Consider the following 57671-nt stretch of genomic DNA (forward strand, 5'->3'; position numbering starts at 1 on the left):
CGAGGGGGTGTCGCCCCATCCGGCGCGCCTTCTTTGCCTACTTTCTTGGCAAGACAAGAAAGTAGGTCGCCGCCCCGAAGGGGTGGTGAAACTGCAGTTGCAGTTGCAGTTGCAGTTAAGCAGTCGCCCTTAACCGCTAGAGCCTGAAACTCGATAACTCAAACGCCCACCAAGTCAGCCAAGCAACTCGGGAACAGCCGCCCCAAGCCGCTCGCAGGCCCGCGCCAGCGCCACCTCCAGGGCGGCGCTGGCGGGCGTCATCGGCGCGCGCAGCTCATTGCGCAACCATCCCTCGCGCGCCAGCATGGCCTTGAGCGGGCCCGGATTGGGCTCGGCGAACAGCAGCTTGATCATCGGCATCACGGCATGGAAAAGCCGGCGCGCATGCTCGAGCCGCTGCCCCGCCACCGCCTGCGCGAGTGCCACGAACAGCGCCGGATACAGATGCGCAGAAGCGATGATCGCGCCCGTGCCACCCAGGCACAGCGTGCCCAGTAACTGGTGATCCTCCCCCGCCAGCACGCTCAAGCGAGCGTCGGCAATGACGGCCTGCGTGCCCTGGTAATCGCCGCCGCAATCCTTGATGGCGCGGATATTCGGATGCGCGGCCAGCGCCAGGATGGTTTCCGTCTCCAGCTTCACGCCGGTCCGGTAGGGAATGTCGTACAGCACCAGCGGCGCGGGGGCGCTGTCGGCCAGCATGCGGAAATAATCCAGCAGGCCGGCCTGCGACGCACGGACGTAATAAGGCGCGGGCGCCAGCAGCCCGGCCAGCGGCCTCCCAGCCAGCCGGCGCACGCACGCCTGCACCTGCTTCACCTGGCTGCCCGCCACGCCCATCATCACCGGCAAGCTGCCGGCGCTGGCCAGCACCGTATCCAGAACGGCCAGTTGCTCGGCCTCATCGAGCGCGGCCGCCTCACCGGTGCTGCCGCACACCGCGATCCCCGCGATGCCGCTGCCGGCGTAATGCACCACCAGGCGGGCCAGCTCGGGAAAATCGACCGAACCGTCGGCAAATGGCGTCACCAATGGCAGCCAGATTCCTGAAAAGACGTGTTGTGCCTGCGAATCCTGTTGGACTTGTTGGGCTTGGGCTTGATCTACTGTTTGCATCGAATCACTCCTGTACGACCGGTCAATAAAAACCGTGCAGAAGCGCGCCGGGTGGCAGATGAGCCCGCGTGGGGCAGTGGGAAAGCCTGAACCTTCAAACCTGGCCTCGCCCCTGTACGCTGGTACGCAGGTGCCGCTCCGTCGCTCATCTGACGGAAGCAGCGCCCCGGTCAGACGAGCGGCTGTTTTTTGGCTTTGGCGCGCGCCGGCACCTGCCGCTGCGAGGCAGGGCAAACAAGTGCGGAAATCGACGAAACAGCGCGCATGGCAGGTTGGGGCTGAATGGGAGCACACCGTGGCAACCACGGCAGAAACGACAATCTACCGGGACGGCCGGCCTGCCGTCAACCGCACCCGGGCCGATTCGCTTGCGCCGGCCGGCCCCTGCGCTACACTGGGGACTCCACGAATTCCGGAGTCTTCGATGCGCGCATCCCCTTCCCTGTCACTGTCCTGCGGGCGCTCTGTGCTGCGCTGGCTCATGCTGGCCCTGTGCGCAAGCCTGCTGTCCGCCTGCGGGTACAACGACTTCCAGTCCAAGGACGAGGCCGTCAAGGCGGCCTGGGGCGAGGTGATCAACCAGTACCAGCGCCGCGCCGACCTGATCCCCAACCTGGTCAATACCGTCAAGGGCTATGCCACGCATGAGCGCGAGACACTGGAAGCCGTGACCAAGGCCCGCGCCGCGGCCACCAGCATCCAGGTCTCGCCCGAGACCCTCAACGACCCCGAAGCCTTCAAGCGCTTCCAGCAAGCCCAGGGCGAGCTGAGCGGCGCGCTGTCGCGCCTGCTGGCGGTGTCGGAGAACTATCCGCAACTCAAGGCCGATGCGTCGTTCCGCGACCTGCAATCGCAGCTCGAGGGCACCGAGAACCGCATCACGGTGGCACGCCAGCGCTATATCACCGCGGTGCGCGACTACAACATCCTGGCGCGCAGCTTCCCCACCAACTTGACCGCCATGATTTTCAAGTACCCGGTCAAGCCGTCGTTCACGGTGGAGAACGAGAAGGCCATCTCGGCACCGCCCACGGTGAAGTTCTGACCCCGGACATACCTATGCGCAATCCCTCTGAGCGCAGTGGCTGGACAGCCGCCATGCTGGCGCTGCTGCTGTGGCTGGGCGCGCTGCTGGCGTTCCCGGCCATGGCCGCCGGCGACGGCTTTGTCGCGGTGCCGCCGCTCACGCAGCGGGTCACCGACCTCACCGGCACGCTCAGCGCCAGCCAGCGCAGCGCGCTGGAAAACGTGCTGGCAGAGTACGAGCAGCAGCGCGGCAGCCAGATCTTCGTGCTGATGGTGCCCACCACGGATCCCGAGCCCATCGATGCCTACAGCATCCGCGTGGCCGACGCCTGGCGCGCCGGGCGCAAGGGCATCGACGACGGCGTGATCCTGCTGATCGCCAAGGACAACCCGCCCGGCCTGCGCAAGATGCGCCTGGAAGTGGGGCGCGGCGTGCAAGGCTCGCTGACCGACGCCATGTCCAAGCGCATCCTGCAGGACGTGATGGCGCCGCACTTCCGCCAGAATGATTTCTATGGCGGCATCGCGGCCGGCGTCTCGGCGATCCAGGCCACCATCGACAAGGAAGCCCTGCCCGGCCCGCAGGCCGGCGCCAAGGCCGCCCAGAGCGGATCGTGGACCGACTGGCTGCCGGTGCTGTTCCCGCTCGCCATCATCCTGTTCTTCTTCATCTCCGCGGCCCGCCGCTCGGGCGGCTCGCGGATCGTGACGCGCGGGCGCGGCTGGGACGCGGCTGCCGGCGGACTGGGCGGCACCCTTGGCGGTCTCGGGGGCGGCGGCTGGGGACGTGGCGGCGGCGGCGGTGGCTTCGGAGGAGGTGGTGGCGGTGGCTTCGGTGGCGGCGGCGGCGGTGGCTTCGACGGAGGCGGCGCCTCCGGCAACTGGTAACGACACATGCCACACTTCAAACGCGCCCTGCGCCATCTCGGCACGCGCCCCGGCGCCGCCAGCAAACTCTTCCCCGCCGACGCCCAGCAGCAACTGCAGCAGGCGGTGCGCGCCGGCGAGCAGCGGCATCACGGCGAAGTCCGTGTCGTGATCGAATCCAGCCTGCCCTTGGCGCTGGCCTTCTCCGGCACCAGCCCGCGCGCCCGTGCCCGCGCCCTGTTCGGCGCGCTGGAGGTATGGAACACCGAAGGCCACACCGGGGTGCTGCTTTATATCAACCTGGCGGATCACGCGGTAGAGCTGCTGGCCGACCGTGGCATCGATGCCCGCGTGGCCCCGGAAACCTGGCGCGCCATCTGCGGCGAACTCGCGAGCGGGCTGGCCCGGGAGCTATCGGTCAAACCCGTGCTGGCGGCGGTGGAAAAGATCCACCATCAACTGGCGCAGCATTTCCCCTCGGGCGACCGGCCCAATCCGAACGAGCTCGACGACCGCCCGGTCATGCTGTAGCGCTGCTTGCGCGACGCGCCCCCAGCATGTACCACAGCGCGGCCAGTACCTGCAGCGCCACCAGCCCGCCCCACACGCTCAGGTGCGCCGCCTTCGGGTAGCGGCCCGCATCGGCGGGCCAGAGGTCCAGCACCAGCCCGATGCCAACCTGGCAGGCAAAGGTGGACAGGAACACCGTCAAGGTCAGCGCCGTGGTGGCGCGCCCGATCAGCGCATCGGGGAAGCTGCGCGCCAGCACGGCATAGGCCAGGATGCCGCTGGAGCCGAACACGCCATAGGCCGCCCACAGCAACGCCGGCGGCAGCGGCACACCCGCCATGATCAGGCACTGGATCACGATGAACCCGCTCATGCCGACGCCGGCGAAGGTGTAAAGGCTCACGCCGGCACGCTCAAGATGGCGCGCGGCCCAGCCGGCGCACACGCAGCCGCCCATCATGGCAAAGCCGATCACCGACACCAGGCGAGCGCCCTGCTCCGGCGAATAGCCGGCCACGTCCCGCAGGAAGGCACCGACCCACAGCGTCTGCACCGCCAGGAACACACCTTGATTGAGCAGGGCCAGCGGCACCACGCGCAAAAAGCGCGCATTGCGAAAGACTTGCCAGGTGCCGCGCAGCTGTTCGGCAAGGCGCTGCTTGCCAGCGCGGCTGGTCTCGGGGGCGCCGAGCCACAGCAGCGCCGCCATGGCCAGCGTCAACCCGGCCAGCCCATAGCTGACGGTGCGCCAGTCGGTCCACGACAGCAGCCAGCCCAGCGGCGCGCCCACCACGACGGCGCCCAGCCCACCGATCGCCATCACCACCCCATTGAGCAAGGGCATGCGCGACAGGGGGAACCAGATCGACAGGGCCTGGATGGCAGCCCCCAGGCAAACCGACACGCCCACGCCGATCATCAAGCGCCCTGCCGCCAGCGCGGCCATGCTGGTCGCCGAGGCGAATACCAGCGCGCCAGCCACCGCCACCAGCAGCAATGCCGCCTCGGTGCGACGCGGGCCAAAGCGGTCGAGCATCAGCCCAGCCGGTAACTGGGCGCAGGCAAACCCCAGGAAGTAAAAGCTGGTCAGCAGCCCCAGGTCGGCGGCACCCAGCCCCATCTCGCGGATCAAATGCGGCGCGAAGCCCAGGTTGACGCCCCGGAAGATATAGGAAACCAGGAAACCCAGCGAAAAGATGCAAAGCACGCGCCAGCGGGCAGCGGCCAGCGCAGGATCGCCAGCCTGGGAAGCAGGAGACGGCGCCGCAGCGGCAGGGGTGGATACATTGGCAGAATTCATGCCTGCATTGTCGTCAGTCGCCGCGTGCAACACCAACGAAAGATACCCGCCGCAATTGTGAGTAGAATTTGACGGCAATGAGCTCCCGACCCCCGAAACCCATCAAGCCTGGCCTGTCCGGCCAGCCCAGCTTGCCCACCCGCCCGGCTGAACCCGCCCCGCCGCCCGAGCCGCTGCGCTCGCAGCGCGCGCCCCACCTGCCCGCGCTGCAGGCACTGCGGGCGCTCGAGGCCGCGGCCCGCCACCGCAGCTTCTCGCGCGCTGCGGAGGAACTGGCGCTGACCCACAGCGCCATCAGCCACCATCTGCGCGCGCTGGAGGACAAGCTGGGCACCAAGCTATTCCAGCGCACCGGCCACCTGATGATGCCCACCAATGTGGGTGCGCGGCTGGCCGAGCGGATTCGCGACGGGCTGGCGGAACTGGAAGACGGCCTGCGCGAGGCCAGCAATGGTGGCGCCCCGCAGGTGGTGCGGCTGGAAGTCAGCGTCATGGCCGACCTGGCCAACGCGTGGCTGATCCGCCGCCTGCCGAGCCTGCACGCGGCCCTGCCAGGGCTTGACTTGCACCTGCGGCTGCACGCCGAGATCACGCCGCCCGATCCGTACTCGGTGGACGTGGGGATCTGGCACCAGCGCGTGGACCTGCCCGGCTTTGCCTGCCACAACCTGATCGAAGACCATGTCATCGCGGTAGCCAGCCCGGCACTGCTCGCGCGTTACCCCGGCTTCACGCTGGCCGACCTGCCGCGCCTGCCAATGCTGCGCTTCGCGCTGCGACCGTGGCGCGACTGGCTGGAAAGCGCCGGCCTGCCTGGCACGGAACCCGAGCGCGGACCGATCTTCCAGGACGCCGGCATGATGCTGCAATCGGCAGTGGCAGGACTTGGCGTGGCCACCGCGCGCCTGCAACTCGCCAGCGACTACCTTGCCAGCGGCGAACTGGTGCAGATCGGCACCACCCGCATCCCGTCCAGCCTGCATTACTGGGTGACCTGGCGCGAAGGCAACCCGCGCGAGAAGGCCATCCTGCGGTTCCATAGCTGGCTGCAAAGCCAGGTGGCGGCCGTCGCCCTGCGCGCGCCGCTTGCTGCACCTCAGCCCAATGCACCGCAGCCGGGCGCCTGAGACTTAGCGTCCGGCCGCCCGCAGCGCCTCGATGCGCTCTCGCGTGAGCGGATGGGTGGAGAAGAAACTGTCGCCATCGTCGCCATCCCCGTTGTTGCCGCCATCCTCCGCGGCACGCCGGCTGCGGCGCTCCCGCTTGGTTTCGCGCTCGCCGGAGGCGGCTGGCGCGCTGGCGTCACCCCCGCCGTCGGCCTTGGCCGCCTGGACTTGCGCTTGCCGGGCGTGGGCGTCCTCCAGCGCCTGCAAGACGTCGGCAAACGCCGACACCGGCAAGTGGTTGCGCTGCATGACCTGCACCGCATACGCATCCGCCGCGCGCTCATGGTCGCGCGAGTAGCGCAGGGTCAGGATCGCGGCGGGCACGCCTGCCAGCACGGTGGAATAGTCACCAAAGAAATAGGCCGCCAGCGCGCCCACCGCCGAGGCCTGGAGGATCTGCTGCAGGCCATGGCGCTCGGCCACGTGCCCGGCCTCGTGGGCGAGCACGCCCATGAGGCCCGGGCCCACACCGGTCAGCTTGACGAGTTCATCCGTCACCACGATGGTGCCGCCCGGCAGGGCCAGCGCGTTGGGCCCGAGCTTGCCGCCGTGGCGGAACAGGATCTTGTACTCGTGGCCCGGATCGGCCGGGCGCACCAGCGCAGCGAAGTCGGCGCGAATCCGCTGCTGCTGCGCCTGCGGCAGGGCCGAGGGCATGAGCAGGCCCTGATCGATGCTGGCGAGCGTGGCCTCGCCGAGGCGGGCTTCCAGCGCCGGCGGCACGCTGCGCGCCACCATGCCGGCGCCCCAGGGCAATACGTAGAAATATCCCAGCAGCAGCGCCGCGGCCAGACCCAGCACCGACAGCAGCGCCAGCCGCCAGCTGTTCTGCGCACGCACCACCCAGCCCTCGCGGTGGCCGCTGGCGCCCAGCAATGCGGCAAAGCCGGCGTGGTCGGTGACCTCGCAGAAGGCGCCGTCGGCAAACGTGACCAGGCGCGGCGCGCGCTTGACCCGTTCGGAGACGCGCAGCGCGGCTAGCGGCGCGCGGCGCAGCACCGTGCCATCGGCTTCGCGCAGCACCGCATCGCGCCCTTCGATGGACAGCATCACCCGATGGGCACGCGACGAGCGGCCGTCGAAGTAAGTGGCGGCTACCGGGGCGGTGGCCGTGGCGTCGGGGATATCCTGCATCAAGGCCTTGGTATCGAAGTAAACGAAGCTGGCACGGCGATGACTACGATGACTGTGGTCACAGCGCGGTCACAGTGCGATGTCGATGTCGTACCAGTCCACCGCGGCGTCGCCCAGCGCGCCAACCTGCTGCGTCTCGCCGGCCACGAAGGCGTCCAGCGGTCCCGCCGCGAGCATGGTCATGCTCTCGATACGGTAGCGCATCGAACGCACGCGCGCGAACGGCAGGAACAGGCCCAGCGTCAGTGCATTGGCGATCATGTTGGTGGCGAAGATAAACAACAGGCGGCCCGCCTTGACCTCGCTGCGAAACGCGTGCGGCGCCAGCGTGGTGTGATTCCATACCAGGTTCTGCAACCGCGCCATGAAGAAGGGGCCGATCGCCATCATCGCCACGAAAAAGCCAATGACAGCCATGATCGCCGCCACCACCGGCGCGCCCATGCCCGCCCCCATGCCAGCGCCAATCCCGGCGCCGATGCCCCTGCCCAGCATGCCGCCGACCACGCTCATCCCCACCACGACCGCCACCATCATGCCGAATGCGCGCAGGTAGACGCCATAGAAGCCGCCCGCGCTCGCGCTGATGCCGAAGGGCGCGGTGCCGAAGCGGGTGTTGTCATGCTGGTATTGCTTGAAGCGCTGGTGCGCCAGCGGCGCCAGCGCATAGAGGCTGAGCACCGTGAGCACGGGCCAGAGCAGGAACACCTTGTAGGCCTGGGCATCGCTCCCGGTGAAGGCGAAGCGCAGGCCGCGGTAGCTGGAGTTCGCCATGCGAAAACGCAGGGACCGTACCAGCAGCAGCGGAAACACCACCGCCACAGCCAGGCCCAGCGCCAATGCCAGGAACGGGGAAATGTGGCTGGCAAGCTGGAACACCATCGCCAGGCCAAACACAATGGCTCGGCCCTTGAGGATGGCCGAGGCACGGCCGTGGTAGTCGAAGCTCGCGCCGTCCAGCCGCGTGTTGCGGTAGAAGTACTGCATCGTGCGAACCTTGGCCCAGGCCGAATAAATGCCCAGCGTGACAATGGTCAGCAAGGTATTGACGATCCAGATGCGGAAAAACTCGGAGCCCGAGCCGATGAACTCGAACCGCAGAGGACGCACCGTGGCGGCCGGCTGCTCATATGCCGGCGCGTGGAACGCGTTGTTGTCTAGCTGCATCCTGCTTTCTCCCGTGAATTGTGCAAATTGGCGATGCGCCGGCTAACCGCGGTGCCCGCACGCCGCGCGACGATATCTCTTATCCCGGCATAGCGGCCAGCAATGTATCAGGAATGCAACCAAATCGATCGTATTCGCCCGGCATGGCAGGAAGTTCCCTACTCATCCAACAGGGCGAGGAAAAGCCTTGGCCAATGTGAGTTAGCCCACATTCACCCACCGATCCGGCTACATCTTTTGTCGCCGGCGCATGTTTTTGGCGCGTGCGGTACGCCGCTAGCCCTCCCCCCCGGCAGTCGGTGGGCACCATTGTGCACAGCCTATTTGCGCGGGGTTGTATCACCACTGCAACGATTCGCACGTTCGTGCGACGACTGCTCCACCACCCGAATACGTTCTCACGAATACCCTTTGGATTGTTCCCGGGCGACGCAGCAAAGTACACCTCGCCCCTCCCTTTCGCCACTTATGGTGATCTGAGAGAAGACAGAGCGTCGCTTTTTGCCATGCCTGCCGTGCTGCGGCGCACACAACGGCCCCGAAAGCAGTAACGACATGGAAACACTTTGTTACAAGAAACGCAAAATGTAACAAGCTCGTAAATTGCATTCTTAAAAAAATCAGTAACTTACAAACCATGGCACGTTCGTCGCTCTTGTCTTCGTTACAAAGAGCAGAGCGACCGAAAAGATAGTCGATGTCAGCAAATACGGTACGCCAGGGATGCCAGCGACAAGGCGGTGCAAAACCACCAGCCGCGGCATCACGATAATCAAACTTGAACGGGGAGTGGAGCAGTGGCCGTGACAGGGCTTGCTTCGCGGGGAGGTTGAGCGCCGGGCCAGCGCAGTTTTCAGAATCCATGGCCCACGCCGCACACGGCAGCAGAAACGCTGCCGGTGCGGCGATTTCTATCTGCTTTGCAGTTCTTTCAGGCGCGGGCTCGGTTCCAGCGGGACGGCGGAACCGGCCCGCCGCACTATCTCGCGGCTCCGGAAGGTCAGAGAGGCTGCGGCTGGGCGACGTGTTGGTCGAGCACTTGTGGTTTGGCCGCTCTGCATACGCGCAGCAAGCCTGCCGTAAGGGCCCACAATCCCACGCCAGCCACGACGTCCACGAGGTAATGCCCCCCCTCCGTCGGCGTCGACAGGATCATCGCCAGGTTCAACAGGCATGCGACCACGAACCCGGTGCGGGTCCAGCGCATCGTTTGCACAAAGATCAGCGCCATGGCGGTGTGATAGGACGGAATGGACACCAGCCCCTGTACGTGCGCGAGATCGAATACCTGCATCGCTCCGGCACGTAATACGTTGAAGTGTGAAACGCTGGCCATCTCGGCGGCGCTTGCTACGCCGAACGAGACGTAAGCCCCGGCGGCTGGCCAAGGGGCGGCAATCAGCAACAGCAGCGTGCACGAGAGAATCATGTTTGACATGAACTCACGCAAATGTTCGGCCCGCCCCGCCAGACCGGTCAGCATGGGAACCAGGAGCAGCTGAGCCAGGCCGCTGGCGTAAGCCAACTGCAGAAAGAGAGTCACTGCGGGCCGCGCCCTGACCCATTTGTAGACCTGCGGCCAGTCAAAACCCAACAGCTTATCCAACTCGGCCAGCCTGGCATCCACCAGAGGCGGGGCCAGCGTGATCATCAAATAAGACATCACGCTCATGATATTGGTGAAGGCCACCAGCAGAGCGCCACATTGCGCCACTAGCGCCAGCCGCCGATAGTGCAGCCCGCGCGATGTTGCTGTCACGCGCGGCATGCCCGCGATCAAGCTGAGAATCAGCGCAATGGCGGCAAGCATCGCCACGGCCCTGCAGATGGCAACGAAGCTGGCATGGGCCACGGAACGCCCGCTTACCGCGAGCCAGATCGAATCCAGAACCAGAAACCCGAGCACGATCATCCATCTGATCGCGTCACCGCGCGTGAAGACCCTGTCGCCAATTTTCATTTTGCAGCCCCTCCCCGGACTCATCCAGCTGCGCGCCCCGCTCGCTCGTCTCAGGCGAGGTACTGGATGCAAGATAGCTTAGTCGGGCTGCGTCCGGCATCGACTCTACGTGGGACTACCAAAGTACTAGGCGCCCAAGTATCGCTCCCTGACCGCCGGTTGCTTGGGGCAATTCCGCCGAGGCACCGTGCCTTTGCAGATCCGGGCCCGTTTTCACAAATGCAACCGATCCGCGTGATACCGGCGATTTATGTAAGGCATGCGCAACTCATCCATACAGATGAGTCCGGCCCGCGTTCTGGCTTGTGAAAAGTACGTCGCGCGCTATATCGTCCACCCTTCGGACTACGATCTTTGTCGTTAGTAAGAATCTCTCGTACTTCCGTTCTCATCGGTACGTGCCACTGCTAGTTCTTTCCAGCCCTCGCACCGAGTACCGCCGGAGATACGCATTTTCAGAAATGCAACCATTTGACCCGCTGATGCCGGGATAGCGCTACCGCAGGCCACGTGCCGGCAATGGGAGAGCACGCATCCGGGACGGAAGCACGAGCTTGGAAATGCGAAGCAGCCGTTCCATCCAACAAGCTCAAGGTGCTAGAACTTCGCATTTCACGGTCGGGCGCATACTGAAACACAAGATTCGCAGGCCGATGCGCAGTAACACGGGAGAAACATTCTGTTACACACTTGCGTTGGCAAGCAACGCGCTCATTACCGGCCCTGTTAGTGAAATCAATGACTTAGCAGCGTTGGCACGTTCGTCGCATTTATGCTTCGCAGAACATCTGATCGGACTAAAGCCGCAAGCCAGACCACAACAACCGGCACCGCCTTGCAACCACCAAGTCCGACAACAAGGTTATAAAAAACCCGCAAGCCCAGGCGGGATCAGGGGAGGGGCTCAGGCGCAGGGCCGCGCCAGATAAGTACACGGCCCAGGCAGGACAGGCATGCGCAAACGTGCCTGCCCGATGATAGGCAGTTGCAGTCATTTCAGGCGCGGGTCGATCCGTCAATGGTCAGGATCGACCCGCGGCACCTGCGCAAGGCGCGATGCACAGTCCGTGACGCGCCGGGTGCGGGTGCTCCGGCGGGCTTTGCCCGTTGGCAGGGTTCCTGAAGTCAGGTGGGGACGGGAGGTCCACCATGCGAGTCGGGTCCGGGGAGCTTGTCGGCATTATGCCGACGTTCAATTTTCACCCTCGTTCGTGACAAGCTGGCATTCGTGCTTAGCCAGGTGCGGTGATCGAGCCGGGCCCGATGTGGCCCGGCCCCCGAGCGCCACGCAGCTGGCAAACTGAAGACCCTCCATTCCCGAAGCCGCGATGCGCTGGATCAGGCATCGCCCTTCAAGAAGACCGCGAACTAGAACAAGTCCGGAACGGACACTAGCTCGCAACAAGAAGAAGAGATCGGGGGAGGGTTATATGACCGCGTACGTCAATCGTCCGCTGCTGTATCTGTCGCAGCATCACGACGCCATGCGTTGCAGGTTCCTGGCGCAACAAGGCTGGAAGCTGATCTTCGCGTCAAACCAGCGAGAGCTCGACGCACTCGCCCAGGACACGCAGCCCATCAGCGGGCTCCTCGATATACACAGTGGATTCAGTGACGCCGAACTCGAGTCGTTCGAGCCTTGGCTCGCTCAGCCGAACATGAGTTGGGTCGCCACTGTCACGAGCAAGGAAGCGCTCTCGGATTCAGCGCGCCGTTTGCTCGGGCTGCACTTCGTCGACTACTACAGAGATCCTTGCGATATGTCGGCGCTGGCCCATTCCCTGGGCCACGCGGTCGGCATGGTGCAGCTGCGCCTGGAGGCCTCGCATCCACCGATCCCGGCGAGCGGCCTCGACGGCATGATCGGCAATTGCGCTGCCATGCAAAGCCTGTTTCGCGGCGTAGAGAAAGTCTCCAGATGGGATACGCCGGTACTCATCGCCGGCGAATCGGGCACGGGCAAGGAGCTAGCCGCCCAGGCGATCCACCGAGCCTCCCGGCGCGCCGGGCAGCCTTTCGTGGCAGTCAACTGCGCGGCAATCCCCCCCACCCTGCTCATGTCGGAACTGTTCGGCTACGAGCGCGGCGCCTTCACCGGAGCCCTCAAGCGCAAGCCCGGGCGCATCGAGATGGCACACGGAGGCACCCTCTTCCTCGACGAGATCGGGGATATGCCGCTCGAAAGCCAGGCCAGCCTGCTGCGCTTTCTGGAAACCGGCCGCATAGAAAGGCTGGGCAGCACCGAGTCGATCACGGTCGATGCGCGCATTGTGTCTGCTACGCACGTCGATCTCGACGCGGCAGTTGCGGCAGAACGCTTCCGCGGCGACCTCTATCACCGCCTGTGCGTGCTGCGCGTGAAGCAGCCGCCGTTGCGCGAACGGGAAGGCGATATCACGCTGCTGGCCGAGCATATCCTGAACAATATCCGCTCGCATTCCCCGGATCATATCAAGGGCTTCTCGCCAGCGGCGCTGCGCGCCCTCAGTGCGCATGACTGGCCCGGAAACGTCCGCGAGCTGATCAACCGTATCCGGCATGCGGCAGCCATGTGCGAGAACGGCGTCATCACACCGTGCGACCTGGACCTGCAACCACCTCCCGAGACCCGCCCCCAGACACTGGCGGAAGTGCGCGAGGCGGCGGAGCTGAATGCCGTCAAGGAGGCCTTGCAGCGGCACCACGAGCGGCTTATCGACGTGGCCGCCGAACTAGGGATCTCGCGAGTCACACTGTTCCGGATGATGCGCGAGCACAGGCTTCAGGTGAGAAAGGGCGGGTTGGGCATGGTTTGCCTGCAAGGCTAGTCCAATGCCAGAAAGCGCGTTAGTACAGGAGCAAAGCCATGTCGCCCAATGCCTATCTTGAAATGGCGCAAACCGAAGCCGCTCACTGGTGGTTCCGCGGCCGCCGGGATATCGTCGCAGCCATGATCAAGCGCCTGCGCTTGCCGGCCGACGCGTCCATCCTCGAAGTGGGGGCCGGCACGGGCGGCAATCTCGCCATGCTTTCCCGCTTTGGCAAGGTGAGCGCCGTCGAAATGGATGCCACCGCGCGGCAAATCGCCGAACAGAAGACGGCGGGCCAATTCGATATCCGCGGCGGCAGGTGGCCCGACGATATCCCATTTTCCGCGCCGGGCTTCGACCTCATCTGCTTTCTGGACTGCCTTGAGCATATCGCCGAGGATACGGCCTCGCTTGTGAGCGCACGACGCATTCTGAAGCCAGGCGGCGCGGTGCTGATCACCGTGCCAGCCTATCAGTGGCTCTGGAGCCAGCACGACGAATTCCTGCACCACCAGCGGCGTTACAGCCGGCAGGCGTTGCGCGCAACCGTCAGCGCCGCGGGCCTGGAACTCGAGCGGATATCGCACTTCAACGCGCTGCTGTGCCCGTTTGCCATTGCCGCACGCCTCAAGGACCGGCTCAGCGGCAGCCTTGCCTCGACGGGCAGCGCGGTGCCCGCAGCACCGCTCAATACCCTGCTGCACCGGATATTCTCCGCGGAACGGCACTGGCTCTCGATGTCACCTCTGCCCTTCGGCATCTCCCTGCTGGCTGTTGCCCGGCTGCCGTGAGCGCACGGATCGATCGCGCCGGTACAACCCGGCTTATGCGCTTCGCCTTGTCAGGTGTCGCAGCGACCCTGCTGCATGTGACAACGGCCTCGACACTCATCGCCTGGGGCTCGGCGTCACCCATGCTGGCCAACGGTGTTGCCTTCATCATGGCAACGGGCTGCTCCTACCTGCTCAATACACTGTGGAGCTTCTCGAGCCGGCTGCACCGCAAGAACCTCGCGCGCTTTCTTGTTGTATCCGCGCTCGCGCTGATCCTCACGGTGCTCATCTCCTGGGCCGTCCAGGCAACGGGGGGCAGCTACTGGATCGGTTTGCTGGTGATCGTCATGGTGGTGACGCCCTTCAGCTTCCTGATGCATAAGATCTGGACCTACCGATAAGCTGCCCCCAGCAACATGCATCACCGCTCCTGGGATACTCGCCGCACGCTGGCCAGGTTGACCACCCGCTTGCCGGCGGCAAGCTGCCCCGTCTGGCGCCGTTCCTGATAGCGACGGCGCACCAGGTAGATGGGCCGCCCCTTGGCTTCGTAGTAGATGCGGCCGACATACTCCCCTACCACACCGATGCCGATGAGCTGAACTCCGCCAAAGAACAGCAGCACCGAAAGCAAGGAGGCATAGCCGGGCACCTCCACGCCAAGCACAATCGTGCGCGCAATAATAAAGATGCCGTACCAGAAAGCGATGGAGGCGATCAGGAACCCCAGATACGTCCATACGCGCAACGGCAGCGTGCTGAAGCTGGTAATGCCCTCCAGGGCGAGATTCCACAAACGCCAGCCGGAAAACTTGGAATGCCCGGCGTTACGCGCCTCACGCTCGTAGGGCACAATCACGGTCCGATAGCCCACCCAGGCGAACAAGCCTTTCATGAATCTCCTGCGCTCCGGCAACTGCTTGAGCGCATTGACGACCACGCGGTCCATCAGCCGGAAATCGCCGACGTTCTCCGGCAGCTTCAGTTCCGACAGATAGTTATGCACCCGGTAGTAGGCCAGCGCCGCCGTGCGCTTGAGAAACGAATCGCACGAGCGGCTCGCGCGTTGTGCGAGGACGACCTCGGCCCCCTCCCGCCAGCGCGCAACCAGGACGGGAATCAGGCTTGGCGGATCCTGCAGGTCCGCATCGATCGGGATGACCGCATCGCCAAGCGCCTCATCGATCCCCGCGGTAAGCGCGGCTTCCTTGCCAAAATTCCGCGTCAGGTCGATCACCCGCACGCGAGCGTCCCGCCGCGAGATCTCAAGCAGCCTTTCCAGCGTGCCGTCGTTGCTGCCATCATTGACGCAGACGATCTCGAACGTGGCCGCCTCGATCGATTCGAGTACTGGCACAACGGATTTGAAGAACCCTGGAATAGCATCGCGCTCATTGAAAAATGGCACTACCAGAGAGATCTGTTTGCTATCGTATTGATCAATCATGACCCACCTCCCCCACCCGCGTTTCATTGTTGTGGCACGGCTCCGGGTTCTGAACTCGCTCCGTGCGGATTCGACGGACTACATGAAACAACGTTGCCAGGATCGCAAGCGGCATGAACTGGAATCCGATCGCCTGGACAACAAGCAACCCGAGCAGTGGCGTGAGCCAAAGGACGAGTAGCAACTCCTTCTCCCAGCGCATCCATCCGCGCTCAATGGCATAACCGGTAAGCCAGAGAATCACGAAACCGAGAAATGCGAGGTCGTAGTCGTAGAGATAAGGACTGAGCATCAGCGTGGCCGCCATCAAAGCGCTCGCCCGCAGCGGGAAACTGGCCGGCCTGCACCACGCATAGATCACGACGCCGGCGGCAAGGGCCGCCACCATGGCATGGATGCCATAGGAGAGCGCGAGATTGCCGCCCAGCAATCTCATCAAGGCAAACACTGTCGGCATCCGGACGAGCTTTGCCTCGCCGCCCTCCACCGCGAGGCGTGCCATATCCGCATTGGCGAGGAATGAGAAAAAGGTCTCCGTGCCGAACACCGAAGCGCTCAAAGCCAGCAGCGCGGCTGAAGAAGCCACCATGGCTGCCAGCGCCTTCCAGGCCCGGGCACAAACCAGTGCAAGCGGGAACAGCAACGCCAGGTGCGGCTTGATGGTCAGGATTCCCATCACCAGCCCGGCAGCAACCGGGTGACGCCGCACCATCGTCAGCGAGAGCGCGGCCAGACCGGCAGTGAGCAGGGCATTCTGCCCCGTCGCGCACACCACGGCGATACCGGGGAAGGCCATGCCTGGCAGCCATGCGCCGCGCCAGGAAGCAATGCGGCTCCCCGCCCACAAGTAGAGCGCACCGGTCGTCCCGATAAAAGCCCCGTACGCTGCGCCGAATGAAAGCAGCGCCAACGGACAGACCAGCAGCAGGAAGCTAGGCGGATATAGCCACGGAAGCGTGCCCCCGGCGGAGGCAAGGGCCGGCATCGCGGCGATCTCGACCAGCCGCAAGGTGGCATCATCGTAGGCACCCGTCGGGTTTCCGTTCAGGGCAAGCTGGGCAGCGCTCCAGAACGCGACAAAGTCGCCACCGAACAGGCTCGCATCACCTTGCCTCGACAGACAGGCACGCCAGATCCAGATCGAGAAGAAGAGAACGTAGGCGACGAGCGCCACGGCTGAGTACAGGCGCACCCGCTCGGGGTTCAGCCAGTGCTCGTCCGGCACCTGGTCGCCATCGACTGCGGCAGCGGCAGCGGCAGCGGCAGCGGCTCTCATCATGCGCATGTCACGCTCCACGCCACCTGGATGCCCGCCCGCCGCAGGATTGCGCCGGCCACCAGGATCAGGATCACGGGACCGATCTGCGGGAGCTTCATGAAGGGATTGAGAAGTTCATACAAGGGCAAGAGCCACACGGCTACCAGCAATTGCTGCTCGCCGCGCAGCCATCCTCGCCTAAGGCAGTCGCTCACCATGCCGACGATGGCAAGCCCCATCCAGGTCAGCTCATAGCCATGAAGATATGGGGTCGTCAGCATGGTGGCCGTGGCGAGCATGGCGACGCGAAGCCCTGTGGGAGTCTGCCGCAACCAGACATGGAGCAGGCCACAGATCGAAAACAAGGCAACCAGGCCCTGGGCCAGATAAGCCTGGGCGATGCTGCCGCCGGACAGGCGCACCGCCGCAAACGCTGTTGGCGAAATGAGCCACCCCTGCGGGCTATGCTCGATCAGCTGCACCCGCGCCAGTTCGGCAGCGCCAAGAAAGGCCGGGATGGTCTCCCAGCCAAACGCCACCAGGCTGGCGCCAAGCAACGCGAGTGCGGTCAGGGCCGCAGCGGCGAGGGCCCTCCACGCCCGTGCCGCGATCAAGGCAATGGGAAACAAGAGGCCGAGCTGCGGCTTGATACAGAGCAGGCCAATACAAATGCCGGCGAGCACCGGGCGCCGCTGCAGCCAGCACATCGAGAGTGCCGCTAAGCTGGCTGTCAGCATGGAATTCTGCCCCAGCAAGAGGGTCAGCAAAACCCCAGGAAACGCGACGATCGGCAGCCAATTCCCAGACCTCCAGCTCGTTGCGGAACCAAGCAACCTTAGCAGGGACGTTACATAGAGATACGCCGTGCCGGCTGAGAAGAGGAAATAACTGACCGGGAACGGCAGCAGCGCCAATGGCAGCACAGCCAGCAGGAATGTCGGCGGATAGAGCCAGGGCATAAAGAAATCGCCGCCTGAGGCCTGCGAGCCGAACGCCGCCATTACCGGGGCCAGCGACTCAAACACATAGGCATCCTGCGCAGCCCCTTGCAGCGCTAGATAGGAAGCGCTCCAGAATACGGAAAAATCCACCCCGGGACGCGCCGCACGGCCGCTCATGAAGCCGTTGCTGGCCCATCCCCAAGCGACGACAAATAGACCGAAGAACACCAGCACGACAATGCTGTAGAAGCGAACCCGGTCGAGGCCGAGCGCGCCGGACTGCGGGGATTCCTTGCCTTCGCGCGTTCTGGCCCTCACAATTCGCTCCTGTTCATGTCCTCGCAATGGCGCCTTTCTCGTGCGTTGAAAAAGGCGCTGCGCGATGCCGGTTTGCCTCTGGCTTTCGACGCACTATTTGCCGAGCATCTTTAGCTGCTTCCTGGCACGCACTCTCAGTTTCTCTTCGGGTGCCGTGGTTTTAGTCTTGTCTGAATCCCAAGATTAAACAAGCGCGCCCCCTGCCGGAAAACACCGCGTTTTACGGCTTTCCAGGGCGATAAAGGCCCAACGTTTCAGCCTTGAATCGCAAGCGAATAGCTCCCAGAGCCAGGCCTGGCGCCGAGGACGTGCCAGATCTCCGTAAGACGGGCTGCCATTTGACGTTTCTCGCCGGAAACATGCCACTTGGCGTCAGCCTCGCCGCCGTCACCTCAACCATTCGGCGGATCTGCCGGGCCTCGCGTCCGCGTGCAGAGGCTGTGCACGCCCTTTGCAATGCCCATTTGCGGAAAGTCATCCTTCCTTCCTAGCGACTTAGGACTAGGCGGATCGGTCACGGCTCATCCATAGGCCGCTGTAACGCGTCGGTCGCCGCGCCGCACGTTTCCACGCAGCAACGACGATGCCGACGCAGACCCTGGCTGGCACGCTCTCTGCGCGCCCGCCCTCCCGGAGACCCTTTGAATTCAACGAATCGCGGTGGGGTGGCCCAGCTTTTGCCTATGGTCTGGCATACGGCCCCAGGACAGCTCCAGCTGGATGCCGAGGAAGCGGAGGCACGCATCAACGGCGCCGAAGCCCGACAACGAATCAGCTAAATGAACTTACGCCATGACTGCTGACCGCCAACACGCCGTGCCCGCTGTCCATCCGGAAGCCGCAAGGACTATCTGGAGGGACGGCACACCGAATCGCCTGCCAGGACCACCCTCGCAGGCGCTGGTGAAGGGCATGCTGGACGGGATCCGGATTGCCGCCACGCATAGCGCCGCCATCTCTCGGCTTTGTCGCGAACACAAGGGTGGTAAGTGGCCGTTCCACGCCTTCGCAATCTGCGGCCCTCCGCAACGAACAACCCTCGCCCGTAGTTGATTTTCATTGCATCAAGTTTTTTCCCGACACCGAAGGAGATTGCCATGAATACCCTGATCAACAACATCAAGCGCTTCGCCAACGATGAAGATGGCGTCACCGCCATTGAGTACGGCCTGATCGCAGCACTGATCGCCGTCGTGATCATTGGTGCGGTCACGATCGTCGGCACGCAGCTCGCGACCACCTTCAACAAGATTGGCACTTCGCTCACGTCGGCTAACGGCTAAAGCGACGCGGACGGGCTCTTCAGCCCGTCCGCACCCCGCCTTGGCCGAGGCGGAATCACGATGGCACACGGTGGAAAGGGGGGCTTCACGACACGAGCCATCCTGCCCAATCCAACGATCCACGACGACACGGCGGACACCATGCCAAAGCTAAGACAAATGCTCAGGGAACTACATCGTGATCAATCCGGGGTGACTTCCATCGAGTACGCGTTGCTGGGTCTCCTGATCGCCGTCGCCATACTCTTCTCGGTCACGTCGGTTGGCACCAGCGTGTTTGACCTTTACCAGAAGATCGCTTCCGCAGTCACCGCTTGAGCAGGAATGCCAGGTCCGAATAACGGGCCGGCACAGACAGAACAAAAAAAAGTAGAGGGAACATCATGCTAGCCCAGTCCGCCTTACCGCAATGCGTCGGTCCATTGGTGATCGTGCTGGTCCTGACCGCAGCAGCCATCGATGCCCAGCAACGTCGCATTCCCAACTGGCTGACCTTCGGGGCGTGGCTGCTCGCGCTGCCTGTACAGATCATCATGCACGGCTGGAGCGCCGGAGCTCTGACCTGGGCAAGTGGCTGGCTCACCGGGTTCGCCCTGTTCCTGCCCCTCTACCTTCTGCGCGGCATGGCAGCCGGCGATGTCAAATTGATGGCCGCGGTGGGTGCCTGGCTGGGCGCGCCGATGGCGTTCGAGATTGCGCTGGCTACCTTCGTGGCCGGTGGGGTGTGGGCGCTGGCACTGACGTTGTGGCGTGGCAGCCTTGGTCAGTTGCGCCACAACCTTGCCTTGATGCTGACGTCGTTCGGTCGGATCAGGCCTGCGCTCACCCAGGACAGCAGTGCCAGCAACGAATCGTCATGGTCGGTCGGGTCGCTGCCCTACGGCGTGGCCATTGCCGCGGGCACGATCAGCGTGCTGTTCGCCTCCGTGTAACGACAGCCATTCGCCATGACTCACCTGAACAAGAAACTGAAATTGGACTTGTAAGGCCGTACCAGCCAATAGACGGGGGGAGCAATGATCGAACACAAAACATCGGGAACTGCGCAGCGGGCACCCACGCCAGGCATCGAAGCCGATAGCCCGGACGATGCCAGGCGCGAACAGATGCATCCGTGGCATCCCGCGCCGAGGACGGTCGCCGACACCGGCATCGACGTCACACTGCTGGTGGGACTATTGATGAAGGCGGCCTACCTGCATCGCAGCGCCATGCTCGCCCAGTTGGCCGACACCCTCAAGTTGCCCGCCATGGTGACCCACGAGATCGCCAGCATCGCGGTGCAAGAGCGCATGCTAGAGGTGGCGCGCCGCGGCACAAGCGACCTTGACGTACGCTTCCGCCTGACCGATGCGGGGTATGCCAGGGCCGCCGAACTGGTTGCGCGCAGCAGCTATGTCGGCGCAGCGCCGGTCACCCTCGACGCGTATCTCGCTGCCGTCCAGCGTCACTCCGTGCGCCAGGCATCGGTATCCAGGGACGATATGACTGCGGCCTTCGGCGACCTGGTCATCCCTTCTCACCTGCTCGACGAGGTGGGCATGGCAGTCAATACCGGCCGGGCGCTGATGCTGTATGGCCCCGCCGGCAGCGGCAAGACTTACCTGGCACAGCGCCTTGGCAAGCTCCTGCCAGGTGCCGTGCCGGTACCGCACGCGATTACCGTCGCCGGCGAGATCATCCAGGTCTTTGACCCGCTCGTGCATGTCCCTTTCGATACCGCCGACGCAGCGCTGCAGCAGCGCTCGACCGATCGCCGCTGGACCATCTGCCACCGCCCCGCCGTATTGTCGGGGGGCGAGTTGACGCTGTCCATGCTGGACCTGCGCTACGACGCCATGTCGGGCTTCTACCAGGCGCCACCGCATATGAAAGCCAACAATGGCATCTACATCGTCGATGACCTTGGGCGCCAACTGGTAGGCGTGAGCGAGTTGCTCAACCGCTGGATTGTGCCCCTGGACCGCGGCGTCGACATGTTCTCGCTGCAGACCGGCGTGCGATTCACGGTGCCGTTCGATGTGTGGCCGGTGTTCTCGACGAACCTGGATCCCCAGCAGCTGGGCGACGAGGCATTCCTGCGGCGGCTCGGCAGCAAGCTCTTCATCGGCCCCTTGTCGAGCGATGACTACCGCGAGGTGTACCTGCGCGCCACCAGCGACGTCGGACTGGAAAGTACCGAAGCGGCATTCGACTTCCTGTTGGAGGGACTGCACTTCCCCAGCAGGACACCGCTCCTGGCCTGCATTCCACGTGACCTGCTTGTGCTGGTGGCGTCCAGCGTGCTCTACCACCGCGGTCCGCCGCAGGTGACGCAGGACGCGCTGCGCGGCGCCTGGAAGTGCTATTTCGGTGCGCAGGCAGTACCCGAATCCACGCGTCCCTGCGGCATGGGGATCGCATGGCAGGCCGCGCCTCAGGCCGCCAGTTGAGTGCAGGCATGCTGTCTAACGAACAACGGTAAGGGGAGTCATCATGAAAAACGCTCGAGCAATTCTGATGCTGTTCATCGCCCTGGTCGCGGGGGTCGCGGCGGTCGTCTCCGCCTCGCGATGGCTGGTGCAACAATCTTCCAGCTCTCTCAAACAGGTCGTAGTGGCAACCGGCGACCTGAATCTCGGACAACCGCTCACCAATGCGCAACTTAGCCTGGTGAGCTGGCCAGCTGGAAGCGTGCCGCCTGGCGCGTTTGAGGACCTCAAATCCCTCGAGGGGCGCGTGGTTCGTACCAGTGTCCAACGCGGAGAGCCGATTCTCGACGCCAAGCTCGCTCCGCTGGGCACCAAAGGTGGACTCTCTGCCGTGATTGGCCAGGGCAGGCGCGCCATCACCGTACGCGTCAATGATGTGGTCGGGGTGGCGGGCTTTGCCCTGCCAGGCAATCACGTCGACGTGATTGTCAACACGAACGAGACCGAGGCCAAGGGCGCGGGCAATGGCAGCATCTCCAAGATCGTGCTGGAAAAAATCCTGGTGCTGGCGGTAGCCCAGCAAGTCAGCCGCGACGACACCCAGCCGAAAGTCGTCAATGCCGTCACGCTCGAAGTCACGCCCGAGCAGGCAGAGAAGCTCGACGTCGCCCGCAGTGTGGGCACCCTGTCGCTCGTCCTGCGCAACCAGGTCGACGTCGCCGCGGTCAGCACCGGTGGCGCCACCAAGATCACATTGCTCGGCACGCCGCCGACGGAACAGCCCGTCAAGGTGGTCACGGTCAATGCGCCGCACGCGCCGGCAAGACCGCGCCCGCTCGTAGCGACACCGGCCAGGCCAGGCCATTGCATCGGTGTGCTGGCCGGCATCCAGGGCAGTGTTGAATGTTTCTGATGGCCAGGGCGGCCGCCCAGCCAGATTCTATTTGGCAACTCTAGGCGCGATGTACAGCCTCTCCGGGGGGAGACACGAAATGAACAACGTCAATACGGAAGTCCTGAGTGGTGCCCGAGCCATTGCGCTCGCGAGCGTCGCGGGTGCAATCTTGTGCGTACCGTTGGGTGCAGCTGCCCAGGTGGCGCTCGAAGCCGGCGCCATCGCCAAATCTACCACCGCGGCGCCTGCCAAGGCGGCCATGGGCGCGCCTGCCGGCGGCCCGGTGCAGATGACCATCAGCATGGCGCCCGCGCCGGCTGCCGCCGTGCCCGCGGACAGCCGTGGGCCGAACTGCACCGGCGCGATCCGCAACGAGAGCAATATCATCGTGCCGGTCGGCAAGTCATCGCTGATCCCCCTGCCAGAGCCGGTACGCAACCGCACGCTCGGCAACCCCAATGTAGTCCAGGCCACCATGGTGTCGCCGCAAACCCTTTACGTGCTTGGCCGCAGCGTCGGCACCACGAACATGATCGTGCAAGGACGCAGTGGCGGCTGCAGCATCATCAACGTGGTGGTCAATGCAGACGCCGGCGGCCTCCAGACCTCGCTGGCGCAACTGATGCCCGGCGAATCGCAGATCCGCGTGCTGACAGCCGCTGACAACCTGGTGCTCTCAGGCAGCGTTTCGAACGCGCAGGCCGCGCAACAGGCCATGGAGATCGCCTATGCGTACGCCGCGGCGGCGCAGGGCGAAGGCAACAAGAAAGGCGGCGTCCTCAACATGCTGTCTGTTGACACGCCACAGCAGGTCATGCTCGAGGTCAAGGTGGCCGAAGTGTCGAAGACGTTGCTGAATCAACTCGGTTCGGCGGTCAACCTCCAGGGCGGCTTCGGCTCCTGGAGCGGTGGCCTGGTGACCTCGCTGCTGAGCGGCGCGTCCGGGGCCATCTTCGCCAACAAGGCGAACAACCGGCCCTTCAACGTGGCCGTCGATGCGCAGAAGAATGACAGTCTGGTGAAGATCCTGGCCGAGCCGAACCTGGTCACCATCAGCGGCCAGGAAGCAAGCTTCCTCGCTGGCGGCAAGATCTATATCCCGGTGGCGCAAAGCAATGCCCTCGGTGGTGCATCCACCATCACCCTGCAACAGGAGGAGTTTGGCGTTGGCCTGAAGTTCACGCCGACCGTACTGGCAAATGGGCACATCAATCTCAGGGTGGCGCCCGAGGTCTCCGAGCTCTCGCCCACCGGCGCCACGGTCAGCGGCAGCAGCCTGACGGGACAGACCATCCTGCCTTTGATCACCACCCGCCGCGCTTCCACCACCGTGCAGATGCGGGACGGAGAGAGCTTTGCCATTGGCGGCCTGCTGCAAAACAGCGCACGCGGCTCGCTAAAGGCATTGCCGGGCGCCGGCGAAGTTCCCGTGCTGGGCACGCTGTTTCGCAGCACGTCTTTCCAGCAGGACCTGACCGAACTGGTGTTCATCATCACCCCGCACCTGGTCCAACCCATGCAAAGCGCATCTTATCCGCTGCCAACCGACAGCTTCTCGACACCGAACCCGCTCGCGCTCTACCTGATGGGCAATATGGAAGGCTCCGGCAAGAAGACTGATGCACCGAGCCCGACGCCCTCGCTGCCTGCCCCGGCAGCTCCCGCGCCGGCAGCGGTCCCGGCAGCGCCCGCTCCGCAGGCACCAAAGGCTCCGCTGAGCATGGTTCCGGCAGCCAAGCCGCTGGATGACGTGCCCGTCATCTCCCCGCCCGCGCCCCGGGCGAGCGCTGCGGGCGTTCCGCCGGCGGACGCTGCCGCGGCGCGCATCGCGCGCATCGAAGCCACCGCGGCACGGCTGGCGCAGGCGCGCGCCGCTACCACTGCCAGCCCCAGCGGCCTGGCGCCGGACAGAGCCCGCCCGGCCGAAACACCGAGCGCCAACTGAGCTGCCGAAGCGTCCGTCCACGAGGAGAACCACCATGAAAGAGAACCTGAAGTACGCGCGCCGCGCCGCCGTCACGCTGGCAGTGCTTGGCAATCTGACCCTGTCCGCCTGCATGACTTCGACGCCAAACTGGGACAAGCATTTTGGCGAGGCCGTTACCACCGTGACGCGCTCCCAGATCATCAATCCCGACGCGCCCGCTGGACTGCCGTCGCTGACGGGCACCGATGGCAAGACCGCCGTGGCCGCAATGACCAACTACGAGCGGTCGCTGATACGCCTGCGCCCCGCCGGCACCGGCGCTGCAGGTGGCATGGATTTCGGTGCGGGGGGCTTCGGCGGCATCGGCATGGCGGGCGGTGCGGGAACGCGCTGAAATCGGTTTGCTCGGGGAGACTCATCATGTCCAAATCAACGCTTCGCAGGACCGCGCTGTCGAGCCATCGCGCCCGGCAGCGCGGGGCGGTAGCGATCATCGTTGCGATCGCGCTGGTCATGCTGGTAGGCTTCCTCGGCCTGGCGCTCGACCTGGGCAAACTCTACGTCGCCAAGAGCGAACTGCAGAACGGCGCGGATGCCTGTGCGCTGGCTGCAGCGCGCGACCTGACGGGAGCGACACCGCTCACCGTCTCGGAAGCGGCGGGAATTACCGCCGGCCTTCGTAACATGGCATTGTTCCAGAGCGAGTCGGTACAGCTTGTCGCTAACCAAAGCGTGACATACAGCGACGCATTGGCCGACCCCTTCCTGGACAAGAACAGCGTCAGCTACCCGCTCGCCAGCATCAAGTACGTCAAATGCTCTGTCAGCCGCGCCGGCATTGCCAATTGGTTCGCCCAGGTGCTCAACTTCCTGCCGGGCGTGAGTATCGGGCCCACAACCGTCGCCTCGTTCGCGGTGGCAACCACCGGCTCTGCTCAGACGACCTGCGCCATCCCCGTCTTTGTCTGCAAACCCAGCACCATCAGCCCGCCACAGTCCCCCTACACCACCGGGCAGTGGCTGGTGACCAAGCTCGACTCCAGCAACAAGGGCACCTACGGAGGTGGCAACTTTGGCTGGGCGGACCTGGGCGGAGGCAACAGTGCCAGCCAGATTGCGAAGCAACTTGACGGCGCGGGACAGTGCAACCTGCCTGCCCAAGGGACATTGATTGGATCTGCCGGCAACAAGGCATCACTGGCGGATGACTGGAACAGCCGCTTCGGCATCGTCAAAGGCTCGAAAGTGCTAGGCGTGACCGACTTTACGGGATTCACATACAACGACACCACCTGGACGGCAAAGAGCAGCGCTTACGACGGCAGCTCCGTGGATACATCGGGCAAGACCCAGCCGAACTTCCTTGCCGCGCGCAAGGCCTATCGTGCCTATCAGGGCGACTCCGTTACCGGGCTGAGCACACAGGGCAATGCCGCCCCCGCAGCTTCGTACCAGAGCGGCGCGGATCGTCGCCTCGTGCTCGCACCGATTGTGGACTGCTCCGGTTTCGCCAACCCCGGCAACCATAGCGCACCGGTAATAAGCTGGGCCTGCCTGCTGATGATCGAGCCCATGCAAACCGGCGGAAACATCGATTCCGTGCGGCTCGAGTACCGGGGCGACTCAAGCGCGCCAGGCAGCCCCTGCGCGACGCAAGGCATCCCTGGCGCAGGTACTGGCGTAGGGCCGCTGGTGCCGGTTCTCGTGCAATAGGAGGAGATCATGAAGACAAGAAAAATGCTCCTGGCGCACCATCGCGGCGTGGCGGCCGTCGAGTTCGGCATTCTCCTGGTCCCCATGCTGCTGATGGTCTGTGGCGTGGCGGAATTCGGGCGCGCCATCTACCAGTTCGACACCCTGACCAAAGGCACGCGCTCCGCGGCCCGCTACCTGTCGCAGTTCTCTCCGCTGGATATCAGCTATCCAACGGGGTCGGCGAAATGCCTGGCCGTCTACGGCAATACGAGCTGCTCGGGCTCAGCGCTCGCGACCGGCCTTACTACATCGATGGTAGTGATCTGCGATAGGGTCGACGCATCAGGCTGCCCCGGCATGTCATTCGCCAACGTGAGCACCTACGACAACAGTACGGGCACTGGCACGCCGGCCGGCACGATCAACCTCGTCACGGTAAAGATCACCGGATATACGTACTCGCCCATCCAGACCTTCATCAATGCAAGCGGATTGACCTTTACCGACATCGCTACCGTCATGAGGCAGGTGCTATGAAAACGCGAACCCTCTTCCGGCCTACGCGGCAGCGCGGCGCGACTGCTGTCGAGTTCGCCTTGATAGCCGGCATCTTCTTCCCCCTGCTGATTGGCATCGTGGAGTTCTCCCGCGTGCTGTTCTACTGGAACACCGCAGCCGAGGCCACACGGCTTGGCGCGCGCATGGCCATCGTCTGCGACGCCGACGACGCGATCATCAAGACCAAGATGCGCTCACTGTTGCCACTGCTCAGCGCCTCCAACATCCAGCTCAACTATCTGCCAACGGGATGCGACTCCGATGCGGTCACCGCGCGGGGCACCTGCCAGAGCGCAACCGTCAGCATATCCAACGTCTCGGTACGCACGTTCATCCCCTTGCTTCCGATCACGCTGACCATGCCACCCTTCACATCCACGCTGTCCCGAGAGAGCATGAACTCGTCAAGCGGTGGATCGGTTTGCAGCTAGATTGCCCGAGATTGGAGAACGCACCATGTTGAAGATCCTGATCGCATCGGAAGATGCCCAAAAACTTGACGAGATTTCCCGCCTGAGCGCAGGGATCGGGAACTTCCAGACCATGTCGCTCCTGGAAGGACCGGCCCGCTTTCCGTTCCATGGCAGCCAGATGCAGCTGGCCGATCTCCTCATCATCGAGCAAACCGTCGTCGGGGCATCGCAGATGCATAGCATCGAAGCCTTGCGCGAGCAGCACCCCGAACTGCCTTGCATTCTTGTCACGCCCAACCCGAGCTCCGACTGCCTGATCAAAGCCCTGCGCGCGGGTGTGCGCGACGTCCTCGCGTGGCCGCTGGACAGGACGCAACTGGCGGAAGCGTTGCGGCGGGTGGAGGCCAGCCATGTGCCCAGGAATCGCGAGTTGGCGCAAGTGATCTCGTTCATTTCATGCAAGGGCGGCGCGGGCACCAGCTTCCTCGCCAGCAATCTCGGGTATGCGCTTGGCGCCCAGTTGGGAAAGCGCGTCCTGGTAATCGACCTGAACCGGCAGTTCGGAGACCTGACCTACCTTGTCAGCGACAAGCCACCGCCCTCCACCCTCCCGGAAATCTGCAGTCAGATCGAGCGGATGGATGCGGCGTTCCTGGATGCCTGCCTGACGCATGTCGAGAGCAATTTCGACATCCTGGCCGGCGCCACCGACCCGATCAAGGCAAGCCAGATTCAGAAAGAGAAACTCGAGTGGATACTCTCAGTGGTCCAGCCGGTCTACGACTTTGTGATCGTGGACATCGGACAGGCGCTCGACCCTCTGTCCATCGGCCTGCTGGATCGCAGCGATCGCATCTGCGTCGTCGTCGAACCGACCATTGCCTTTGCCCGCCCGGGACGCCGCCTGCTTGATATCCTGCGCGCCCTGCACTACTCGGCCGACAAGGTCCACATCTTGCTCAATCGCGAGGGCCGCCGCAATGCGCTGGCCCGCTCGGCCCTGGGCGATGTGTTTGGCATGAAGATCTTCCACGCGCTGCCCGACGATTCCTCGGCTGTCGACGAGGCAATCAGCCACGGAGAGCCGGTCGCAAAATCCCACAAACGCAGCGCCATCGCCAAGGCGATCCTGGCACTGGGTACGCAGTTCGTTGCCGCAACCGGAGCCGAGCGCCGTGCGCAACAAGACAGCGTGTCGCCGTTGCGCAAGCTGATGCTGCGCACGCGCGCAACCTGAGCCACCGAGTTCCTGATTCCCTTACCGGAGATCATCATGTCAATCCGCGATCAACTGTCGAGCCCCAGCCAGCCTGCCTTCATCGCCAATGGCCATGGGGCAATCCAGTTCCCGCCGACTCCGGCGAACTACCGCTCGTTCAAGCGGGCCATCCATGAGACGGTGCTGGACCGTGTGGAGCTGGAACGGCTGGCACGCTTCCCCCAGGAGCAGGTCCGGCAGGAAATCAACATGCTGGTGAGCAGCATCATCGAGGAAGAGAAGATCCTGCTCAATGACGCCGAGCGCAGGCTGCTCACTTCGGAGGTCTACGACGAGATGTTCGGCTTCGGGCCGCTTGAGCCACTGCTGCAAGACCCTACGGTTTCCGACATCCTGGTCAACACGGCGAAACAGACCTTCGTGGAGCGGCGCGGCAAGCTGGAACTCACCGATGTCACGTTCTACGACGATGCACACCTGATGAAAGTCATCGAGAAGATCGTTTCGCGGGTCGGCAGGCGCATTGACGAAACCAGTCCGATGGTGGACGCGCGGCTGCCGGACGGCTCGCGCGTCAATGCGATCATTCCCCCCTCTGCCATCGATGGTCCCTTGCTATCGATCCGGCGGTTCGCCGTCAATCCCCTGCAGGTAGCCAACCTGGTCGAACTCAAGAGCCTCACGCCGCCGATGGCGCAACTCCTGCAAGCGCTAGCGCACGCCAAGGTGAACGTGCTGGTGTCAGGCGGAACCGGCAGCGGCAAGACCACGCTGCTGAACATCCTGTCGGGCTTCATTCCCGAGAGCGAGCGCGTCGTCACCATCGAGGATGCCGCAGAACTCCAGTTGCGCCAGCCGCACGTGCTGCGACTGGAAACGCGGCCACCGAATATCGAAGGCAAGGGTGAGATCACGCAGCGCGCCCTGGTACGCAACGCGCTGCGCATGCGTCCCGACCGCATCATCCTGGGCGAGGTGCGAGGTGGTGAGGCGCTGGACATGCTCAATGCAATGAATACCGGCCATGAGGGTTCGCTGACCACCATCCACGCCAATACACCGCGCGATGCGCTTACGCGTCTGGAGAACATGGTCAGCATGGCCGGCCTCAATCTTCCACCGAAGGCAATCCGGCAACAGATATCCTCGGCAATCACCGTCATTGTGCAGGCGTCACGGCTGACTGACGGGCGCAGGAAGATAGTCAGCATCCAGGAGATCACCGGCATGGAGGGCGAGATCATCAACATGCAGGAGATCTTTACCTTCCAGCGTACCGGTGTAGCCCAGGATGGCACGGTCAACGGGCACTTCCGCGCCACAGGCGTGTACCCGAAGTTTGCCGAACGCCTGCGCGTGTTCGGCGTGGGCTTGCCCGACGAAACCTATGACCCGGCAAAGCGCTTCGACGTCTGAACCGGCCAGCGGCACAGAGAATGCGGGGAGAAGAAAATGAGCTTCATATTTTATGCCTTCATCATCTTGTTGTTCGCTGCGGTGGTGCTTTGCATCGAAGGCGCCTACCTTTGGTGGAACAATTACCACGGCCCGGCGGCGAAGCGGATCGAGGCCAGGCTGCGGTCGCTGTCGGCCGGCGGGCAGGTGAGCGCGGAGACCCTGTCGATCCTGAAGGGGCGCATGCTGAGCAACACGCCGTTGCTGCAGCGCTGGCTGCTGATGCTGCCTCGCGTCGGCGGGCTCGACCGATGGCTCGAGCAATCCGGGAGCACGTGGTCGGTTGCGCAGCTACTCGGATATTGCGGGCTGGTCGCGCTGTGCACGCTGGCGCTCGTGCCGCTGCTGCCCGTGCCACCAGGACTGGTGGTACTGGGCGCGTTACTGGTTGGCTCATTGCCTGTCTGGCATGTCATCGCACTTCGGCATAAACGCCTCAAGCAACTGGAGACGCAATTGCCCGATGCTGTCGACATGATCAGCCGCGCGCTACGTGCGGGGCACTCCTTCTCGGGTGCGCTGGGGATGGTGGGGCAGGAGGTAAAAGACCCGATGGGCCGCGAATTCCGGACTACCTTTGAGGAGATCAATTACGGAGTCGCTCTCGACGAGGCAATGACAAACATGGCAATGCGAGTGCCGATCAACGACTTGCGCTACTTCGTGATCGCGGTACTGATACAGCGCGAGAGCGGCGGCAACCTTGCCGAAATTCTCGACACGATCGGCAACCTGGTGCGTGAACGCCTGAAGCTGTTCGACAAGATCAAGGTGCTCTCGGCAGAGGGGCGCCTATCGGCCTGGATACTGGGCCTGCTCCCGTTCGCCACCGCGGGACTGATTCTCGTGGTGAATCCGGATTTCATGACAGTGCTATGGCAAGACCCGATAGGCCTCAAGATGGTCGGGATGGCGCTGGGAGGAATGACGCTCGGCGTCGTCTGGATGCGCCGGATCATCCGTATCCGGGTCTGAATGTACGCGACCCAGAAGCAGGCAGAATTCTCGATTCCGGAGGCGATCATGCAAGGTGTCCATACAGAGCAGGTCCTGATGCTGGTTCTCATTTTCGTGGCGGCGTTCGGCGCGGTGTTCGGTCTGCTGCTGACATTCACGCCAAGCCGGGCACGCGAGAGGCTGGGGCAGATAGTCGGTACGGCCACGGGAGCCGGCACGGGGCAGGACAATGCCTGGCTCGACAACCTGGTGCGGTGGGCCAGGCCCGTGTCCCGCCTGTCGTTGCCCAAGGAGGGTTGGGAAGGCTCGCAGATGCGCGTGCGCTTCATGAACGCCGGCTGGCGCAGCAGCGCTGCGCCGCATCTCTACTTCGCCGCCAAGACGGTACTGGCCATCGGGCTTCCCATGCTGGCGTTGGTAGCGGTGAGCGGCATGCCGGCGTTCCAGGGGCAGTACAAGACCGTAGCGCTCCTGGCAGTACTAGGTGCGATTGGCTACTACCTGCCCAATGCCGTGCTATCGCGCAAGGTGGATAACCGCAAGCGCGCGGTGTTCGAGGAGTTTCCGGACGTGATTGATCTGCTCACGGTTTGCGTGGAGGCCGGGCTCGGGCTCGACGCGGCGCTGATGCGCGTGGCGGATGAACTTGCGCTGCGCTGCCCGGTGCTGGCCGACGAGCTGCAATTGATGCTGCTGGAACTGCGCTCTGGCTTCGCCAAGGACAAGGCGCTGACCAACCTGGCGCTGCGCACCGGTGTGGATGACGTGGACAAATTCGCATCCATGCTGAACCAGGCCGATCGCTTCGGCACGAGCCTGGGGGAGTCGCTGCGGGTGCTGTCCGACATGCTGCGAACCAAGCGCCGCATGCGTGCTGAGGAACAGGCCGCGAAGATTGCGCTGAAACTACTGTTCCCCTTGATCTTCATGATCTTCCCGACACTGCTGCTGGTGTTGCTTGGACCCGCATTCATCCAGATTTATCGGGTCTTGCTGCCGACCATGTCCGGCCAGTAAGTTAGCTAGCCTCGCCTGACTGGACGTCGCTCCCTCGATTGTCTCCCGGTGCAATGCCAGGGAGCCAGTCTTGCCCGGACTTTGTCCGGGCATTTTTGCTGGTGGCACTAATAGCCAGTATGCCCGCCGGCGGGAGGTGAACGGCGCGACGCGCCCATGACGCTTGACCAGGTCTTCGCTCGCATGAAGAATACAGGCAGGCCCCTTGCCGTCGGCGCGTCGGCATTTCGCATGGAGACCCCATGAAGATCCGCATCCTCAGCGATCTGCACCTCGAACACGACATACCGGCGGCGATACCCGACTGCCCCGCCGACCTGGTGGTGCTGGCCGGCGATATCGCCAATGGCCGTGCCGGCGTCGACTGGGCCGCGCGCACCTTTTCGGGGCCGGTGGTCTATGTGCCGGGCAATCACGAGTACTATGAGAGCGCCTTCGAGCAAGTGGACGCGGCGATGGCGGAGGCCGCCGGGGCGGCGCCGCATGTGCGCGTGCTCAATGACGCGGTGGCTTGTTTCGACAACCTGGCAGGCGAGCCGGTGCGCGTGATCGGCACCACCTGGTGGACCGATTACGCGCTGTTTGGCGCCAACCGGCGCGAGGAGTCGATGCTGGCCTGCGCCGGCGTGATGGTCGACCACCGCCTGATCGAGGTGGCGGATGGCGAGGGCCAGCGGCGCCGCTTCACCACGGCCGACGCGCTGGCGCGGCACGAAGCGGCCAGCGCCTGGCTGGCGGCGCAGCTCGCCACGCCCTTTGCCGGCAAGACGGTGGTGGTGACCCACCATGCGCCGGATCTCGGCAGCCTCGACCCGCGCTTCTCCCACGATCTGGTCTCCGCCGGCTTTATCTCGCGCAGGCCGGATCTGGTCGCGCAGGCCGACCTGTGGGTGCACGGCCATACGCATACCGGCTTCGATTACCGCCTGGAAGATGCGCGCGTGGTGTGCAACCCGCGCGGCTATATCCGCCGCAAGACCGGCGAACTGGAGAACCCGGCCTTCGACTGGTGCTACACGGTGGAGCTGTAAGCCTTTCCCGCGACGGCGCCCCTTCGGCCGGTGCTGTCGCCCCATAAACAAAAACCCCCGCCGGCTCGCGCCAGCGGGGGTTTTTGCTACTACGGGTGATGCGGGTACAGCAGGCTGCCGTTTGGCAGGCCGGCAGATTTACATCATGCCGTCCATGCCGCCCATGCCGCCCATGCCGCCCGGCATTGCCGGAGCCGAGTCATCCTTCGGCAGTTCGGCAACAGCGCAGTCGGTGGTCAGCATCAGCGATGCGACCGAAGCAGCGTTCTGCAGCGCGGTGCGGGTCACCTTGGTCGGGTCCAGCACGCCCATTTCCACCAGGTCACCGTACTCGCCGGTGGCGGCGTTGTAGCCGTAGTTGCCGTTGCCTGCGATAACCTTGGCCACGACGACCGAAGCTTCTTCGCCAGCGTTCAGCACGATCTGGCGCAGCGGCTCTTCCATGGCGCGCAGCACGATCTTGATGCCAGCGTTCTGGTCAGCGTTGTCGCCGGTCAGGTTAGCGATGGCAGCGCGAGCGCGCAGCAGGGCCACACCGCCGCCGGGGACAATGCCTTCTTCCACGGCTGCACGGGTTGCGTGCAGTGCATCTTCCACACGTGCCTTCTTTTCCTTCATTTCGACTTCGGTGGCTGCACCAACCTTGATCACTGCAACGCCGCCAGCCAGCTTGGCCACGCGTTCTTGCAGCTTTTCACGGTCGTAGTCCGAGGTCGCTTCTTCGATCTGGGCACGGATTTGCTTCACGCGTGCTTCGATCGAGGCTGCGTCGCCGTGGCCGTCGATGATGATGGTGTTTTCCTTGCCGATTTCGATGCGCTTGGCTTGACCCAGTTCTTGCAGGGTTGCCTTTTCCAGCGTCAGGCCGATTTCTTCAGCGATCACTGCACCGCCGGTCAGGATGGCGATGTCTTCCAGCATGGCCTTGCGGCGGTCGCCGAAGCCCGGAGCCTTGACAGCAGCGGTCTTCAGGATGCCACGGATGTTGTTCACCACCAGGGTCGCCAGGGCTTCGCCTTCGACGTCTTCAGCGATGATCAGCAGCGGGCGGCCCGACTTTGCCACTTGTTCCAGCACCGGCAGCAGGTCACGGATGTTCGAGATCTTCTTGTCGAACAGCAGGACGAACGGGTTGTCCAGGGCGACAACTTGCTTTTCCGGGTTGTTGATGAAGTACGGCGACAGGTAGCCGCGGTCGAACTGCATGCCTTCCACGACTTCCAGTTCGTCGGCCAGCGACTTGCCGTCTTCCACGGTGATCACGCCTTCCTTGCCAACCTTGTCCATCGCTTCAGCGATCAGCTTGCCGATCACTTCGTCGCTGTTGGCCGAGATCGAGCCAACTTGCGCGATTTCCTTGCTGGTGGTGGTGGTCTTGGTCAGCTTCTTCAGCTCTTCAACCGCGTTCACCACAGCCTTGTCGATGCCGCGCTTCAGGTCCATCGGGTTCATGCCGGCGGCAACGTACTTCATGCCTTCGCGCACGATCGACTGGGCCAGCACGGTTGCGGTGGTGGTACCGTCACCGGCGTTGTCGCTGGTCTTGGAAGCCACTTCCTTGACCATTTGCGCGCCCATGTTCTGCAGCTTGTCCTTCAGCTCGATTTCCTTGGCCACGGACACGCCGTCCTTGGTCACGGTCGGGCCGCCGAAGCTGCGCTCCAGCACCACGTTACGACCCTTCGGGCCCAGGGTAACCTTGACTGCGTTGGCGAGGATGTTCACGCCTTCGACCATCTTGGCACGGGCGGCGTCGCCGAATACTACGTCTTTAGCTGCCATGTTCTGAATCTCCTAAATCTGTACGAATGGGGTGCGTGGATTACTTGTTCACCACAGCCATGATGTCTTCTTCGCGCATGACCAGCAGTTCCTGGCCATCCACCTTCACGGCCTGGCCGGCATACTTGCCGAACAGCACGCGGTCACCCACCTTGACGTCGAGGACGATCGAAGCGCCCTTGTCGTCCTTCTTGCCGGGGCCCACGGCGAGCACTTCACCTTGATCAGGCTTTTCGGCAGCGTTGTCGGGAATCACGATGCCGGAAGCGGTCTTGGTTTCATTGTCCAGACGCTTCACGATCACGCGGTCGTGCAAAGGACGCAGATTCATACGGACTCCTTGGTACAAAAAGTGATTTCAGGTTCACAAAAATGACCGCCAGCACTGACGGCCAGCAGAATTAGTACGCTGGGAGAGGTCTGTTAGCACTCATGCCCAACGAGTGCTAATTATAGGGACGGGGGGTAGCGTTTTCAAGTCAACGACTTGATACGTGTTTACCCTGGAGTCGTGAAAATCGTTATAGGGCCTGGCTGTCGAGGTTCACTGAACCTTGAACTTTGTTCACTTAACGTTGAACTGGCCAGCTGTAAGTGGGATCGGGGAATGAGTTCGCTGATCACGGAGCGCGAAATGAGAAGACACCCCTACATACCCCTATTGCTCGATCTACCCCCGGTTGGAAGAGTGTCAAAAGTTACGCATTTGTTTCACAATGTTACAAAGCCTCGTCGGAGGCGGATGCGAAGCTTTCCTCAAACTCTCGAACTTTCAACCAGACACCCCCCGAAGCAGCGGAGGAGGCACGTAGCCTATGGGTCAGATCCAATCGATAGCCCATCTGATCGACTACCACTCGTATTGGATCCAAGATGACGACGGAGACAGGGTCGTCAACCCGAAATTCACGAGGGAGTGCGGACAAATTCTCGACTTGAAGAATGCAACGGCTCAGGGACACACTCGTGCGGTCGCGCTGTTTGCGCAGCGTGCGGAAGCGATGCTTACTGCTCATTCTGTACCGCCGCAGGATCTACAGGTTCACGTCGTTTTGGTACCATCCTCAACAAGGGGGTCGTGGTGCCCTGGGCTGCTCAGGATTGGGGAATACCTATGCCGCCGCAACAGGAACTTCGTTGACTCGATGAAGGTGCTGGAGCGAACGACTCCAATCCAGAAACTTGCTCGGGGCGGCGACCGCAGCGTTGACGTACACCTTAGATCAATCACAGTCCACAATCCTCTGAGAAGGCTCGCGCAGAAAACGATTCTTCTCTTGGACGACGTTACGACCACAGGGAACTCCCTACACGCCTGCAGCATGCTTCTCGACCAGAGTGGAGCTGCCAGAATCATGCCTCTAGCGATGGGGCGGACGGTATGACAGTAAATCACGCTCTCGCATGCGCCTTTTCCCTCAGCCTCTTACGGGCTGCGCGGCTTTCTGCCGCTGCGACGTCGCGTGTTGCTCTGACCCTGCCCTATGAAAAACTGGACTCGCCGAGCGAGATTCTCGACTGGTACAAGGAACGCTGGCCAAGCCTGCCTTCGGTCTCCCTCGACGAATTCAGGACTGCTTGGGCAATCATTTCCGAGACTCAGCTCAAGGACATCAGCGCGATTTTCATCGGTTCTGACGAATACCCCTCATACCTAAAAGTCATCGAAGATCCGCCGCCGGTTCTCTATATCAAGGGAAACAAGAGTCTCCTCCGTACCGCCCCAGGCGTCTCGGTGGTTGGCACTCGGAAGGCGTCGAATGCTGGGGCGATAATCGCCGAGAGAATTGCGACCTACTTCTCAACGCGGAAATGGACTATCGTCAGCGGACTTGCTCTAGGCATCGACGCTGCGGCGCATCGCGGCGCGCTGCTTGGCAATGGCCCGACAATTGCGGTGCTCGCTCACGGGCTAAAGTCGGCAAGCCCAAAGTCCAACGCCGGGCTTGGTGCGGAGATCCTGGAGGCAGCAGGAGCCTGGGTATCAGAGTATCCAATCGACGTCGCTGCGAGGCCCGAACAATTTGTCCTACGAAATAGGATTCAAATTGGACTTTCCGCAGGATCAATCATCGTAGAAGGCGAGGAGCGAAGCGGCACAATGACACAGGCGGAGTTCTGCTTGCGCAGCGGCCGACATCTATTTGCCGTATTGCCCGAAAAAGCAGAGTCCCTGGGCCTCGTGTCAAAAGGGCCAATGATTCTCATCAACAAGCGTGGAGCTACCCCGTTGCGCTCCCGGGCCGACTATGACGATGCTCTGCGCAGCCTTGAGTTGAAGCGAATCGAAATCTCGAAAAGTGAGGTTAATCGGCCAAACGAGGATGTCTCGTTCTCGGACCAACCTTAACAGGCCACGGCGCGCAATTGCGCACCATCGGACAATAGCACCCGCACAGCTTCGCTGGCTTGCGGCACCATTGGATACTGCCGCGACGACAGGAAGACACATGCCTGTTCCCAAAAGCCGGTCGCCTTTGGGAGAGACTTTATCGGCCAATGTAGGCGGGGGCTCGCGCTCACCGCGCTCCCTCGAAGCCCTCAGGCACATTATTCTCTTTAACCTTGCACAATGCGTTATGAACGGGCTGGATCAACACGCTCGTTGATGCAAGGCCATGCTCCCGCATCGACTCCGAGTGCGACGCTGTCTATTGGCCTTAGTAGCATCAATAATTGCTGTATCACCTTGGGCGTTCGCGTGATTCTCGAACACAAGTGCAATGCCACCCACGATCTAGCACGACGACGCATCGTCTAGAAACGGTGTTCGCTTACGTCTTCGTTCGGTGGGTGCCCATTCGCCGCGCGTATTCTGATCGCTTGACTGCGGCCTGCGCCTTTCTGAACGCAGCGACGCGCTTAACAATTTCCATGAGATCGCTTAAGTTCTTTATCGTTGGCTCGAATGCGAATAGAGGGCAGCCATTATCTTTGTCGACTGGAAAGCCAACGGCGCAGGGCTCATCCACTTTTTCGAGTCTAAAAAATCTACGCTCCTTCTCCTGGTCCATCCCATCGGGCTCAAACCTAAGCCAATATGTCTCAACCTCATCCTTGTCATCGGTGAGCGTTCGTCGGTCAGAAGCCATTATCCGTTTGCAGTCATCGCTGCATAGATCCTGCATTTCCGAGAGAATCTGGTTTATGATCGGCAGCAGCAGTAGTCCCTGCACGTGTTCCGGGATGTGATCGGATTCGCCACGGTTTAGGCAATGGATCAAGAGACGGGTGGTAGCATCGGCAGGCAACAGTTCCAGAACAACCAGGATCAGATATGCGAACGTGCGAATCAGAATTCGCTGGTCGATGCCCGCTCGCGACGACCGGAGGAAAAGATAGCCGACGTTGGCTAGTGCAATGCCCAGCACTTCGACTGCCGCTTCCGGATGGAGCACAGCTCCCCATGGCCTGTGTGTAATATCACCGCTTGCGAACTCATTGGCGATTGATGCAAACAATCCCATCCCAGTGAATTCGACTGCATCGCGCGCTTTCCACAGGTCGGCGAGAGTCTGACGTGGCACAAATTCGAGCTTGTTCCAGAAGCGGCTCTCCATCGCCTGAGCGCGGCCACGCATGCTGAGGGCATCTGAGAAGAGCCGCAGTACAACGTCCGGATGACGCGAAAGATACCGCTCCAGGTGCGCCTGGTCCCAAAGTTGAATTTTCGGGCTCGGATGCTTCTTTTGCCACTCTTTCACCCAATCCCGAGTCGGGTTCGAGTACTGCGTGTTCGTGGCGACTATCAGGCGATCGACCCCGTCATAAGCCAGCGCGTTGTTGACGGCTGCCTTCACCTCGTGTGACTCAACAGTGCCTGTCCGACCCTTGCACTCGATCCACCAGCGCTGCTGCCTGAGTTCGCCCTCGCCATCCCCCTCGAAGAAGTGAGCCTCGAGATCGCGTCCGCCGTCGGCCGCGCCTCCGCCGCCGCCTCCGATTCGCCACTCCAGATCCTTAGCGCCCATCGCGTCCAGAAGCCAATAAACGCACTCTTCCAGGTCCTTGCCCTTCAGTTCCGCGAAAGGAATAGACGCCGGCAAGATCCAATCGTGATCAGTGTTCTCAGGCATATCTACGACTCCAAAAAAATTCGGGCCCGCTCCTAATTCGACCAAGAAGGGTTGCTTGCTTCTTTTGCGGGATCGCACCCCACTCACCCGCCGGCCATCTGAGCCGCGGATCGAGCGACGGGACTCAGGCCAAGCTACTTCCGAGGTCGAGCATGCTCGAGCGCTTCGGCTGCCAGCTACCGTGCAACTCGACCTTCGAAACCATGTGGAACGCCGGCGCTGCGGTCAGCCTCAGGGGGAACCTCATCGGCTGCATTTCTGGCTCGTCAAATATCGCATAGTTGATCCCTGACTCGTCTTGTACCGACTTGAATATGATCCCGTCGAATCCACCGTCAACCTCGAAGTGTAGAAACTCGGCCATTGCCTGCGTCATAATGTAATCGGTCTCCTCCGATCTAACAGGCTGCGCGATAAGTCGATGGAGGTATTTCAGCATGATCAATGCATTTTCGCGCTCGTCATAGTCGCCATGCCAAAGACTCAGTATCTGACGTTCGAGTGGTAAGTCGAACCGCGTGAAATCGAAACACTTCAGTGTCCTAGTGGTTTCGAACAGGCCTACTGCGACTTCATCCCCGATCGAAGGCCGTACCTCCGCAATCGCCGTCCGAACTTCGCACGCTCCGTAAAAGAGTGGCACGCCAGCCGGGTTCATGCGGTTCTGCTTTGCGATGGTCAGGGGAGGTGGCCCGAGCTGGCCCGCAGCGTCCTTCTTGATCGCATTCCGTAATGTGGTTGTATCCGGGCCATCCACTCGCCGTGCTCGATAGATTCTGAAACCGACTGGAAGTGTGTGGACCGCTGCCGGGGTCGGCGTGAATATCGAGCTGTTCCTTGCTTCCAGTGCTACGCCGAATAGCGTAGAGAAGAAATCGCTTGCCCGGTGGTTAAAGTAACGCCGTGAGTGCTTGAACGTAAGCGTCTCGGATAGCCAGCGGTGCTCGGCAAAGAGGCGCTCGTGTCCGTGCTCGTCAAAACTGAGGCGCTTCTGGCTGTAGCGCATGCCCGTCGCAAAGAAGTCGCGTTGTTTTGCCGGGCAAACAGTTCGCAGATACGCAGCGAGTTGATCGCACATGGCGAGGTCGTCGATCGACAGTAGCTGCTGGATTACCTGCGCCAAGGTAAGGCCGTTCCGATAGTCGTGGTATGTATCGTCAAATTCGCTGAATCGTTCACAAATGATCCCTCGTCCCGCTCGTACCAGCTTGTAGAGGGACGCCGCCGCCTTCTCTAGTCCGCATAGGACGCAGCGACGGGTGAATCGGAATGGTATGGTGTTCCGCAGCACGTCGTCCTTGATACAGGCGTCGCACGCGTAGGGATCTTTATCCTCGATCGTCAGTCTCGTCCGCATCATCGCCATTTGGTTCGCAATGTCATGTATATGTTGTTGCGTCGCAACCCCGACCAGGGCCGCGAGGACGCAACAGATTGATGAAATCGTTCAGCCGGTGTTTCGAATTCTAGTGTCTTGCGCCCCCATTCGCTGAACGGCCTCTGCGGCGCGTTGAACTTCAGTGGGATCGTCCCGGCAATAGCACCCTCAGAACAAGCCAGGTTCGCCGTGTATTGTTGCCGCAGCGAAGGGCAAATGATGCTCGAGGCTACCCGTCTGGCGGACTGTTGGTTTCCAATCACAAATGGCTGCGCTCGGTCTTCTGCGTTAAGTTGCCCGATGGTCTTACGATACAACTCTGTTTTGGCGCTGTCTGTACAAGGTGAGTCTTGAAGCGTGACCTTTCCCGTCAAACTTCGGCATTGGTAGATCGTCTGGGCGTGAACGCTCGTCCCGATCGGCATGAGTAACAACGGGATAAGCATCGCAATCCTCCTGCCTCCATTGTTCGGACGCTTGCCTTTGCGCAGCCCCCCTCCGTAGGAGGGGGGGCCGGACTGCTACGCGTAATGTCAGGGCCATCACTGCCGTTCGTGCCCCGTGAGCTCGGGTATCCTGCTCGACGAAAGCCGAACTGGTACTGCCTGGTCGGAAATGGCTGTACTCTATCGTCCCCTAGTGCGAACAGCATCAAGGTGGTGAGCATGCACAGCAGCAACGGACTGGAATCTCCGTTGGTGTGCATTCCTGGCACAGGTATGCCGCACAAGAAAGATGAATCATCTGAAGAACAGGCACGCCTGTTGTATGTGGCCATGACACGCGCCACGCGGCAACTAGTGATGACCAATGGGAAAGCCTGTTCACGTCTCAATCGTTTCGAGGTCAAGTGGAGAAAAATGCAAGTCAAAGTCAACAATCCATACGATGATGTCGCGATGAAACTCTGCATCTATTGTAGGCAATTCAAGAATTCGACAGACTTTACACTTGAACACGTGATTCCACAGTGTCTTGGAGGCGCTTACGCACCAGACAGATACAAGACTCACGATGTGTGCAAGCCGTGCAACAGCAATCTGGGCTTGTTTGTCGACGCCGGGTTCGAAAAGGATTGGTTCGTTACGCACAAGCTCCGCGATATTGCCTATGCGTCGTTCGATCCAGATAGCGACATTGGTCTGCCGCTGATTTGTATGGGGAAAACGGATCTACTTCCTCCAGGGATGGAATCAAACGAAATTTGTGAATCGTGGCTGGGACCATTTGGCGAGCAAGTATATTGGGTCCGACAAAACGACGATCGCTTGTACTGGTATGCAGGAGGAAATCCTAGAACAGCGAAATCGATTCGAACCCGCGCGTACTTCATGTTCAGCGAGCGTTCACACAAAGCTCCATTGCTCACCGTCCGCTCATTCAGAGATGCGTTCTCGGATCGGAAGGTAAAAAAGATCGTTTGCACAAAGATCGAGGGAATTGATCCTGCGTTGATGGGCTTTTCCAGGCCTGATGATCTCGATCAGCAGCGCGTTCAATTCTTCTTGGACAACTGCACGGGAAGCCAACTGCGAAACAATCGCCTCGCGATGTACACAAAGTTCGACGTTCGCTTCGTTTCAAAGCTTGCCATCGGTATCGCTTACTGCCTATTTGGCGAACGCGCGCTGCGCACCGCGTATGCCGAAGAGCTGTACAAAGGCCTTGGGTTGCGACCTGACGACGAGATGCCAGAAATTCACGGCCTAATGAACATGAACCGCGACCGCAACCCGCACTATGACAAGCTCATCGGGGATATTGGCAGTGTCACACTCGCGATCCTGCCGGTTCCTGACGGTGTGGGTATCAACCTAAATCTTGGCGCGTCAATGAACTGGACGATCAAGTGTGCAAGCAGCGAGCATCTGACAGGAGATGATATGGCTTCGATAGGTCACGGTCTCGTCATCGTACTCTCACGGCAGTTGCGGCGAGGGGGAGAGTTCGCGATGCCAGAATACCTTGCTCACAAACTTGGCAATTACTATCATCCGATACTGGACGATATGAGCTCGAATACGAACAGATTTCAAGACTATCTCGCGACTCTATGAGACGGCCCCTTGGTCGGCATAGGGCCTGCCCCCGGGCCTTAGGCCTCGCTCGCGTGGTGAGGATGCGGCTACCGCTGTGGAGTGCGCGCCGCAGCTGACCTTCGTGGCGTTCGTCATTGTCGGCTTTGGCGCCGGGATGGGCGCTGCCATCACAAAAATCTTTGCCGGCGTCATTGCCGGCATGCCAGCATGCCTAAACCTCGTCAAGGCTCCGGGGCCGAGCCCCGTGCGAACCGGGCTTGGTCCCGAAGGCCACTTCCGCTCAGCGATGCTCATCGTGTTCGTTGCTAGTTGGTGCGCACGGACTTTGATAGACCAATCTTTGGTCGGAAGCACAGTGACCATACGCTTCTCGGTCGAAGATTGACACCACGTTGCAGTCAACGTTCCATTAGGCGGGGAACTATCCTTATTGGCGAGCAGCTACGGAACACCGCAGTGAGTTGCGCCTTCCGACGGATCCCTGACCTACCGGACAAAAGCCGCAGCTCGGCCATTTTGATAGTGGAAGCCCGCACATTGACGTCGAGAACGCCTTTGGCTGCGAAAAGAAGAAGCCTTCGCCATCTCGCTCAATAGCGCGGATTTCTGCCGGGGTGACGGGGCGGCGTCCTGGCCGGCAGAAGTCGGCCAGCTCGAGTCAGCCTGCCTCAGATTTTCCGATGACCGAACTGGCCGATAAGCCGTCCTCCGGCCTGCTGGGGAAGGATGGCCGTTTCGGGTCCCGCAACGATGGCTCGGCTGCTGTTCTATGCAATCTGGTCAGCTCAGGGCCCCTTGCAATGAACATAGCTACGACGTAGCTGGTTGAGCAGCTCGCCCCCCCCTTTCGGCTCTCGCATGGCAGATGGACGCTCCGCATACGTCCCATTTGATACGTATCAATAGACGTGTGGCCGCTACCATGCCATAGTGATTTGCGAACGTTTTTTTGGCTGGGTGAAAACGATGAACGGTGGAGACACGAACGCCTACGAAAGTGGCGATAAAGTTGCCGATGACCATGGACCGCGCAAACTCTCTTCATCTCGTCGCGTGTCACCCTCGAGTGTTAGAGCACTACCATCGGCTGACAAGCACAGACTGTCATTGATCCGTGAGACGTTCCTTACCTCAAGAGTAAAGCACCACGGCCGTCAATATCGAGAGGAGATCCAGAGGATCTTTACTCACGCAATCCGATTTTTTGGAGACAGGAGCGTTTTCCGAATCTCTGCCGGCGCGGTCCAACGCTATGTTGAGCACGAATTGTCAGCGGGACATCACGTCGGGAACGTAAGACACAAGCTCTATATCCTGCACGCCGCTGTGCGCCGATATATGCGAGAAAGTTCGCTTCCGTATATAAACCCCTTCGCAGAAGTCAATATTGAGTCCTCGTCGCATGCAGTACGTTCGAGCGCGCCACTCACTTGCAGTGAGGTGGAGCGTCTAAAGGCCTTGGTCGTGCAGAGGGATGATGAAATACGTTGGCTTCTTGCGCTTCTTATCGGGACGGGAGCGCGTGTCAGCGAAATTGCAGGGCTAGCACTTGCAGACATAAGTTTTTCTGGTGAACCTCCCTATATTCAAATACGGGAGCATCCCTGGCGCCGATTAAAGTCAAGACATTGTGTTCGCCCTATACCACTGGTAGGCGTGGCTCTATGGGCTGCGAGCCGAATCATAGAGAACTCGCTCCCCAAACAGATTTACGCCTTCCCTCGCTATATCTTCGGCGGACACCTGACGCGAGCCCCCGCAAAGGCTCTTTGGTTATGGCTACGTAGTCGCGGTATAGAGCATACTTTGCACGCTTTGCGTACTACAGTGATAGATCGATTTCGTGTCGTTGGGTGCCCGCCCGAAATCTACTTCGCCATAGCGGGATTGTATATCCGAATGACGGATACTAAATACGGCGTCGGCTATCCTTTGACGACCCTGCGACACTGGCTAGAGAAGGCTATGGATCTAGAGGGACACAACGCGTTGATCGCACCGTGCGATAGCGGATATAGCCGAGCCCATCCGCCTTACCAGTGTGCGGTGGAAGTCATTAAACTTATCGATTCCTTGCCGCGCCCCGATCTCCAAAACTTAGTGCAAGCTGGTGTTCTGGATCGCGTCGATATACTGCGGGGCATACGACACGCTCGCAGACACCGTTGCATCGCAATGAGCCCCGGTGTCCCAGGGGAAATAACGCGCGTCTATGAAACAACCGGTGTATCGCTGCCGCGTACACCGTACGGTGTCAAATCAAAGAGGCGGCAGCGGCTGGACGATCCGCATTACGACTATCGGAAATTGATGCTGGCGATGCCTCGGCCCAGTGGTTACGCCGCTGGAGGGTACAAATCCGCTTGCTGGGACGTGGCAACTCCTGACGACTATCAGTATGCGCTCGTAACGACCCGTGCCCGTCTAAGGCGGTGATTCGACCATGGCTCGTACGTCGATATTCGGAAGCTTCAAAAAGGTCGATGGCTTCAAAAGAGTCTCGGTGAAGCCCTTTTGTCAGCCAAAGGAATTCCATTCTCTTGCGAAACTCGAACAACTCTATTTAGCGGTAAATTCCGATCCTCGGCACAGGCGCCGATGTGAATTAGTCCGATATGGTTTCAAGCAAGCAAGCGACCACTTCAATGGACAGTGCCTTACGACAATACGTCCCTCTGCGGTGCGTTCTTTCGTGGCGAAGCAAATTGAGAGAGGCCTTAAGACATCCACAGTGCGCGCGATCCTCGACGTATTGTGCGCCGGCGCCTCGCTCTACATTCGTGAGCACGATTTGCTGATAAGAAATCCATTTCTCCGTTTTCCCATACCACGGGAGCACTATGACAGGCGCGTACATACCCCCATTTCCGAAGAGAGGCTGACAGCGTTTCGAACCGCTTGTGTGTTGAAAGACGACCCTGCGCGCTGGTTGCTGGCTCTTATTATTGACACGGGCGCGAGATTAGGTGAAATCTCCGGCCTTGGAATCAGCGACATTGTAGTGGATCATGAGTATCCGCACATCAGGCTGAAAGAGAGGCCCTGGCGTCGATTGAAGACGTTGGCCAGTAGACGGTCTGTTCCGCTCGCGGGAGCAGCACTTTGGGCTGCGCAGCGAGTTATCGATACTGCTGCACCTGAGCAAATACACGCATTCCCCCGCTGTATCAAGAACGGTTACACGAGCAGCAATATGTCAAGCATCCTGAAAGCTTGGCTCGGGCTAAGAGGGATGGACCGGGGTGTTCACGCGTTTCGCCATGCCTACGTGGATAGGCTTCGGGAGGTCGAATGCCCGCCTGGCGTTAGACGTGCACTGCTCGGGTGGACGGATCGTACGATCGAGGAACGCTATGGCTATGGCTATGGACTCGAAACGCTGTCGCGATGGGCAGCGGCCATTGTAGCCAGAGATTTTTATGATCTCGAGTCTCTTCGAGTGCTCCAACGAGAGGACCGTCCGTCAGCGTTCGCATGCGGCCTCGCTTTCGCTAGGATTGTTGAAAAGCTAGGTTCCCCACTCTGGCAAGAGATCGTGGCGGCGAGTAATTCGCCGTTTGACGACTTGCGCCGGGGAATCGCCTATGCGAGGCGCCATGGCCTCGTCACTGTCCTTCGCCCACTCTATGCCAACCATCGCACTAGAACCCGGTATGCTTCGAACACCTACTTCGATGACCATACACCACATCCAGTAGCGTTGCGACGGCCTGGCTACATCGATGTGAAGCGAGGTGAGAGAAGACCGCAACGACCAACACGGTTTCGTATCGCTGAGTGCTTTCCGTCAGTTGAACTCGATTCCATGACGGTGCATGACGCCTTGGCATGCTCGAGATCGCGTGCTTGCTCCGAGCGCTGACCTTCCTATTTGCATCGCAAAGAGTCGATCGACTCGATAGTCACCACTGCGCAGTGCTCTGAGCGCGCGGAACGCCGCTCTAGCCGCCCTCCGCCGAGGGCCGACTATGACATCAGAAACGGGCATGCACGGACAATGAGCGATTGTCGCCTTGAAGTCGAAATCAGGCACCTGAACTCACGGCCTTATTCGCAAGTACGGCTGAGCAGCCTTCCAGTGGGCTGCAATCTTGCCTAATCTGTTCTGATGCTCGATAGCCGTCATGATGCCTATTGTTTGCTCCGAACCCTTGGAGCGCCAGTACGCCTTATCCGACATGTCGAGCTCGTCGGCGAAGCTAGCGACGAGCTTATAGCGTTTCTGCGCTCACGCGGCATTCGTTTCGATGTGCAGCTCGTTGAGTGTGGCATCGCGCTCCACGATGCCGGCACTGTGTGGCGCCCCCCAGGCAGTCGCGGGCGTCCTCGCTTCCACTTGGCCGATGCCTCGCAAGGGATCGCGTCCGTTGTCATGAACCGGCTTCCGTTAAAGGGCGCTCACCACTGGCCCGCCGGTCAAGTAGAACTGGACGTCCATATTGAAGCGGGGCGGTTCAAAGCATTCACGGTCACGCTCTACGAGAGCGATGCGCGACCGATAGGCGGCAAGCGCGCGCCTCCGTTCCGCCGCGACCTCGACCAGTTCCTTCTCGATGGCGGTGTGCAGTGCGCGAAGAACACGGAGATTGGCCTAGTCGGCGCCCCCCTCCATATTCTCGATCAGGACCAGTTGGCGGTCGAGTTCCTGGTATTGGCGCTCCCACATGTCCACACAATCGGCGTAGCGGGTGAGTTTCTGGTCGAAGATGAGCATCGCGGGTTCCGTGCTCTTCGTAGCGTCCATGGCTGTACTGTGGAGCAACGAAAATGGCGCAGCAAGAAATCTTTGGTGGGGCAACGACAAATAATTGCAACAAGAGGGGATGACTGCTACCGGCCCAGTGGCTGACACTCGCCGGCCTACACAAGCGGGACGTTCAAGCGGGCGCTCTGCCGCGTTAGGGCCCTTGGAGCGTTGCTTCTCCATGAAAGATTGCCGGCCCCCGACGGCTTCATTCAGCGGAACGAAGTCGAGACATGCCAGCGACGCTGTGCGAGACATCATTGAGCAGATTGAGGAAATTGCGGGATACAGGCCAAGATGGTGAAAAATTGTCCGACAACGTTTCGCAGAGCGGCAGGACGCCTCCAGTCTTCTGAATTCAACGGGCGAGAATTCGACCGAGCGGTTTATTAATGTTTTCAAACGCTTCAATTATCTTGTCCATTACAAAATCAATTGCTCGCCCGTATCCCTGTTGAAGACTTGCAGTGTCAAAGCCGAGATCCTGCAGACGCGGTAGAGCGCGCGCGAACGTTTCGTGTGCATCCGCGATTCGTAAATCGTAGCCCACGAACAAAGCGGCCAATCTTTCGTTCGACTCGTTCCACCCTTCTGGAGCATCTACGCTATTGAACGCATTCGCATCCTCATCTTGAGCATCCAGCCTCTCAGCAACGTTGAGAATGGCCTGAAGGAGTTTCACACTTCCGAGTTTCTCGGTCTCGCCCTTGGGACATCCAGCCGCCTGGAGGATTCGCTTTAGGAAGCCGTTCGGAACCGTCTGCCAAATTTCGTGAAGGCTTTTACACCGACCTAGAAAGTCTTGCTCCGACATCGACAGCGGCGCAACCTGCGCCAGACGGCTGAGCTTGGGATAGTGAAGCCACCCGTTATCTCTGATCTCGGCGGCTGAGAGGCCGACAATTTCTTCGGCTGACTTCTCCTCACCAACGCTGGCGCCGAGTCGGGAAAGATTGTCCCCCAACGCCAAAATCGCGACCACAAACCTCCGGGTCTTGGCTGCTATGTGCTCTTCGTTCGGGTCGAACTGAGCCGCCAGCGCCGGGTCGAGCGCGAACGAATGCGCATGGAGGATTTCCTGGTCAGGCTTCGGCTTGTACAACTCTCTCAGCCCCACACGTACCAAGTTCCTTCCGATACGCCTGCAATCGGAGAAGCTCCATTGCCCGCGGTAGGAAGGACTGCAAAGCCACTGTCCGTGAGCGAACACCGGCGTTGTGTCGTAGAAACTGCTTTGCTCGTATCGATTGAGAAATCGGTCATCGAGGTAAATGACATGATGGTCTCTGTCCGCGTCGGCACTGGCATGCGTTACAGGTCCGTCAACACCAGGCCAACCGATATTGTCCGCCGAGCGCTCGGGGCACATCTCACATGAGACAGCGTCAACGGACGCCCACACCTGAAGCAGTAGCCGACCACTTTGCTCTTGGATATCTATCTCATACCAGCCCAAATCGGATTTGATATCTGCGTGTCCCTGGCCGCCCATAAGCTGCCTGAGCTCTGGGGATTCTGGGAGACTTGCTCGATAATAAAAGCTTCTAACGCCTCGTGCACCACGCATCCAAAGGTATTTTCGCAAGTGGGCATTGGACATCCGCCACGTAACGTTTCGAGATGACTTGAAATGGTATTCGCGAGCAAGCTCGCCCTCCGCAACTGCGAACTCAGGAACCCCAAGATCGTCATAGACGACGCGTTGCTGTGCGTTACCTAGACACCTTGGCGATAATCCGAGGGCCATCCAGACCTTTTCGGCGAGGGCATACGTGTAATGCGATCCGTCACCCCAGGACGCGACAATGTAGTCATAACCAGACATGCTAGGCGAAAACCCTGCGCTCGAGCCTTTGTCGCCGAGAACGGGAACCGAGTGAGACACCACACCATCTCCCGCCTCGGCCAGGATTGGCACGGGACTTTCAACCGCCTCGGGGACGACTGCCATTAGCATGTGCACGTATTCGCTGTTAGGACCGTGATTGTCGAACTCCATGTGGTTGGTAACCTCCACCTGTTCCAAAGGATCAAGCCCTATTGGACTGAGAAGCGCACGGAGGCGTGGCGATAGCATCGCTCCCTGAATGGGGAACGTTGTGAGATGGTCAACATTTGGCATGGGGCTGAAGGTCAGTTGCATCCGAATCTATTGATTCGGCCATGGTAGCCGCCCGTCGGTTTCGCGTATAGCTGCCGAGCACCCTGACAATCTTACGAACTACACGCAACTCCAGTTGGCGCGCAAGGCGTCGTGAAGCGGATGCCTAGCCGAACGGCCTAGGAGAACTGAGCTCGGAACCAATGTCTAGCCATGCCACTGTTTTCTTGCCCCGACATCGGCGATTTCGTGGCATGCCGGTCGATCATAAGCCATTGATTTATAAGGGTTAACAGGCATTGAAGGACCTTTGCCACGCTGCCACATCATTTCCCCCGCCCCCACGCCCAATCGCCATGGCAAATGCGGTGCTGTGCCGGGCTGCTATAGTTGCCTCGCGTTCCGTCTAGAACCGATCTTCATGCACCCGCATCCTTTCATGAGATTTTGTCTGCCTTGGCCGCCGATCGACAGTTTTAATCGCGAGTCCGCCTTCACAGGGAATCCGTGATGAGGGCAATTGAAAGCGACACCTCTCGTTTGCCGCTGGTGGGTGATCCCCGCAGGCAGGCTGTGCCGGCGCTCGGGGGATACGACTATCAAATTTGGCGTTCAGTGGAGGCTTGGCTGCGCCTTTCCGAGGGCGAGACACTGTTCCTCGAGTGCGCAGAGGATTACGATGTTGTCAGCGGCATCAACGCACAAGCCGTGCAGATAAAAAACTCCGCCGAGGACGTATCGTTGGGGTCATCCGACGTTCGCAAGTCGATCGCTGAATTTTGGAAGCTATGCGAACGCAACCCAGGACGGCGACCATCACTCCGATTTTTAACTCGGGGCGGTGTCCGCTCTGAACTGTCCACGCCATTTGGCGAGGAGAAAGGAATTGATGTCTGGCGGAAGGCGTCGGCCGGCGATGATGCCGCCGCTGCAGCCATAGGCCGCTACCTTGCAAGCTTCGTGACACTGCCTTCTCTCAAGGATTTCGTTGAGCGCGCAAGCCCCGGCGACCTTCGCTCGCAGCTGATTGCGCCTATTGAGTGGGTAACCGAAGAGAGCGACGCGGACGCTGTTCGTTTGGCGGTAAGCAGAATGGCCATTCAGATGGGCCGAGTCACTGGCATTTCCGCCGCCTTATCGGTATCGGCCGTTGATGGGTTGTTGGCCCGATGTTGGGAAACCGCCTGCCAGCCGACCGCTGAGCTACGAAGCTTGACATGCGAAGATCTTCAGCTCGTATTTGAATCGAAAACCAGCCTCTTGATTCCTGCAACAAGCGCACTTCTTGCCCAGATGGGCGATGCACTGTTGGCCCAGAATTTCCACGATCACAGCCCAGGGCGCCTCAGATTCGCTCCGATGTCGCTGGACTTAGGTCCTCCTCCGCTTCCTGACTTTTCGTTAGACCGGGCTTCAGTAATCGATGGCGTGCTAACTGCGCTTTCCACGAAGCGCGTAGTACTCATCGCAGGCTCAGAAGGGAGAGGCAAGACCACCATTGCGAACTTGAGCGCCCGCCGAATCGAAGGGCCCATTCGATGGATCGATTTCTCCGGCGTCGATGAAGAATCGGTCCGGCCGATGCTCGAAAGTTTGCTGGTACATCTGCGCAGCGTTGCCGACAAAGAGGTCGTTATCTTGGACGATCTTCCTGTCGCTGAGGGGCTAACGGATGCGACTTGGACCCGCCTGAAGTTCATCATTGAAGAATGCCAAGCGCGGCTTCATGAACTGATCATTACAGCGAAAGGAGTTCATCCAGACGCGGTCGATCCACGCGTACGCCTGGCTAGACTTGAATTACTCGAAGTGCCCGATCTATCTGTAGACGAGATATGCACATTCTTCCAATCACTCGGGTGCCCGGACGAGCGATCCACGCAACAGTGGGCAAAATGCACGCTCATGCAAACTGGCGGCGGTCACCCGAAATTGGTTTATCTGCGAGGCCTCGAGCTCCGGGAGCAAGGCTGGCCACCAGCCACGCTTGAGTCATGGGTTATGCCTCCACAGAGCGTCGACGAGGCCCGTGCATTTGCACGCCAGACTGTCTCACGCACATTACAAGTGGAAGCTCGCGAGCTGCTCTATTCAATGAGTCTCACAACCCTTCCCTTCTCACGTGATGTGGCATTGCGGGTTGGCAGTAAGATTCCGGGGCTGTCTGCGCCAGGAGACGTTTTGGATAGACTCATTGGGCGGTGGGTGGAGAGCCAAGGCACAAAGCGTTATCGAGTTACGCCCCTACTCTCCGGCCAGGCCAAGCTTGCGTGGCCTGAGGAAAAGGTTGCGGAGGCCCACGGGCACCTCTTCGACGCGTTCACTCAACGTCAATCCATCCAGGTCAACGAGGCGTTTCAGATCTTGATGCATGCTTGGCAAAGCCAAGACCGGGCACGTTTGGGCAATATGCTCACCTCCCTCATCATGGAAGGCGGCGACGCAAGAAATGCTGTCTATGAGGATCTAGCTCCATTACTGCTGATAGGCTCGAGTGGTACGCACCCTTCCGTCCCATTCAGTTTGACGTGCTCAATACTACTTCGAACCCTTCAGTTCAAGGTCGCTCAGCAGGAAAGGCCTGAGCTTTTGGAAGAGTTTGCCTGCCGATGGGCCGAAGAGATCAAGCGCTTACCAGACGGACGCTTGCGCGATAGCAGCCAACTCATCCGCGCGTTTGTCGTCTCGTCTGCCACTGGCGGCACTCTTGGTGCAGCAACCATCATCGGTGCCATTGAGGAATTGACTCGCCATGAATCGCTCTTTCCGGAGCTGAAGACCGGCATGTCAAACGTTCAAACCTCGCTAGATCAGCCAGATCTCGGCAATGATCTCATACCCGTCCTTTTCGGGTTCATGTACACCCGTTGCGAGACCATTGAATATCAAGACGCCATCCTAACTGCATTGAGCACATGCGAACCTCATGCACGCGACCGGATGCTACAAGCCTTTCGCATCCCATTCTTTAGCGAGCATAGCCTCCTTCTTGACCGCGCATGGGTAGGCGAATCAAAGCTTGCTTCGCCTCGCTGGGACTATGCTTGCGCGACATTGAAGAGAGCGATTGAGCTAGGCGAGGTATGGAGATGCGACGCATTGATCGTTGCATCTTCACGTCCACTGTCGATCATCTACGAGGAATACTTGGGAAAGCAGGACGAGTCTGTCGAATGCCTCCGTTACGCGACAGCGATGGTTGGTGTCCATCCGCAGTTGCAAGAACAAGAAGCCAACGTAATGTTTCATCGACGGGAGTACAGTCGCGCGCTCGAGCTGTGGCAGCTATGTCTGCGTCCCCACGGAGACATTAGCAAGTCCTGCATTCGCGAACCCTATGCCTTTCGCAAGGCTGCAATTGCCGCTGGGTCTCTCCGATTCTTCGCACAGGCCTCGGAATGGTTTGCACAAACAGCGGCTTGCGCCGTAGCAATGCATATGGATGCGACCGCCGCAGGGGCTCTTTTCGATGCTTCGTATTGCGCGTTTAAGGCTCGCGATTGGGCGGAGTCGATTGCTTTCGCGTGGGCGGGTTTAGAAGGGCTACAGAGCGACTATGACCCATCGGAGGAATTTTCACACTTCGCGACAAAGAAGCTCGGGGGTCAGATTCTGCTCTGGATGATGGGGCGGGTCCGCGACGACTATCGTTCATTGTCCACGCCGGAGCCAGTTCTTGGACAGTGCAGCAACCCAGGCAAAGACTCTGGCATTGCCGAATTGCCCGCCTCTTCCTATGAGGTCAGCACGGTCATGCTGATGGAGATCGCGTCGAGAGTTGGGGTAACCAATCCCGAACTTGATGCAGCAAGAGCGCGCATGGAACTTAGCAACTCCCCGACCGTTGCGTTCCAATATTGGTCGCTCAAGTGTCACGAGTGCATTGCTAGGAACGAGCCGCGCAGGCTGGCAGAGAATCTTCTGGGGTTGCAACGATCCCGTTGGCTGGGGGCAGCTCAGACGCGAGTTGGAGGGAGTGCACTTCACGCGTGCGCCGAAGTACCCAATGAGACAGACCGACAAGCAAGCATAGGCGCCGGAGCCACCTTCTTACTCGTGCTTTTTTTGCTCGCACTCACTAATCAGAGCGGTAGCATGGTCATGGCTGATTGGCGCGCCGATCTCGACGCCAGCGATGATGGCGAACTGCTCAAGAATGAGCTGGATTCGGTCTCCAAGTACTTTTCGGTTGATGCTGGTACCGCTCAGGCCACCTTCAGTGCAAGAGGTCCGGCGCACCTTGCGAAACTCTGTGCCGCCGCGCGTTTGTTGCTAGAACAACGTAGATCTCCCGCACAAACCTGGCTATGGCTGATAGCACTGCTGATGTGGATTTGGCAGTCCGACGCACAACTTATCTTGTCAGGATCACTCGGACCTCTTGCCAAGGTTGCAGCGAAATTGTGCAGACCACACTTGGACACACCGGCCCTACTCAACGTACCGAGGACCAGCGTCCCGCTGCTTCGTCACGCAATCGAAAGCGAAATTGGCGGCGCTCAGCAACTGCTGAATATCATGGAAGCTGTCGAGATCGCCTCCGGCATTACATTGCCAGATGTACTTCGTAAGGGGTTGCGCACCGCTGTTCAAACAGAGAGGAACTGCGCACCGAAGCGTTCGCGGGATGATTCGCAATAGGCCAAGCGGGGCTCCGCAAGTTGCCTGCTACACGGCCACGGACCCGGCCTTTTCCCGGTTCAAGATTTCCGAGGTATCCAACAACGGCGGGTTGGCCGGGTTCACCAGTCGAGCATGGGCACGGTCTTTCAACGTGACGAATGCGACCGTCCGCTTTCGCGTTCCCCTCGGTGCTGTGACGGTGACGACCGTTGCCCCTCGAAAGCCGCCAGTCGCGCGGTGAGGCATCGACCGGTTGAATCCGCAGTTGGAAGCGGCCGTTCGGCCGCGCCGCCGACCAATGGCCGCATGTCGGACAGGTCATTCGATCAGACCCACCACAATTCTGAGACCGCGCGAGATCGACCCATTCTTCTCAGTTGGCGGATGCGTGGCGCACACAAGATATTTTGCTTTGTGCCCAAGCTATTCGGTAGACTGTGTGCTATACAAAGCAAAAAAGCGGCACGCCGACGGCGTAATAATTGCTGCAAACGAGCGAAATTACCCTTGAAAATTACGCAGTGATTTCTTAGTCTTAGCGGAGACGAACTCGGCAGGTTCTTGATGAGCCCACCCCGCCTAGCCCCACGAGAACTATCCGCTAGATTCAAACCAGAACTAGCGTGGGGGAAGTGTCCAGTACGAGATCACTATCGGCAAGGCCGCGGCTTAACTCTCAATTTGACCTCCGTATCCTTAGACCTATCACACCAAGGTCTGCGACGTTGCCCCCCCCTTTTCATGCTGCTCGAATGCCGCACAGCTAGATCAGTTGTGCTCATCTTCCCGTCCCTCTTCTACCCGGTCAATACGAGCCGTTCTAACCTTGTCGAGGAAGATACAGTCGCGGTCGCACCCAACCGGCTCGCGTCGATCCCCCTTCTATCAGAAAGACAAAGGAGATTGTCAATGTAGAAAATAAAAACGCCACCTAACCCCGAAGGACTAGGCGGCGTGGAGATACCTCTCGATACCTCTGCTGGCCCAGTCAGTATCGAACGCACTCTCCCCACTGTCAAGTCCTCTCTGAACCTTCCGGCACCGGAAGAGGGATTGCTTTTGCCTGGAGAGGTCGCATGTCTGGCGCGAGAAAAGTTGTCACCCGTTCACCCCACCGGCGCGTGGGCCGCATTGCATGCCCATGGCTCCAACCCACAGCCATTGAATATGAAAGCCTGCTTGAGCGCGACTTCGTTCGCCTAGCGCTCTTCGATCTAGGAGTCACTTCGATCTCACACCAGCCATTTTCCTTGTCTCTCGGGGACCTTGGCACCTATATCCCCGACTTCCTGCTTATAGGGCAACACGAAAAGCTGGTTGTCGAAGTAAAACCAGCGGTGCACGCAACCAATGCAAGAAACAAACCTCGTCTGGTATGTGCCGAGGGGCTTTTGCGCGAACAAGGCTATCGCTTCATGGTCGCCCCCGAGAGCGTCGTGCAAAAGGACCAGCGTCATTTGCGCGCGGGAATTCTACTGCGCCACGCTCGCGGCCAAATATCCCCTCAACTAGCAGCGCGGATCACCGAATCCGCCTTACGATTCCCCAATGGCGTCGAAATACGCAGGCTGGCTACTGTCGCGGACACGACAACTCAGTCTGTGCTTCATTTGGTCGGACGCCGCCTTCTCCGAATCAATAATGCGCTAAATCTCGGCGAGCTTGATTTGGTCTATCCGCTCGGAGGTGATCATGTCAATCTATACGCTTGATTGCGATCTAGTCCTTCAGAGCGGTGACGCCCAGTGGCGTGTCCAACGGGTTCTGGACAATCAATTTGTCCAGCTTGAGAACCAAGCTACCGGCAGGATTCGTCGCGAGAGAATCGCCAAGCTCGCAAGCGATATAGCCGCAGGCAAACTCACGGTAGTCCGAGACAGTCAGGAGAAACCGGGCCGTACAGGCCAAATGGTAGCGTGCACCGCAACGCTACCGCCGCACTACAAAGAGGAATTTGAACGGGCATACGCCTACGTGAGACACATGCGCAAGTGTGGCATTACAAAAGGACAACGCTCGCGAATCTCAGAGGCCATTGCCACTTTGGCCGCGCTCCGCGGGGACACTCATCCGCCGAGCACTCCTACAGTCATGCAATGGCTACGCAACTACGAGCAGAGCGGAGAGAATCCGGCTTGCCTGGTGTCCGGAAACATCAGGAGAAGGACATCACGGCGGCTCTCTCCAGAAGTTCTCGCTGCCGCAAAGGGAGTTCTGAAGCAGCACTACTTCATTCGCGATGGATGCACACTGCGCGAAGCCCATGACAAGATCATGCGTACCCTCAGACAGTCGGTCAATGCTGGCCTGGTTCCAGAGGAGGAGGCGGAGATCAGCATATCCACTATCCATCGGATCGCTGGTGACACCACCCCCTTTGAGCGGGACAGGGCTCGCCTGGGAGCAACCAACGCACGCGCCAAATGGCGCTTCACGAAACCCGGCCTCTATGCGACTCGCCCGCTAGAACGAGTCGAGATGGACCACACAATCCTTGACCTGGTTGTCATTGACGACAACCTCGGCATTCCACTTGGCCGCCCTGTCATCACACTGGTTGTGTGCAGCTTCAGCGGTTACATACTCGGGTTCTTCATTTCGTTTGAGGGCGAGACCATCGGTCGCGTGGTGCAAAGCATCAAAGTCGCCATCCAGCCCAAAGACAGCATTACAGCTGGCCAGTCGCTTTCGAACCCTTGGCACGCTATGGGCCTTTGGGAAACGCTCGTACTCGACAACTCACTGTCCTTCCATTCACCTCATCTCCATCACATTGCGATCGACCTGTGTATGGACCTAGAGTACTGCCCGGTCCGAATGCCATGGTTCAAGCCCGTAGTAGAGAGACTCCTTGGCGACCTAACCCGGCAGTTACCCGCAAATGGGCGTCCGAAGAAGCCAGCCTCCGGCCCCGAGCCCATCGATCCCAACGCAAACGCCTGCATAACGTTCAGCGACCTCTGCTCGGGCATTCTCCGATGGGTCGTTGATGTTCATCCGTTTGAGATCAACGAACGAAAGATGGCCCGTCCAATTGACTTGTTCCTGGAGGGACTAGCCAGTTGTCCAGCCCCAAGGCTAGTGGATAACTCAACCTGTCTCGACGTAATCGCCGGCCTGAGCACCACGGTCACCGTCGATCACAGCGCGATAGTCCATCAGTGGATCCGATACACGAGCGACGAGCTTGGCTCCATGCGCAGAGAAATGGGCGCCAAGTTCAGGACCGCCATCAAGTACGACCCTTACGACCTGGGTAGGGTGTTTGTCCAACATCCACAAAACGGCCTCTGGATCACCGTATCAGCCCGCGACCAGGAGTACGCCAGCGGCTTGAGTCTCACTCAACATCGGCTCATTCGCAAGGCTGCTGGCCAAAAGCTAACAAATGCAAACGCCGAACTTGTGCTTCGTAACGCGCGTTTGGCTCTGCAAGATCATTGGTCAAACGCCATACGGGGAGGAAAGAAGCTCAAGCGTCGGTCACGCGACCTTGGGCTGTACCAGGGCTTGAGCTCAGTATCACGCTCTCAGGGTACTGATTTCTCGCCCAAAATGGCGAGCGGGTCTGTGATCACAGACACAGATACGCCTATGCCACGGCCCCCCATTCCGGTCTTCGAGGTGTTCACTGGAGATGCGTTATGAGCTACAGCGCGAAAGCATTACAGGTGGGTATCAGCATCAGTCAGATTCGCATCCACCACCCGGCCTTCAAGGAAGCACTGGATGGAGTTGGTCGAATAATTCAACTCGGAAATAGCCTGAATCATCCTTTCGGAGCTTGCATCGTCGCCCCGGCTGGTGCCGGCAAGTCGCTGCTTATCGAATCGGTACAGCGAAACGAATACAACTGGGCGTTCCTTCGTCCACAGAGCGTTCTGGTTGCGTCTCTGAAAGAAGCCCCAACCGTTGCGCAGATTCAGGAAGACTTGCTAGCGGACTTCAACTATGCCATTCCGCCGAGGACGGGACGAAAGACCAACGCCGCACTTTTCAACATCTTGGTGAACGCAATTGAGCAACACGATATCCAACTGATCGCCCTGGACGAGTATCAACATGTCTTTCTGTCTCGCAAAGATGAGGTACACGCCGCCATCAATGACTGGATCAAACGACTCATGTCAAAGACTGCACGTCCCATACTGCTGTCGGGAACGGAAGTACTCCGCGCGATCGAACGGGCAGACCCTCAGCTAACCACGCGAATATCCGCGATCTTCAACCTTCCGGACCTCAGAAACGACGAGAACTGGAGGGGTGTGCTGGCGGGCTTTGCCAACGCGACGAGG

The 57671-nt window shown here is 60.6% G+C and carries 44 protein-coding genes (1 of these 44 running past the window's edge); 31 read left to right on the forward strand and 13 right to left on the reverse strand.

Features of this window, described 5'->3' with window-relative positions:
- Window positions 1-174 precede the first annotated feature (174 nt).
- Window positions 175-1116: a 4-hydroxy-tetrahydrodipicolinate synthase family protein gene (locus AC1RQC_RS35925; protein ID WP_492886277.1), complete on the reverse strand. Its 942-nt coding sequence runs from the start codon at window positions 1114-1116 to the stop codon at window positions 175-177.
- A gap of 424 nt (window positions 1117-1540) precedes the next feature.
- On the opposite strand from AC1RQC_RS35925, the gene AC1RQC_RS35930 reads away from it, so the two are divergent.
- Genes AC1RQC_RS35930 through AC1RQC_RS35940 form a run of 3 tightly spaced genes read left to right on the forward strand, consistent with a single transcriptional unit; the run spans window position 1541 to window position 3540 of the window.
- The gene (locus AC1RQC_RS35930; RefSeq protein ID WP_183035167.1) at window positions 1541-2161 is read left to right on the forward strand and encodes a LemA family protein; all 621 of its coding nucleotides are present in this window, start codon (window positions 1541-1543) and stop codon (window positions 2159-2161) included.
- Window positions 2162-2175: 14 nt separating this feature from the next.
- Entirely contained in the window at window positions 2176-3030 is an 855-nt protein-coding gene (locus AC1RQC_RS35935; RefSeq protein ID WP_492814645.1) for a TPM domain-containing protein, read from the forward strand.
- Window positions 3031-3036: 6 nt separating this feature from the next.
- A complete protein-coding gene (locus AC1RQC_RS35940; protein WP_492387222.1) occupies window positions 3037-3540 on the forward strand; it encodes a TPM domain-containing protein in 504 nt (167 codons plus the stop codon).
- Here AC1RQC_RS35940 and AC1RQC_RS35945 read toward each other — a convergent pair.
- Window positions 3530-4819 (reverse strand): MFS transporter, encoded by a 1290-nt coding sequence (locus AC1RQC_RS35945; RefSeq protein ID WP_492376841.1) that lies wholly within the window; start codon window positions 4817-4819, stop codon window positions 3530-3532. The two genes, AC1RQC_RS35940 and AC1RQC_RS35945, sit on opposite strands and share 11 nt — an antisense overlap.
- A 77-nt stretch (window positions 4820-4896) precedes the next feature.
- Between AC1RQC_RS35945 and AC1RQC_RS35950 the strand changes: the two genes are divergently transcribed.
- Window positions 4897-5946: a LysR substrate-binding domain-containing protein gene (locus AC1RQC_RS35950; RefSeq protein WP_492387223.1), complete on the forward strand. Its 1050-nt coding sequence runs from the start codon at window positions 4897-4899 to the stop codon at window positions 5944-5946.
- Between the two features lie 3 nt (window positions 5947-5949).
- Here AC1RQC_RS35950 and AC1RQC_RS35955 read toward each other — a convergent pair whose 3' ends face one another.
- The 3 genes from AC1RQC_RS35955 to AC1RQC_RS35965 form a co-directional block, all read right to left on the reverse strand.
- Complete coding sequence (locus tag AC1RQC_RS35955; RefSeq protein WP_492375052.1) at window positions 5950-7119, reverse strand: M48 family metallopeptidase; 1170 nt, start codon at window positions 7117-7119, stop codon at window positions 5950-5952.
- Window positions 7120-7188: 69 nt separating this feature from the next.
- Window positions 7189-8286, reverse strand: a complete 1098-nt coding sequence (locus AC1RQC_RS35960; RefSeq protein WP_492375050.1) for a YjgN family protein — start codon at window positions 8284-8286, stop codon at window positions 7189-7191.
- A 1000-nt stretch (window positions 8287-9286) separates the two neighbouring features.
- Complete coding sequence (locus AC1RQC_RS35965) at window positions 9287-10246, reverse strand: phosphatase PAP2 family protein (RefSeq protein WP_150988522.1); 960 nt, start codon at window positions 10244-10246, stop codon at window positions 9287-9289.
- Window positions 10247-11676: 1430 nt separating this feature from the next.
- Between AC1RQC_RS35965 and AC1RQC_RS35970 the strand changes: the two genes are divergently transcribed.
- From AC1RQC_RS35970 to AC1RQC_RS35980, 3 genes are read left to right on the forward strand one after another with little or no spacing between them, the layout of a single operon-like run.
- A complete protein-coding gene (locus AC1RQC_RS35970; protein WP_150988519.1) occupies window positions 11677-13053 on the forward strand; it encodes a sigma-54 dependent transcriptional regulator in 1377 nt (458 codons plus the stop codon).
- Between the two features lie 38 nt (window positions 13054-13091).
- Entirely contained in the window at window positions 13092-13826 is a 735-nt protein-coding gene (locus AC1RQC_RS35975) for a class I SAM-dependent methyltransferase (RefSeq protein WP_492886280.1), read from the forward strand.
- A gap of 47 nt (window positions 13827-13873) precedes the next feature.
- Entirely contained in the window at window positions 13874-14209 is a 336-nt protein-coding gene (locus AC1RQC_RS35980; RefSeq protein ID WP_492375047.1) for a GtrA family protein, read from the forward strand.
- A 20-nt stretch (window positions 14210-14229) separates the two neighbouring features.
- On the opposite strand, the gene AC1RQC_RS35985 is transcribed toward AC1RQC_RS35980, so the two are convergent.
- Genes AC1RQC_RS35985 through AC1RQC_RS35995 form a run of 3 tightly spaced genes read right to left on the reverse strand, consistent with a single transcriptional unit; the run spans window position 14230 to window position 17772 of the window.
- Window positions 14230-15255 (reverse strand): glycosyltransferase family 2 protein, encoded by a 1026-nt coding sequence (locus tag AC1RQC_RS35985; protein WP_150988510.1) that lies wholly within the window; start codon window positions 15253-15255, stop codon window positions 14230-14232.
- A complete protein-coding gene (locus tag AC1RQC_RS35990) occupies window positions 15248-16540 on the reverse strand; it encodes a glycosyltransferase family 87 protein (RefSeq protein WP_492886282.1) in 1293 nt (430 codons plus the stop codon). Before AC1RQC_RS35990 ends, AC1RQC_RS35985 begins: the two co-directional genes overlap by 8 nt.
- Entirely contained in the window at window positions 16531-17772 is a 1242-nt protein-coding gene (locus AC1RQC_RS35995) for a glycosyltransferase family 87 protein (RefSeq protein WP_150988578.1), read from the reverse strand. Before AC1RQC_RS35995 ends, AC1RQC_RS35990 begins: the two co-directional genes overlap by 10 nt.
- Window positions 17773-18869: 1097 nt before the next feature.
- On the opposite strand from AC1RQC_RS35995, the gene AC1RQC_RS36000 reads away from it, so the two are divergent.
- The 15 genes from AC1RQC_RS36000 to AC1RQC_RS36070 all read left to right on the forward strand — a co-directional run bounded on the left by AC1RQC_RS36000 (window position 18870) and on the right by AC1RQC_RS36070 (window position 32633).
- Window positions 18870-19055 carry a Flp family type IVb pilin gene (locus tag AC1RQC_RS36000; protein WP_043344388.1) on the forward strand — a complete coding sequence of 62 codons (186 nt, stop codon included), beginning with the start codon at window positions 18870-18872 and terminating at the stop codon, window positions 19053-19055.
- A 60-nt stretch (window positions 19056-19115) separates the two neighbouring features.
- Window positions 19116-19373 (forward strand): Flp family type IVb pilin, encoded by a 258-nt coding sequence (locus AC1RQC_RS36005; protein ID WP_338404696.1) that lies wholly within the window; start codon window positions 19116-19118, stop codon window positions 19371-19373.
- A gap of 65 nt (window positions 19374-19438) precedes the next feature.
- A complete protein-coding gene (locus AC1RQC_RS36010; protein WP_492375045.1) occupies window positions 19439-19987 on the forward strand; it encodes an A24 family peptidase in 549 nt (182 codons plus the stop codon).
- 174 nt (window positions 19988-20161) lie between these two features.
- A complete protein-coding gene (locus AC1RQC_RS36015) occupies window positions 20162-21487 on the forward strand; it encodes a DUF8689 domain-containing protein (RefSeq protein ID WP_150988571.1) in 1326 nt (441 codons plus the stop codon).
- A 43-nt stretch (window positions 21488-21530) separates the two neighbouring features.
- Window positions 21531-22379, forward strand: a complete 849-nt coding sequence (gene cpaB, locus AC1RQC_RS36020; protein ID WP_492375044.1) for a Flp pilus assembly protein CpaB — start codon at window positions 21531-21533, stop codon at window positions 22377-22379.
- 79 nt (window positions 22380-22458) lie between these two features.
- Complete coding sequence (locus AC1RQC_RS36025; RefSeq protein ID WP_492886285.1) at window positions 22459-24306, forward strand: type II and III secretion system protein family protein; 1848 nt, start codon at window positions 22459-22461, stop codon at window positions 24304-24306.
- A gap of 34 nt (window positions 24307-24340) precedes the next feature.
- A complete protein-coding gene (locus tag AC1RQC_RS36030) occupies window positions 24341-24682 on the forward strand; it encodes a hypothetical protein (protein WP_492375042.1) in 342 nt (113 codons plus the stop codon).
- A gap of 26 nt (window positions 24683-24708) precedes the next feature.
- Complete coding sequence (locus AC1RQC_RS36035) at window positions 24709-26001, forward strand: pilus assembly protein TadG-related protein (RefSeq protein WP_492375041.1); 1293 nt, start codon at window positions 24709-24711, stop codon at window positions 25999-26001.
- Window positions 26002-26010: 9 nt separating this feature from the next.
- Entirely contained in the window at window positions 26011-26520 is a 510-nt protein-coding gene (locus tag AC1RQC_RS36040; RefSeq protein ID WP_492375040.1) for a TadE/TadG family type IV pilus assembly protein, read from the forward strand.
- On the forward strand, window positions 26517-26972 hold the full coding sequence (locus AC1RQC_RS36045; RefSeq protein ID WP_492375039.1) for a TadE family protein: 456 nt from the start codon (window positions 26517-26519) through the stop codon (window positions 26970-26972). The genes AC1RQC_RS36040 and AC1RQC_RS36045 overlap by 4 nt, the downstream gene beginning before the upstream one ends.
- A gap of 25 nt (window positions 26973-26997) precedes the next feature.
- Complete coding sequence (locus tag AC1RQC_RS36050; RefSeq protein WP_150988489.1) at window positions 26998-28191, forward strand: CpaE/TadZ family protein; 1194 nt, start codon at window positions 26998-27000, stop codon at window positions 28189-28191.
- Window positions 28192-28227: 36 nt separating this feature from the next.
- Complete coding sequence (locus AC1RQC_RS36055; protein ID WP_150988486.1) at window positions 28228-29589, forward strand: TadA family conjugal transfer-associated ATPase; 1362 nt, start codon at window positions 28228-28230, stop codon at window positions 29587-29589.
- 36 nt (window positions 29590-29625) lie between these two features.
- On the forward strand, window positions 29626-30603 hold the full coding sequence (locus AC1RQC_RS36060) for a type II secretion system F family protein (RefSeq protein ID WP_416047789.1): 978 nt from the start codon (window positions 29626-29628) through the stop codon (window positions 30601-30603).
- Between the two features lie 78 nt (window positions 30604-30681).
- Entirely contained in the window at window positions 30682-31602 is a 921-nt protein-coding gene (locus AC1RQC_RS36065; RefSeq protein ID WP_416047788.1) for a type II secretion system F family protein, read from the forward strand.
- Window positions 31603-31844: 242 nt separating this feature from the next.
- Complete coding sequence (locus AC1RQC_RS36070) at window positions 31845-32633, forward strand: metallophosphoesterase (protein WP_492886287.1); 789 nt, start codon at window positions 31845-31847, stop codon at window positions 32631-32633.
- 138 nt (window positions 32634-32771) lie between these two features.
- On the opposite strand, the gene groL is transcribed toward AC1RQC_RS36070, so the two are convergent.
- Both groL and groES read right to left on the reverse strand, forming a co-directional pair.
- On the reverse strand, window positions 32772-34415 hold the full coding sequence (gene groL, locus AC1RQC_RS36075; protein WP_416047786.1) for a chaperonin GroEL: 1644 nt from the start codon (window positions 34413-34415) through the stop codon (window positions 32772-32774).
- Between the two features lie 40 nt (window positions 34416-34455).
- On the reverse strand, window positions 34456-34746 hold the full coding sequence (gene groES, locus AC1RQC_RS36080) for a co-chaperone GroES (RefSeq protein WP_006160236.1): 291 nt from the start codon (window positions 34744-34746) through the stop codon (window positions 34456-34458).
- A gap of 1050 nt (window positions 34747-35796) precedes the next feature.
- On the opposite strand from groES, the gene AC1RQC_RS36085 reads away from it, so the two are divergent.
- On the forward strand, window positions 35797-36765 hold the full coding sequence (locus tag AC1RQC_RS36085; RefSeq protein WP_492886289.1) for a DNA-processing protein DprA: 969 nt from the start codon (window positions 35797-35799) through the stop codon (window positions 36763-36765).
- Between the two features lie 424 nt (window positions 36766-37189).
- Here AC1RQC_RS36085 and AC1RQC_RS36090 read toward each other — a convergent pair whose 3' ends face one another.
- Both AC1RQC_RS36090 and AC1RQC_RS36095 read right to left on the reverse strand, forming a co-directional pair.
- Window positions 37190-38491, reverse strand: coding sequence for a restriction endonuclease (locus tag AC1RQC_RS36090; RefSeq protein WP_492886291.1), 1302 nt, complete (start codon window positions 38489-38491; stop codon window positions 37190-37192).
- Between the two features lie 124 nt (window positions 38492-38615).
- Entirely contained in the window at window positions 38616-39857 is a 1242-nt protein-coding gene (locus tag AC1RQC_RS36095) for an RES family NAD+ phosphorylase (protein ID WP_492886293.1), read from the reverse strand.
- Between the two features lie 677 nt (window positions 39858-40534).
- Here AC1RQC_RS36095 and AC1RQC_RS36100 point away from each other — a divergent pair.
- The 4 genes from AC1RQC_RS36100 (at window position 40535) to AC1RQC_RS36115 (ending at window position 46757) form a co-directional block, all read left to right on the forward strand.
- Window positions 40535-41926 (forward strand): HNH endonuclease, encoded by a 1392-nt coding sequence (locus tag AC1RQC_RS36100; protein ID WP_492886295.1) that lies wholly within the window; start codon window positions 40535-40537, stop codon window positions 41924-41926.
- Window positions 41927-42029: 103 nt separating this feature from the next.
- Window positions 42030-42293, forward strand: coding sequence for a hypothetical protein (locus AC1RQC_RS36105; protein WP_492886297.1), 264 nt, complete (start codon window positions 42030-42032; stop codon window positions 42291-42293).
- 2058 nt (window positions 42294-44351) lie between these two features.
- A complete protein-coding gene (locus tag AC1RQC_RS36110) occupies window positions 44352-45770 on the forward strand; it encodes a tyrosine-type recombinase/integrase (RefSeq protein ID WP_492886299.1) in 1419 nt (472 codons plus the stop codon).
- Window positions 45771-46280: 510 nt separating this feature from the next.
- Window positions 46281-46757, forward strand: a complete 477-nt coding sequence (locus AC1RQC_RS36115; RefSeq protein ID WP_492886301.1) for a hypothetical protein — start codon at window positions 46281-46283, stop codon at window positions 46755-46757.
- Window positions 46758-47010: 253 nt separating this feature from the next.
- Here the strand turns inward: AC1RQC_RS36115 and AC1RQC_RS36120 are convergent, their stop codons facing one another.
- On the reverse strand, window positions 47011-48795 hold the full coding sequence (locus AC1RQC_RS36120) for a hypothetical protein (protein ID WP_492886303.1): 1785 nt from the start codon (window positions 48793-48795) through the stop codon (window positions 47011-47013).
- A 468-nt stretch (window positions 48796-49263) separates the two neighbouring features.
- Between AC1RQC_RS36120 and AC1RQC_RS36125 the strand changes: the two genes are divergently transcribed.
- The 4 genes from AC1RQC_RS36125 to AC1RQC_RS36140 all read left to right on the forward strand — a co-directional run.
- Window positions 49264-53394: a hypothetical protein gene (locus tag AC1RQC_RS36125; RefSeq protein ID WP_492886305.1), complete on the forward strand. Its 4131-nt coding sequence runs from the start codon at window positions 49264-49266 to the stop codon at window positions 53392-53394.
- A 1058-nt stretch (window positions 53395-54452) separates the two neighbouring features.
- Window positions 54453-55088, forward strand: coding sequence for a TnsA endonuclease N-terminal domain-containing protein (locus AC1RQC_RS36130; protein ID WP_492886306.1), 636 nt, complete (start codon window positions 54453-54455; stop codon window positions 55086-55088).
- Entirely contained in the window at window positions 55069-57024 is a 1956-nt protein-coding gene (locus AC1RQC_RS36135) for a TnsB C-terminal domain-containing protein (protein WP_492886308.1), read from the forward strand. Before AC1RQC_RS36130 ends, AC1RQC_RS36135 begins: the two co-directional genes overlap by 20 nt.
- Window positions 57021-57671 carry the 5' portion of a TniB family NTP-binding protein gene (locus AC1RQC_RS36140; RefSeq protein ID WP_492886310.1) on the forward strand. Its footprint extends 207 nt past the window's final position, so the window shows 651 of its 858 coding nt (coding positions 1-651); its start codon is at window positions 57021-57023; its stop codon lies off the right edge, out of view. The genes AC1RQC_RS36135 and AC1RQC_RS36140 overlap by 4 nt, the downstream gene beginning before the upstream one ends.

Source organism: Cupriavidus sp. GW822-FHT03E04 (genome assembly GCF_058801495.1).

What these genes read in the sequence shown, in the direction of transcription:
- AC1RQC_RS36120 (WP_492886303.1), bottom strand. Translation starts at nt 48,795, where the DNA reads ATGCAACTGACCTTCAGCCCCATGCCAAATGTTGACCATCTCACAACG.
- groL (WP_416047786.1), bottom strand. Translation starts at nt 34,415, where the DNA reads ATGGCAGCTAAAGACGTAGTATTCGGCGACGCCGCCCGTGCCAAGATG.
- AC1RQC_RS36050 (WP_150988489.1), top strand. Translation starts at nt 26,998, where the DNA reads ATGTTGAAGATCCTGATCGCATCGGAAGATGCCCAAAAACTTGACGAG.
- AC1RQC_RS36025 (WP_492886285.1), top strand. Translation starts at nt 22,459, where the DNA reads ATGAACAACGTCAATACGGAAGTCCTGAGTGGTGCCCGAGCCATTGCG.
- AC1RQC_RS35970 (WP_150988519.1), top strand. Translation starts at nt 11,677, where the DNA reads ATGACCGCGTACGTCAATCGTCCGCTGCTGTATCTGTCGCAGCATCAC.
- AC1RQC_RS36095 (WP_492886293.1), bottom strand. Translation starts at nt 39,857, where the DNA reads ATGGCGATGATGCGGACGAGACTGACGATCGAGGATAAAGATCCCTAC.
- AC1RQC_RS36065 (WP_416047788.1), top strand. Translation starts at nt 30,682, where the DNA reads ATGCTGGTTCTCATTTTCGTGGCGGCGTTCGGCGCGGTGTTCGGTCTG.
- AC1RQC_RS35930 (WP_183035167.1), top strand. Translation starts at nt 1,541, where the DNA reads ATGCGCGCATCCCCTTCCCTGTCACTGTCCTGCGGGCGCTCTGTGCTG.
- AC1RQC_RS36055 (WP_150988486.1), top strand. Translation starts at nt 28,228, where the DNA reads ATGTCAATCCGCGATCAACTGTCGAGCCCCAGCCAGCCTGCCTTCATC.
- AC1RQC_RS36005 (WP_338404696.1), top strand. Translation starts at nt 19,116, where the DNA reads ATGGCACACGGTGGAAAGGGGGGCTTCACGACACGAGCCATCCTGCCC.
- AC1RQC_RS36040 (WP_492375040.1), top strand. Translation starts at nt 26,011, where the DNA reads ATGAAGACAAGAAAAATGCTCCTGGCGCACCATCGCGGCGTGGCGGCC.
- AC1RQC_RS36110 (WP_492886299.1), top strand. Translation starts at nt 44,352, where the DNA reads ATGGCTCGTACGTCGATATTCGGAAGCTTCAAAAAGGTCGATGGCTTC.
- AC1RQC_RS35975 (WP_492886280.1), top strand. Translation starts at nt 13,092, where the DNA reads ATGTCGCCCAATGCCTATCTTGAAATGGCGCAAACCGAAGCCGCTCAC.
- AC1RQC_RS35985 (WP_150988510.1), bottom strand. Translation starts at nt 15,255, where the DNA reads ATGATTGATCAATACGATAGCAAACAGATCTCTCTGGTAGTGCCATTT.
- AC1RQC_RS36100 (WP_492886295.1), top strand. Translation starts at nt 40,535, where the DNA reads ATGCACAGCAGCAACGGACTGGAATCTCCGTTGGTGTGCATTCCTGGC.
- cpaB (WP_492375044.1), top strand. Translation starts at nt 21,531, where the DNA reads ATGAAAAACGCTCGAGCAATTCTGATGCTGTTCATCGCCCTGGTCGCG.
- AC1RQC_RS36015 (WP_150988571.1), top strand. Translation starts at nt 20,162, where the DNA reads ATGCATCCGTGGCATCCCGCGCCGAGGACGGTCGCCGACACCGGCATC.
- AC1RQC_RS35965 (WP_150988522.1), bottom strand. Translation starts at nt 10,246, where the DNA reads ATGAAAATTGGCGACAGGGTCTTCACGCGCGGTGACGCGATCAGATGG.
- AC1RQC_RS36125 (WP_492886305.1), top strand. Translation starts at nt 49,264, where the DNA reads ATGAGGGCAATTGAAAGCGACACCTCTCGTTTGCCGCTGGTGGGTGAT.
- AC1RQC_RS35955 (WP_492375052.1), bottom strand. Translation starts at nt 7,119, where the DNA reads ATGCAGGATATCCCCGACGCCACGGCCACCGCCCCGGTAGCCGCCACT.
- AC1RQC_RS36010 (WP_492375045.1), top strand. Translation starts at nt 19,439, where the DNA reads ATGCTAGCCCAGTCCGCCTTACCGCAATGCGTCGGTCCATTGGTGATC.
- AC1RQC_RS36085 (WP_492886289.1), top strand. Translation starts at nt 35,797, where the DNA reads ATGACAGTAAATCACGCTCTCGCATGCGCCTTTTCCCTCAGCCTCTTA.
- AC1RQC_RS36135 (WP_492886308.1), top strand. Translation starts at nt 55,069, where the DNA reads ATGTCAATCTATACGCTTGATTGCGATCTAGTCCTTCAGAGCGGTGAC.
- AC1RQC_RS36090 (WP_492886291.1), bottom strand. Translation starts at nt 38,491, where the DNA reads ATGCCTGAGAACACTGATCACGATTGGATCTTGCCGGCGTCTATTCCT.
- AC1RQC_RS36000 (WP_043344388.1), top strand. Translation starts at nt 18,870, where the DNA reads ATGAATACCCTGATCAACAACATCAAGCGCTTCGCCAACGATGAAGAT.
- AC1RQC_RS35925 (WP_492886277.1), bottom strand. Translation starts at nt 1,116, where the DNA reads ATGCAAACAGTAGATCAAGCCCAAGCCCAACAAGTCCAACAGGATTCG.
- AC1RQC_RS35990 (WP_492886282.1), bottom strand. Translation starts at nt 16,540, where the DNA reads ATGCGCATGATGAGAGCCGCTGCCGCTGCCGCTGCCGCTGCCGCAGTC.
- AC1RQC_RS36070 (WP_492886287.1), top strand. Translation starts at nt 31,845, where the DNA reads ATGAAGATCCGCATCCTCAGCGATCTGCACCTCGAACACGACATACCG.
- AC1RQC_RS36030 (WP_492375042.1), top strand. Translation starts at nt 24,341, where the DNA reads ATGAAAGAGAACCTGAAGTACGCGCGCCGCGCCGCCGTCACGCTGGCA.
- AC1RQC_RS36060 (WP_416047789.1), top strand. Translation starts at nt 29,626, where the DNA reads ATGAGCTTCATATTTTATGCCTTCATCATCTTGTTGTTCGCTGCGGTG.
- AC1RQC_RS36115 (WP_492886301.1), top strand. Translation starts at nt 46,281, where the DNA reads ATGAACCGGCTTCCGTTAAAGGGCGCTCACCACTGGCCCGCCGGTCAA.
- AC1RQC_RS36130 (WP_492886306.1), top strand. Translation starts at nt 54,453, where the DNA reads ATGTCTGGCGCGAGAAAAGTTGTCACCCGTTCACCCCACCGGCGCGTG.
- AC1RQC_RS36035 (WP_492375041.1), top strand. Translation starts at nt 24,709, where the DNA reads ATGTCCAAATCAACGCTTCGCAGGACCGCGCTGTCGAGCCATCGCGCC.
- AC1RQC_RS35940 (WP_492387222.1), top strand. Translation starts at nt 3,037, where the DNA reads ATGCCACACTTCAAACGCGCCCTGCGCCATCTCGGCACGCGCCCCGGC.
- AC1RQC_RS35950 (WP_492387223.1), top strand. Translation starts at nt 4,897, where the DNA reads ATGAGCTCCCGACCCCCGAAACCCATCAAGCCTGGCCTGTCCGGCCAG.
- AC1RQC_RS35945 (WP_492376841.1), bottom strand. Translation starts at nt 4,819, where the DNA reads ATGAATTCTGCCAATGTATCCACCCCTGCCGCTGCGGCGCCGTCTCCT.
- AC1RQC_RS35935 (WP_492814645.1), top strand. Translation starts at nt 2,176, where the DNA reads ATGCGCAATCCCTCTGAGCGCAGTGGCTGGACAGCCGCCATGCTGGCG.
- AC1RQC_RS36045 (WP_492375039.1), top strand. Translation starts at nt 26,517, where the DNA reads ATGAAAACGCGAACCCTCTTCCGGCCTACGCGGCAGCGCGGCGCGACT.
- groES (WP_006160236.1), bottom strand. Translation starts at nt 34,746, where the DNA reads ATGAATCTGCGTCCTTTGCACGACCGCGTGATCGTGAAGCGTCTGGAC.
- AC1RQC_RS35960 (WP_492375050.1), bottom strand. Translation starts at nt 8,286, where the DNA reads ATGCAGCTAGACAACAACGCGTTCCACGCGCCGGCATATGAGCAGCCG.